This is a genomic window from Wolbachia endosymbiont (group A) of Anomoia purmunda (assembly GCF_947251545.1).
In the GTDB taxonomy this organism is placed as follows: domain Bacteria; phylum Pseudomonadota; class Alphaproteobacteria; order Rickettsiales; family Anaplasmataceae; genus Wolbachia.
On record NZ_OX366362.1, the window covers coordinates 864,616 to 922,286 of the forward strand.

The window sequence follows — 57,671 nt, forward strand, 5'->3', positions numbered from 1 at the left end:
CAAGCACTGGGATGACATCATAGGGGCACTGGGATGACAGGAGAAGGAGGCACTGCCGTCATAAAGGAACCAGTGTCAGCTACTCGGATGACAGAGAAGTCCAATCACAAAATAAATTAGTGAATTTTTAAAAAAGTATATAAAATTCAAGTTTAAGTAAATAGCATGGCACTTAGACTCATTCCAGATAACCTCGATATCAAGTTTAGTAAATATAGGGATTTGACTGCATTAATTAGCATTATTCTTATCATCTTTTCAATGTTCACTGTTGTGCTGCGTGGAGTGAACTTAGGCATAGACTTTGCAGGCGGAATTTTGATAGAGATAAAATCTTCAGATGAGAATCACTCTATTCTCGATGCATTAAAAGAAAATGGTTTTACAGCGCAGAGTTCAAAAGCGGGTGATAATTTAGTCATGCGTTTTAAAGATGGGGGAGACGAAAATAAAATCAAAAAGATAAAAAGCATACTAGAAGAAAAGCTGGGGAGCTCAATAAGCTATCGTAAAATAGACTATGTTGGCCCACAAATAAGCTCAACACAAATATTTGAAGGAATGTTATCCATATTGATCGCGATTGTTGGAATATTTTTTTACGTTTGGTTTAGATTTAATTGGCAATGTGGATTCAGTGGAATAACAGCATTGATTCATGACGTGATTTTAACTGTTGGTTTTATTAGCCTAACTGGCATTGAGTTTAATATTTCATCAGTTGCAGCTCTCCTCACTGTCATTGGTTATTCAATCAATAACTCAGTAATTATATACGATCGGATTCGAGAGTATTGCAAGAGTGGTAAAAGTGGGCGGATGAGTGAGATAGTAGATGCAAGTATCAACGCTACATTATTTCGCACTATATTAACCTCGGGTACAACCCTTCTTGCTGCTCTTCCTTTGGCATTAATCTGCACAGATGCAGTGAAAGACTTCAGCTTGATCATTTTTTTTGGTATTTTGATTGGCACTTGTTCTGCAATATTTATTTCTGCTCCTATATTAACCTACAGAGCTTTAGATTGTAGAAGTGTTTAGTCGCTGTATAATATCAACTTATTATCTCTTATAGTGAAATGAAAATACCTTAAAAAGCTCATTCCAAGTAGTGAATGAGACATAGAATGAGTGTTAACGCTTGCCTGTACATCATTAACTAAAAAATTCCCTATTTTAACCTGAGGGATGTGAACAACACCAGCTTTTATTTGACCTTTCGCAGTTTCATATGTTTTAAAATCCTGAACATTTTGTAAATTAATACCAATATGTAATGCGTCTTTTTGTGATAGAACAATATCGGTTGCTCCAGTATCAAGCAAAAACGTTATATTGCGATCATTGACTTGAGCCTGAATATAAAAGTGTCCATCGTATGATTTCGTAAATTCGATACTTCCACTATTCTGACCACTATTTTGAATTCTTCCTTTATATGGTAAAAAAGTACTGAGAAATCTGTCGCTTAGTTTGTCCCTTTGTGAATCAATAAGCATTGCAGTAGTGGCTATTATTAGCAACCAAATAACTAGATTTTTCACCGCGTTCATATCAGACCTCTTGCATAATCATTATTTGAGCAAAAAGTTAACAACGCACTTCCTGATGTCATTCCAGCGCGTGACGCACAACTGTACGAACATTGCAATTTGCAGGTGGCAGGTGGTGTCATTCCAGTGCTTGACACTGGAATCCAGTTTTCTGATAATTTCATCGAAAATGTTGTATAGTGCACAATCAATTTTGCTGGATCCCAGTGTCAAGCACTGGGATGACACCTTTGTACTTGAGGTAAAACCGGCTATAACATTTAACACACTGTCTTCGAAAACAAACGTTTGTACAATTGTGCACGTGACACTGGAATCTAGAAAAAAAGAACCAGTGTCAGCTACTTGGGTTAAAAAGAGCAGTTTATCGTTAAAATTTGAAGCCATTACAATAAATTTTTAAGATTAGCGTTAAAAGTTATTATTAAAAATAAGTAAATTTCATTGTTTTAGTACAATATTTAGTATACACTTTAAGAAGATATGTTTGATTTAATTTCATGTCAGAAGCAAAAAGTTTAATTTTGGCAGCTATCCTTTCCATGTTGATCATGGTGTCTTGGCGTATTATTTATGATAATTTTTTTAGTACAAACCAAAACCAGCCATTGATTGAAAATATTGAACATATCGAATCTTTTAACGACCTTGCTCCTATAATATACCAAAATCGTTCTGAAATTATTAATTCTACTCGAGAACAGAGGGTTAGTTTAACCAATAACATGATTAAAGGATCAATTTCTCTGAAAGGTGCAAGGTTTGATGACTTAATTTTAACTAATTACCACTTAGAACCGAGTTCTTCTTCTCCACAAGTGGTGTTACTGTCACCTGCAGAATCAAAAGATGTATATTTCGCAGAATTTGGGTGGCTCGATCCGAATAAAAAGATTAAAGTTCCAGATTCTAAGACAGTCTGGCAAGCTGATAGGGCTGAACTGACTAATCAAAAAGTAGTTAATTTATTTTGGGACAATGAGAATGGCATTGTGTTTAAAATGAAAATTAGCCTTGACGATAACTACATGTTTAAAGTTGAGCAAATTATTGAAAACAATACAAAAGATAATGTAATTTTGGTTCCTTATGGTAAAATTAACCGTAAACGTGACAATATCAACGAATCTTATTGGATATCCCATGAAGGAGTACTGGGTGCATTTGATAATAAACTAGAGGAGTGGACATATAACGATATTTCCAAAAAACATTTAATAAAAGCAAGCACGAGTGAAAAAAATTGGTTTGGTTTTGCTGATAAATACTGGCTTACAGCCATCATACCTGAGAAATCCGATAAAATAAATGTAAGCATTAAACACACAAACGTTAATAATACTGATAAATTCCAAGTAGATTTTGTCAAACCTTACAAGAGCATACTTCCTGGTGCAAGCGTTTCTAATGTGAATTATTTTTTTGCTGGAGCAAAAAAGTTGAATTTACTGGATTCTTATAAGGATACTCTCAATATACCTTTATTTGATAAAGCTGTAGATTTTGGTGTTCTTTACTTTATAACTAAACCAGTGTTTTTACTGCTTGAATACTTTAACTTCGTTTTAAAGAATTTTGGCTTAGCAATATTATTGCTGACTTTAGTAATCAAACTTTTGATGCTTCCCTTATCTACTAGATCATATATTTCGATGTTTAAGGTAAAAAGCCTGCAGCCTGAAGTAACTCGTATAAAAGAACTATATAAAAATGATAGTTTAAAGCAGCATAAAGAAATCATTGCATTATACAAGAAAAATAATGTAAATCCAATGTCAAGCATTCTTCCTATGCTAATACAAATACCGGTATTTTTTGCTTTATATAAAGTATTATTTGTTACTATAGAGATGAGACACGCTTCTTTTTGTTTATGGATTAAAGATCTTTCAGCTCCTGATCCAACGAACATTTTTACATTATTTGGGTTGTTTAATTACAATTTCCCTATTTCTATAGGCATTTTGCCTATAGTTTTTGGTATTACTATGATAATCCAGCAGAAGCTAAGTGAAACCAGTAAAGATGATATTCAAGTAAATGTTATGAAGTTTTTACCTTACATTTCTGTCTTTATTTTTTCTTCTTTTCCTGCTGGCCTGGTAATATATTGGATATTTAGTAATATTATAACTTTAATTCAACAATCATTAATAAAGTTGTTTTTAACGAAAAAAGTGGTAGTGAATGTCGAAAATACTAATAGTTAATTCAATTTATTATGCTGAAATAGCAAACCTTTTGCTTGAAGGTGCAGTCGATAGATTAAAAGAAAGTTATGCAAGCTATGACATAATTGAAGTTCCTGGTGCATTTGAGATACCAGCTACAATTCTTTTTGCAGTCAAAAGCAAGAATGCTAATTATGACGGTTATTTAGCTCTTGGGTGCGTGATTCGCGGTGAAACTGATCATTATCAATATGTTTGTAAAGGAGTAATTGAAGGCTTAAATGCAGTTGTTATGCATTATGCAATGCCCCTTGGTATGGGCGTAATTACCGCTGACAGCAAAGATAAAGCACTAGTTAGAGCTGACAAAAACAAAAAGAACGTTGGTGGTCATGCAGCCTCAACTGTTTTGCATATGATAGATTTACACAATAAATTAAAATAATGGAGGAAAAACCAGTAGATAAAAAGTGGCGCATAAAAAGAAGCACGGCAAGATTTCTTGCTGTACAAATTGCTTATTCAAATATTTTCGTAGGTTACAACAAAAGCACTTTTAAACTGGAAAATTGTGAGCTTAAGGACTACATAAGTAAGTTGAGAGATATATTTGAATGTGAAGAATTTGAACATCAATTCTTAGAAAACTTGTTATATAAGGTTATAAAAAGCAGTGAAGAATATGATAAAATAATAGAGTCTTACTTACACCCAAGCTGGTCCCTTTCACGGTTAAATCTTATAAGCTTATCTATTTTGCGTGTTGCAATATGTGAGTTGATTAATTGCGATACGCCAGTTCCAGTTGTCATTAATGAATATACTAACATTGCATCTGATTTACTTGATAAACCAAGCGAAATTGGCTTTATTAATGGGTTATTGGATAAGGCAAAAGATGCGGTTAAATTAAATAAAAATCCTTAGCAATTATAGCCAGCAAACACAGGGTGTCATCCGAGTAGCTGACACATAGCTGTATGAACATTGTCTACCAGGAGCATACGCGTCAAGTTAAGAAGCAAGGGTAAGAAAATTCAATGAACTTAAGGTGGATACTCTAGTTTTTCTATATCTATCTTTCACAGAAAATTGTGACCAGTCTGTGGTAAGTTTTTTCAGGAAAATTCTCAAATTATTAATTTTACTGCTTAACGCTAAAAACAACTCCCTAATCCTTCTTTTTAATTCAATGAATGCCTTTGTTAAACTCAGCTCTGTATTCTCTTTCAGTTTTATACAACCAACTATTCCATGAAATATAAGAATTGCGCACAATTTAGCGTATAGTTCACATAATACTCTGTATGGTTTTCCTTTAAGTTCGTCAAGCCTGATGTGACTCTTATACAATTTAAATAATAATTCAATCTGCCATCTTACCCTGTAAACTGTTAATACTTGTTCAGCGCTGATTTTACTCTCTGGAACGTTAGTTATGAATATCGACCAATCCAGCAATTTTTGATTCTTTTGAGAAGATGTATATCCATGTGATTTTGCTAACTTATTAGCCCTTCTTCTTCTAATTATAGACTGTTCTTCAGTTAATTTTTGACATATAATTCTCACTTTAATTTTTACTTCTTTTCCTAATAGCACTTCCATCTCTAGAAGGGATTGACCTTCTAAACATTCCAACAACTCTATTTTTTGATTTGTTTCTATATCATATATATTGGTATCAGACTTATAACGACTAACAAAATATGCACCTGCTTCATCAATCTGTTTAAAAGAACTAGGCACAAAGTAGCACAAATCAAATATTAGCAAATCATTGGCTGATAAACCGTTCAGATAATCCCTATAACCTTGATCCGACCTTATTCCTTCTATTAAATTTAACTTATCTAGCGCTTGGTTCAGGTAATCAAAGACTAACTGCAGCTTTATTCCTGATTTGGTATTACTCTCACAATCTCTATAGCTACTCCCATATCCTTTGTACATATCTTCCATGCTACTGGGCAGGCTAATATAGCTACTATCCAATAGCTTAATGCTTCTAAATTGCTTCAAAATTCTGCAATCAACCTGTAAGCTGTTTTTAAATAAAACTAAAGATTCATTATACATTCTTTTCATAAATTCCACTGCTTCTTCAGTAAATCTAAAATCCAAACCCTGTTTTGTAATTTCTATCGAGTCTCCATTTAGCAATTGGCACATTGTTTCTATGCTACAATCACCAACTCCTATGTTACCAAAAACCATAGCTTTTATGAATGATGAGCCATTAAGTTTTCTCTTTCTTTTTATAAAACCTACTGCAATTGATATTTCGTCTGCTTTTTCATTAAAGAATTCATTGAGGTCTTTTGATAAGCAAGCTATTCTGTCCATTGTAAGTTCTCTCATTCACATATCCAAGAGAACTTATACCTTATTCTTTTCCTTCACTCTATCAATTTTACTTACACTTTTCCTTAACTTGACGCGTATGGTGGATAAACTACTTTAGGATTGGAAACTCAAGTCGAAGCTTCAACTACGTAAAAGACTGGGTAAACAAGAAAATAAGACGCAACTTAATGAGATCTAGAAAAATGCGGAAAGGATTTGGCTGGAAGAGGTGGAGTAAGGAATGGATAGGAAAACTTGGTCTGTATTCAGACTATAGAATACGATACTATGAACCGAAAGCACAACCAGTACAATATGTTATAAACTTTGGTAAGAATCTGCTAGGAAAGCGTAGTGCGGGAAAACTGCATGCTGCGTTTGACGAGGCGGGAGCTGGAAACGTAAATATGGGAATTTTGGATTGAGGTCCACAACGAAAGCGATGGAATAACCACCAAACCCTAAAGGAGGCGCGCCAGTTCTCGACCCTACAGGTATTGAATATATTCTATAAGTCTGCTAAATTTAAGGAAGCAAAAATCTCTAGTTTTCAAATAAAGAAAAGTCTACAATTATACGAAGTTTCAAAAATATAATGTTTAACCTCAAAATATTTTGTAATGTCCATTGCGTTTGAAATTACTATGGCTGCTTGCTATTTGCGAGCGAAAAATGCCAGATTTTGCTCTATAATGACTTTGTTCTCTATTATCGGCATTGCCCTTGGAGTTGCAACACTAATAGTGGTGATGTCTGTGATGAACGGATTCAGAGCAAAGTTGCTTGACTCAATACTTGGCATTGATGGCCATATTAATGTTTATTTTGATAGGAACATAAATTCAGATTACTACGCAGTTTCAAAATCTATTGAGAGAATTCCTGGTATATTAAAAGCTACTCCTATGACCAATGATCAAGTTATTATTGTAGCAAATGGTAAAATTGCAGGTAGCGTAGTGCGAGGTGTGTCAACTAAAGACTTGCTTGATAGTACTGCCGTTACAAATAATGTAATTATAGGTGATGTAAAAAAATTTGATGGAGGGATAATAATAGGAGCACGCTTAGCAGAAGCTTTGAACGTTGACTATGGCGACGAAATTACGTTTATATCATCTGAAGAATTTGATGCATTACTTGGTGAAATGCTGCGAATGAAAAAATATAAAGTTATAGCAATATTTGATATGGGTATGTTTGAGTATGATAATACCTTGATATATATGCCTCTAAAATCAGCACAAGCCTTTTTTAATTATGAAAATAGCATAAAAAATATAGAAGTACTTGTAGACAACGTTACTAAAGCTGATAAGCTGGCAGATGCTATAGAAAAAGAAATAGGAATGGAAGCTGAAAGTTGGCAATCACAGCAAAGCCATTATTTTAGTGCTTTAAAAACTGAAAGAAATGTGATGTTTTTAATTCTTACTTTGATTATAGTTGTAGCAGCGTTTAATATTATCTCAAATTTAATGATGATAGTGCAAGAAAAGAAATCCGCGATTGCAATTATGCGTACATTTGGTGCAACAAGTGGAAGCATTATGCGCATATTTTGTGCTTGTGGTCTATTAATCGGTTTTACAGGAACTTGTCTTGGCTGTATTATAGGTGTCGTCTTTTCTCTCAATATCGAAAATATTAGAGTGTTTTTAGAAAACATTACTAACGTCAAGCTGTTTGATCCTATGATATACTTTTTTTCAAGTTTGCCAATGATATTAGTTCCTCAAGATGTAGTGAACATTTCTGTACTTGCATTATTCTTATCATTTTTAGCGACAATTGCTCCTGCATTGCAGGCAGCTGCACAAGATCCTGCGGAGATACTACGTTATGAATGATACTCAGCAAAAGTACATAGGTTGGTTTTTAATTATATTATTGTTTGCCAGTTATATTACAATAAATAACATAGTATTTTTGAAAATAAATCAGCAGGAAAGCGATGATAATATAAAAGTTTTGACGGAAAACATAGATGAATTGAAAATGTTGCTTGAAGTTAATCAATCCAGGGTAGAAAAAAAGATATTTGACTTAAAGAGAAGTCAGCATACTCAATGTGAGCAAGGTGATAATAACTCAAGATGTAAGAACCTTGCAAAATTGCTATTACTTGTGGTTAAAATGAAGAATTCGTTATTGCGAGAAGCAAAATTTGATAACCATATAAATTCAATAAAGCCTTTGATATCAGAGCTTGACGATCCAAAGATAGAAAATGCAGTAGATGAATTAGAAAATTTGAAAGAGATAAATACCTTACACGAATTGAAGTTATCTTTTGAAAAAACTATTGATATTATCGATTACAACAAAAGTACATTGTATAAAAAAATCATTTCAAACTGGATAAAGGTAGACGACCGGAATGATCCATTAAGAGTAAAGTTTGCAGAAATTGAGGAGTCAATAAACGATAATGATTGGCAAAGTATAGCTACTACAGTAAAAGATTTAACGCATTCAGAGTTCAAACCATGGCTGAATAAATTGAATGATCTTATTGTAGCTTCTAAGAATATTTCAACAATATATCATCACTTATTACAATATATCTCATGATTTATTTTATAATTTTCGCTCTTTCGTTTTTATTTGGCATATGGGTCAAGGTAAGTGGTGAAGTAATAAAATTAGAATTAGGCAATTACATTATAAGTATTGATCTATATTTCATTATTTTTACTTGTGTAGTTTTATTATTTTTGTTAATTGCACTTGCACGCTTTTTTTCTTCCATTTCATCAACATTTGCCAACATAAGAAATAGAAGAAGGGATAGGGAAGAATTGCTTCTCTTTGAAGCTTTCTTTAGCATAGACTTAGACAATATAGAGAACGCCCAAAAGGTAGTTAAAAGTCTAAATGAGAAGAGCGATAGGTTGTCTTTAATAAAGCTCTTTAACTCAGGTAAGACGGGAAATTACAGCTTTTTCAGTAACGGTTTAACAAACGTTGCAAATAAAAATCGTAACTTAGCTCTACTTCTGGCCAATAAGCTGATCGTTCATCTCAAACAAGAAAAAGTAGTCTTTCAAAAATTTATAGAATATTGCTCTAGTTCAATTAACGATAAAATGCTATCTATTCCCTTTCAAATAGAGCATTGCATATTGAAAGAAGATTGGATTAATGCAATTTTGAGGTTGAAGGAAGCAGTTAAGTTCAATATTTTTCTTCCCTTTGATCATAAAGAAATGTTTGCAGTGTTTTATTGCGCTTTAGCAAAGCAATATGAAAGTAAAGGAAATTTTAAGGAGGCTATAAAGTCTTTATTTAGAGCACAACGTTATAGTGCAATTTTTCAGCCCATCAATTATTTAAAGGCAGAATTATATATTAAACTTGGAAAAATCAGAAAAGCTTCTGCAGTGCTAGAGGCAGAGTATACAGTAAATCCTACTCCTCAGTCAGCTAAAATGTACATCAATTTAAATAGTAAAGGTGCTGAAAGACTATACAACTTACGCCCTGATTATTATTTTAGTTACTGTTTACTTGCTTTGTCCTCAATGAGTTCAGGTAAATATGATCTTGCAAGTCAATATTTAGACACTGCTATGAAAAAAGCTAATTACATGTCAATCTACTTTATTGTAATACAACTCAAGGTTACATTGCAAGAACACGACAAGGTAATTTATTGGCTAAACAAGATGGGCTCAGAAGCTTTGCCTGATCCAGGCTGGAAGTGTAAAAATTGTAACAGAGAACTAAAGCAATGGGATCATAAATGTTCAAATTGCAATAGTTTTAATTGTGTTTATTATATATTATAAGGCTCCACAAAGTGTGATGATAATAATATATGGAAAATCACCATCAAAGACCTCTATTGAACAATTTTTGGAGTAGATCTCTTAACATAACCCTTATTTCAAAATAATAAACCTGCAAGTTTTTTAGTTAGACTTGGTTCTAATATCAAAAAAACTTGCTTTTAGACACTAACAATTATATATTTTAATAAATCAGGGTTGTATACAAAATGAAGAGCTTAAAGGAATTATCCTTAAGAATTAAGAATATTAAGTCTGTACAGAAAACCACGAAAATAATGCAAATGGTTTCTGCAGCAAAGTTGTTACAAAGCCAAAAGAAGTTATTAAATTCAAAATTATATGTATCTAAGCTGCATAACATTATTTCTTCATTAATGCTATCAGTTGATCAAGAATTACTGGCAAAAATTCTAAATGTCAGTAACGACGGTTCTTACCTAGTATTCATTGTTGCATCTGATCGTGGCTTGTGCGGCAACTTTAACTCTTCTATTGTCAAATTTAGTCAAGAGCGTGTAAATAAGTCAATCGCAAATGGCAAAAAAGTAGACATTGTATTTCTTGGTAAAAAAGCTTTTGATGTAGGTAAAAATAGATTTGACTCTAAAAGTATCTTAAAAATTGAAAATAGTAAGGGAATCACGTTAAAGCACGTAGAAGCTTTGGTTGATGGTATAGATTTAAGTAAATACGATAAAGTTAAAGTTTTTTATAGTAAATTCTATAATACCTTCACGCAAAAACCAATGTTGGAAACAATAAAACCATGGAGTAAAGACTCATCCTTGATTGATAGCTCTCTGGCTGGTCCAACAACAGATTACGGCTATGAGTATGAACCACAAAATATTGAATTTATTTTAAAATCTTTGGTTCAAGATTACGTTGTAATTGCTCTTTACTCTGCTTTGCTTGAAAGTGCAACAAGTGAGAATAGTGCTAGAATGGTTGCTATGGAATCAGCAAACAGAAACACTAAAGAGATGCTGAACAAACTAGCATTGCTTTATAATCGTTCTCGTCAAGCAGCAATTACAACTGATTTAATTGAAGTTATCAGTGGTGCAGAGTCTTTATAAAAATCTAAGGAATAGAAAATGAATATATTAAATATTGCAGCAGATATCACTAAATTAATAAAAAAGCAGAATCAAGACGCGGAAGTGACAATATATGAAACTAATAAGACTTCAGTTTCTCAGCGTCTATCAAAAATTGAGCAAATATCACAATCTAAAAATTGCACTGTAGGAATCAGAGCTATAGCAGGTAAAAATAAAGCTGCGTATATTTCTACAAACGATTTGAATAATCTTAGTGATACGGTGAGCCAAGTGGTAGAAATGGCAAAGAATGCGCCAGAAGATCCTTGCATTAATTTTGCTGTAAATGGTAGTAATTATATCTCTTCTGCAGATTTAAGTATCTCAGATAATAATGTTGTAACCGTTGATAACCTAAAAGAAATTGCTGAAGCTGCAGAAAATTCAGCCCTTGCACATAAGAGTATCACTAATTCTGAAGGAGCCTCTTCTTCATACGCTTTAGTGAATACAGTATTATCGACTATTTCTGGTTTTATTGGCTCGTTTAGTAAATCAACCTTTGCTAATCAGGTCTCTGTTGTTGCTGGAAGAGAAAGTGAAATGAAGGTTGGTTACGATTATGATATAGCATGTAATTTTAGTGATTTAAAGTTGCCAGAGTTAATAGGAAAAGAAGCAGCAAAAAGAGCAGTTGATCAATTGAATTCACGTACAATTAAAACTGGTAAATTTCCAGTTATTTTTGAAAAAAGAGCAGCAAAAGGGCTAGTAAAAAGCTTTGCTTCTGCTATAAATGGGAGCAGTATTATAAGCAACAGTTCTTTCTTAAGGGGTAGTTTAAACGCTCAGATTTTCAATGATAGAATTAACATTATCGATGATCCATTGTTGCTAAGAGGCATAGCATCAAGACCATTTGATGGAGAGGGGATAACTAGCAAGAAAAATATATTTGTAAAAAACGGAATATTACAAAATTGGATTTTAGACTTATACTCGGCTAGAAAATTAGACTCAGAAACAACCGGAAGTGCAACTCGTGCAAGTAATGCTGCAGTTATTCCTGCAGCTAGTAACCTCTACATTGAGAATGGTAATGTATCGTTTGAAGAATTAATTCAGGAAGTGAAAGAGGGAATATATATAACTGATTTATTTGGTTTTGGTGTTAATTTAATCAATGGCGATTACAGCCAACGCGCTTCCGGATTTTTTATAGAAAATGGAAAAATAATATATCCAATACATAAGATTACCATTGCTAGCAATTTAAAGGATATGTTTAGCAATTTAGTCGTTGCAGATGATCTAACTTTTTGTGGGCAGTTTAATTCATCAACGATTAAAGTTAGCGAAATGACGGTTGCAGGTTCGCTTAACGATTAAAAAATTTATTTGCATTAAGTACAACAATTGCGTATTATTGTCATGTAATGTTAAGAATAGACTATGGAGTATAAAGGTTTAGTTTCAATAGCTAAGCTTAAAGCATTCTCAATCGTAATTTCAAAGTTTTTCATCACATTAGTAATGTTAGTTAATAATTTAGGAGTTGTTTAAATGGAATTTGGTAATGTAAAATGGTTTAATGCCGAAAAAGGCTATGGTTTCATCAAGCCAGAAGGTAAAGGGGGTGACGTTTTTGTACATATTAGCACATTGGAACGTTCGGGAATAAGACCTGAGGCACTTAAAGGAGAGAATAAAGAGAAGGGAATGAAAGGAGAAAGGGTGAGTTATGAGGTTAAAGAGGAGCGCGGTAGAAACGGAGAAGATAAAAAATCTGCAATAAATTTAAGATTGGAAGATTAATCTATTATGAAGTCTTTTAATAGGATTAACGTATTGTGAATAATTTTCATGAGATGGGTCTCCCAGCTTCGCTTACACAAGCTATAGATAAAAATAATCTTTTCGTCCCAACTCCGATTCAAATACAAGCGATTCCCTTAGCGCTACAAGGTAAAGATATTCTCGGATCTGCTCAAACGGGGACTGGAAAAACTTTGGCATTTGCTATTCCGTTGGTTGCTAAGTTGCTGAATGAGCCTAACACTGGTTCAGCTTTAGTCATCGTGCCAACCAGAGAGCTTGCGCATCAGGTAACAAATGAGATAAGAAAACTCTTATCTCAAAATTCTGCACTAAGGGTCGCTTTGTTGATTGGTGGTGAGCCTATTTTTAGGCAGCTAAATCAGCTTCAGAAAAAACCACAAATTGTAATAGGTACTCCTGGTCGTATTATAGACCATATTGAGCGTAAAACTTTGATTACTCGCAATGTTAGCGTTCTTGTGCTTGATGAAACGGATCGTATGTTTGATATGGGCTTTGGAGTTCAGATTGAAGAAATTATGAAGCATTTGCCTAAAATAAGGCAAACTCTTATGTTTTCTGCAACTCTTCCTGGAGATATAGTAAAACTTGCTGAGAAGTATCTTAATCGACCAGAACGTATTTCTGTTGATTGTGAGGCTACAACTTCTGTAAAAATTAAGCAAGAAATTGTTTATGCATCAGAATCAGAAAAATATGAAAAGCTTGTTACACAACTATGTCAGCGCGAAGGATCAATCATTATCTTTGTCAAAACAAAGCGAGGAGCGGATCAGCTAGCTAACAGATTGCACAAAGATGACTATAGCGCTTTAGCAATTCATGGTGATTTAAGGCAGCACAAGCGCGAAAGGGTCATTAATTCTTTTCGTCGTGGCCGTAATCAAATCATGGTTGCAACAGATGTTGCTTCTCGCGGCCTTGATATTCCCCACATTCAACATGTTATCAATTATGATGCACCACAATCGCAAGCTGACTATATTCATCGTATAGGTAGAACTGCACGCGCTGGAGCTGAAGGGTATGCGCTATCTTTTGTTACACCTCAAGATAAGAGAAGACTGCCTGCACTGGCAGACAAAGAAGGAGAGCTAAATTTTGATTGTAGTGCGCAATTTAAAAAACGTAACAGCAAAAAAGTCTTTAAAAGGCCAAGTACGTTAAAGACTAAATACGGTAGAAAAAAGATCAATGCATTTAAGAAGAAAAGCAGAGTACTAGAAAAAGCGTATTAATATACTTAACTATTCTTCTATTCTTTAAAAACTCCAATAGACTTGCTGCAAAGCAAAGTGACTGAAAGATGCCAGAAAGAATATATAGCTACCCAGATGTATCTGTTCAGCAGTTGTGTTAAAAGTCAATAGAAAAATTGATGTAGCTGTGAATAAGTACTTAAAATTTGTGTGGGCGTACTTATTCACAGCTACGCTATTACTATATAGAAGCAGTCTTAGGACTATATTCCTCAGTAAACAGTCACCGTCTCTTACTAAAGAGTTAGCAAGGATAAGTAATTTTCTCATGGCAGCAGTGGAAGCAATTTTATATGGCTTTTTATATTGACTATATAATCTAGTAAAGAAAGGTTTGATATAGGAATTAACTTTTTGTGCACTGAGAATACACATGTGTAAAACCGTCCTAACTGGGAGTGTTAAATAAACCATACGCGTCAAGTTAAGGAAAAGTGTAAGTAAAATTGATAGAGTGAAGGAAAAGAATAAGGTATAAGTTCTCTTGGATATGTGAATGAGAGAACTTACAATGGACAGAATAGCTTGCTTATCAAAAGACCTCAATGAATTCTTTAATGAAAAAGCAGACGAAATATCAATTGCAGTAGGTTTTATAAAAAGAAAGAGAAAACTTAATGGCTCATCATTCATAAAAGCTATGGTTTTTGGTAACATAGGAGTTGGTGATTGTAGCATAGAAACAATGTGCCAATTGCTAAATGGAGACTCGATAGAAATTACAAAACAGGGTTTGGATTTTAGATTTACTGAAGAAGCAGTGGAATTTATGAAAAGAATGTATAATGAATCTTTAGTTTTATTTAAAAACAGCTTACAGGTTGATTGCAGAATTTTGAAGCAATTTAGAAGCATTAAGCTATTGGATAGTAGCTATATTAGCCTGCCCAGTAGCATGGAAGATATGTACAAAGGATATGGGAGTAGCTATAGAGATTGTGAGAGTAATACCAAATCAGGAATAAAGCTGCAGTTAGTCTTTGATTACCTGAACCAAGCGCTAGATAAGTTAAATTTAATAGAAGGAATAAGGTCGGATCAAGGTTATAGGGATTATCTGAACGGTTTATCAGCCAATGATTTGCTAATATTTGATTTGTGCTACTTTGTGCCTAGTTCTTTTAAACAGATTGATGAAGCAGGTGCATATTTTGTTAGTCGTTATAAGTCTGATACCAATATATATGATATAGAAACAAATCAAAAAATAGAGTTGTTGGAATGTTTAGAAGGTCAATCCCTTCTAGAGATGGAAGTGCTATTAGGAAAAGAAGTAAAAATTAAAGTGAGAATTATATGTCAAAAATTAACTGAAGAACAGTCTATAATTAGAAGAAGAAGGGCTAATAAGTTAGCAAAATCACATGGATATACATCTTCTCAAAAGAATCAAAAATTGCTGGATTGGTCGATATTCATAACTAACGTTCCAGAGAGTAAAATCAGCGCTGAACAAGTATTAACAGTTTACAGGGTAAGATGGCAGATTGAATTATTATTTAAATTGTATAAGAGTCACATCAGGCTTGACGAACTTAAAGGAAAACCATACAGAGTATTATGTGAACTATACGCTAAATTGTGCGCAATTCTTATATTTCATGGAATAGTTGGTTGTATAAAACTGAAAGAGAATACAGAGCTGAGTTTAACAAAGGCATTCATTGAATTAAAAAGAAGGATTAGGGAGTTGTTTTTAGCGTTAAGCAGTAAAATTAATAATTTGAGAATTTTCCTGAAAAAACTTACCACAGACTGGTCACAATTTTCTGTGAAAGATAGATATAGAAAAACTAGAGTATCCACCTTAAGTTCATTGAATTTTCTTACCCTTGCTTCTTAACTTGACGCGTATGGTTTATTTAACACTCCCTCCTAACTTGTGATCTACCGCCCTGAATACGTCTCTTTCCTTTACTGAAACCACTGTCTCGATTAAAAGGTGCAAGTCCTGCAAGGCTAGATATTTGCTTTTCTTGAAGGGTTCCAAGTTCGGGCAAATAGCAAATTAAAGTGATGGCCGTAACTTTACTTACACCTGGTATACTAGTTATTGATATATATTTTCTTTTAAGCTCTTGATTTTGATCGATAAATGTAATCATTTCATCTTCTAAAGTTTTAATTTGATTACGTAAAATCGCGAGAAGCTCCTCTATTTGTTTGATTATAGATGTATCAGTTACCTGTTGGATTTGGGTTTTTTGTATTTTTGCTATTTCTACAAGTTGGTTTCTACGAGATAATTTTTGTTTCAAGCAATCAATTTCAAGCAATCAATATTACCATTATCAACTGTTAAAGGAGTAACACGCATATCTGTATTAGTTGATATAACGTGAAATGATACTGCAGTCTATTTTATCAGTTTTTGTAGTAATACCAAGGCTTTTAGCATAGTCTCTAACCCATCTAGGTTGAATGACGTACACCTCAAAACCATTGCTTAGTAAAGTATAGGCACATAATTTTTCGTATCCACCAGTTGCCTCAAGACCAACTTTGGTTACATTATGCAAACGTAAAAAGTCCAGGTTAGGTAAGGAAGTGGTATTACTACTACTCCCTCCCTTAGAAACGCAGCATGCGGGTTTCCCCACACTACGCTTGAGCCCCTTATCTAAGTTCTTCTTTTCTTGAACCGGCTTGTCTTTCATGATTCCTCGGAAAACAACACTTTTAGTGGTGACACCAACAGTAGAGAACCTTCTCTTGAGAAGGAGCTTGTTAACATTTTTGTTTTTGCCACTCTCTCATCAAAATACTTTTTCCATTTTAAGTCAAGTGGATTTGCGTCCGCCATGATTTTAACATGACGTCTAATAGGAATGTCGCTTAGTTTGAGTAAGCTCATAAACCTTATTCCCTTTGGTTTGTTCTTGCATACAGAAGTGGCAAAGACCCATTGACGATGATTCATTACTTTAAAGTAACGATTTTTTATCCAACGTAATCCTTTACGGGGATGTCTTTTCTTTGCCGATTTCCATAAGCTATGCCAAATTTCATTGTCGATCTTGCTGAATGCTTTTTTGGCACACACATGATGGTAATAGTTTCCCCATCCTCTTAATAAAGAATTGATTGATTTAATTACTACAGCTTGTGTACTGCCTATATTTGCTTTTATTAATGCACGCGCTTTTTTAAGAAATCTCTTAATACTTTCCTTCGAAGGTGTAATAAATAATTTCTTACTATATCTACGCACATTACAGCCAAGAAAGTCGAACCCTTTTGTAATAAATGTAATCTTTGTCTTTTCTTCTGACAGAGCTAGACCTCTTTCACGAAGAAAGGATGATACCATAGGCTTAACTTCATTTTCCAGTACTTCATGTGTGAAACCTGAAATAATAAAGTCGTCTGCGTATCTGATTACGTTCACTCCACTTCTGATTTTGTTTCTTCTTCTACTGCCGAGTTTACCAAAGCGACTTTCTAATAACTTTTCAAGACCATCTAAGGTAAAGTTAGCTAGAATTGGAGAAATTACTCCGCCAACAATGTCGCAAATTTTTCTTTTCTTCTCCATTATGTCCAGAAGAGTTTGGTAGCTCTTTTACGCGAAATACCACATTTACATCCTCAAGATTAATTTCAATTCTCTTGACTAACGTTCTGATAGTATCACGTTTGGTTAGCCAGTCTGCGTTATCAAGGTTCAATGCAATATTAGAAGAAAAGTCTTCTAAATTGGTTACAACCAGGGTTAATTCCTGTTTTAATTTCTTTTGATCAAATATCCTTTTTTTCTCCTCTTCAATTGTTTTTAAGTTTTGTTTCATTGCTTTAATTCGTGGTTCAAATTCTTCTTGATTAATATATTCTTGAGCATAACTATCAATAAGTCTAGCAATACCTCGTTTTAATTTACTTTCTTGTTTCTCTAGTAAATCGCTTTTTTGATCCCATGATGATTTTTTAAGCTCTGAAAGTCTACGCTTGTATTCTTCTAAAACCCTATTTGGATTTTTTAATAAATGCTTAACCTCTTCCCACACAGCTATTTCTAATGCATCTGTACGAATGTGTTTATTATCACAAATCTTATTACCACCAAAACGGTAAGAATCTCTACCAATACAACGATAATATGCATAATGATCAACTTTTTTTCCTCGCTTATTTCTTACAGAACTTCCGTAATATGCATAACGACAACACTTACATACGATTAAACCTTGTAGTAAATACTTTGCTCCTCTTTCTCTTGTCCTTGCTATTTTTCTATTCTCAGCTAATTGTTCTTGAACTATATCAAACACATCTTCGTCCACTATATTTGGCACTTCAACATAAATCCAATTTGCTTTTTCAACAGAATAAGTAGAGTAATTATCTTTCGGTTGTTCACAAGAATGTTTTTGTGGTCTTATATGTTGTACCTACTTTTGTTTTACCAAAAGCTGCCTGTCCTTTGTAAGCAGGGTTTTTTAACATACCCCAAATTACACTCCTATCCCAGCACTTTTTTCCTGTTCGTGTTATAATAGACATAGTATTTAGCCGACGGCATACTTCCCCAATACTTGCTCTTTCCCTGCTTACCCACAAAAATACTTTGCGAACAATATCAGCTTCTTCTTCGTTAATCTCAAATAAAGCTTGTCCTCCTCCCATATGTTTATCTATATAACGATAGCCATAAGGAGCTCCTCCCATTACGCTTACACAACCTTTATTAGCTGCATAAATCTTTCCACGACGACTTCGTTCCATAATTTTTGCTCGTTCATATTCTGCTATCATACCTTGCATTTGTAACAGCAATTGAGATTCTGGATTATCGTTAATCTCATAATTTAAAAAAACCGCTTCTGCTCCTGCTTTCTCAAATTCTTCAAGTAATACCATTTGATATGCATATTTTCTAGATAAACGATCAGGAGAGTGAATCTACCAATTTTACCTTCTGTTACTTTATTACGTAATTTTTCTAGATCAGGACGAACCAACACTGTAGCCGTTATCAATAAATTTATACTCACTCAATAATTTGCATACCAATTTGCTTCTCTAAAGCTGCAACTTGACTTGCTATTGTATTTTCTTGTGCTTGTTTTCCTGAAGAAACCCTTGCATATAAACTCACTGTTACCATTTGATCCTCCTTGAATCCCATTTTTATCCTTTAAGTTTTTTTGACTTTCTCCCTTTGATGCTGACTTTTCATAAGCATCTGATAAATACTTTTCTGCCGACCGGTTAGGCTCATAGCTACAACTAATCCGTATAGCTAATCTCTTATTTCCCATTATCTTTCCTTGAAATAATATGTTCATATCATTCATTGAAGCTGATGGTTAATTGATTATTAGCGCTATAAATAAATGGAACTCTTGTTTTTGGACACAGAAGTTTTCGAGAAATAGTTTTCTCTAGTTTTATGTTTTTTGCGACATTGTTGGCGGAGTAATAACTCTTACTTTCTGTCCTTTCATTTTATTTTTTAGCTTTTCATTTTCTAATATAAAATCAAAATCTAATTCGCCAGCGTTCCCATAGCTTGCTATAATTTCTTTTTTGCAAGCGAAAAATAAAATCTACTTCCAAATCATAATGCTGCTGAATGAATTTTACTGAAGACGATCATAGATAAATAATAATTTCCCTTGATTTAATGAACGCATTTGAGTGATAACTTCGGGTAATTGCTCTTCCGCCAACGTTTGTTCCCAAGCTGCAAGACAAGCACTGCAAATCAATGAAGTACACAAATCAATAAACAAATTGCCAATGGTGGCATTTTGCCTGTTGTTCCATTTGGTTTAAAACGGCCAAACTCGGATACAATTTCCTCAGAGCTCGGTAATCGAATACCAGAGCCATCTGCTGCAATAAGTCTATAGCCTCTCCAGCTCAGACTCATCTTGATAGGCCGTTTGGATGCTTAAATTCTTTAAAACCTGTATTTATATCTTGCTTTAGAAAAAGCTTGCTTTGAGAGTGGAACTTAATGAGTTCACATTAGACTTCTTTCAAAATTGTTAGAGGGAGTGTAAGATGAAGTATTTGAAAGCATGAAATATAAGGAAATAGAAAAGTTAGAAGGAGAAAAGTTTCGACGTTTAACAGGGGTAAAAAAAGCAACATTTGAGCGAATGGTAGAAATTCTAGAAGTGGAGGATAAAAGAAAAAAAGCTAGAAGTGGAAGAAAAAGTAAACTTTGCATAGAAGACAGGCTACTTATGGCACTGGAATATATAAGAGAATATCGTACATATTTTCATATTGGGCAAAGCTATGGCATGAGTGAAAGTAACAGTTTTAAAATAATAAGATGGGTAGAAGACATATTAATAAAACATCCAGATTTTGCATTACCAGGAAAAAAAGAGCTATTAAAGAGTGATGTAGAATATGAAGTTTTAGTAATAGACGGAACTGAAACGCCAGTAGAGAGACCAAAAAAAAGCAAAAGCCCTTCTACTCTGGAAAGAAAAAAAGGCATACTATAAAAACACAAATAGTAACAGAGAAGAAGAGTAGAAAAGTCATATGCACATCTTTCTCGAATGGTAGAAAACACGGATGTTTAGAGAATCAAAGGTAGCAGTATTGCCGCAAACTAAAATCTTAGCTGATGCCGGCTACAGGGGAATGCAGAAGATACACAAAAATGTTGTATTACCGCACAGGAAAACGAAAAAGAATCCGTTAAGCAAAGAACAAAAAAAAGAGAACAGGGCACTTATGAGCCAAAGGGCAATTGTTGAAAACGTAATTGAAAAGGTTTAAAATCATCTCGGACAGGTATAGAAACCGACGAAAACGTTTTGGTTTAAGGTTTAATTTGATTGCTGCAATTCACAATTTTGAGCTCCCTACATGAATTTTGAAAGAAGTCTATTATCAAAGTCAAATATTAACAGGGCATTATTTTTTATAACCATACCTTTGCCTCCAAATTTTTACAAATAATGGATAAAGGCTAACATTAGTAGATTAATTATTTACTATAGTACTTCTAAGTTAATAGAAAGATAATAAGAAGAAAAAGCTAACAACGTGGGGAGAAGACTTAAGAAGAGACAAGGTCAAAGTATGATGGTATCTCACTAATCCAATTATTTTTCTCCTGATCTAGCCTATCATCTAATATAGCCTGCCTTATTGATTCCATTAACTTATTCATAAAGAAAATATTATGAATGGTAACGAGCGTGTAAGCCAGGAGCTCTTTAGCTTTCAGTAAATGGTGTATATAAGCTCTTGAATGCTTTCTGCAGGTAAAACATAAACAGTCACTTTCAATTGGGTTATCATCCAACTCAAATTGTTGATTTCGCAAATTGATATGCTCTTTGCACTTTGAAGAAATAGAATCTCTATTTTTTACTTTAATAAGCGCACCACCATGCCTTGCCAAACGAGTTGGATGCACACAATCAAACGTGTCAATTCCAAGACTTACTCCATGAAAGATGTCCACAATCCCACCGATACCAAGCAAATGAGTAGGCCTGTCTTTTTTCAAGTGGTCCATAGTGAAAGAAACTACATCGTACATCTGCTCTTTACTTTGACCAAGTGATCCACCTATTGCTTGACCGAAAAATGGCAAATCGTTGATAAAATCACAACTTTCTCTACGCAGATCGTGATATATTCCGCCTTGACCAATTCCATACAGTGCCTGCTTGCCATTATTGTTTTTTTCAAATTCATTTAAAGAACGTTCAGCCCATCTGTGGATCATGAGCATTGATTTTGCTGTGTATTCTTTGCTTACGTGAAATGGAGTGCATTCATCTAAAACTAGGATTAAATCTGCACCTAATTTCTGTTGAATTTGTACAGATTTTTCAGGAGTTAAGCAATAAATTTTACCATTAATGTAAGAACGGAAAATTGCCCCATCCTCATTAATTTTGATCAAAGTTTTTTGTTTTTTTCTTATTCCTTTTATCTCTTCCGAAACTGATCCGTGGCCTAAGCTAAATATCTGATATCCACCTGAGTCAGTTAGCATTGGCCCATTCCATCCCATCATCTTGTGCAAACCACCAAGTTTTGCAACAGTATTCTCTCCTGGTTGAAGCATTAGGTGATAGGTGTTGGAAAGTATGATTTGGGTACCAGCTTCACTTATTCTTTCAATATCTGCAGCTTTAATTGCAGCTTTTGTTGCGCAGAATATAAAAGCGGGGGTTTCTACGCTTCCATTTGGAGTTTTAATTGTTCCAACTCTTGCAGAACCTGATTGCTTGATTATCTTGAATGAAAATTCTTCTTTCATCTATTTGCCTGAAAGTTCTGTTATGATGTTTTCTACTTTCTCAGGAGTAAGATTTTCATAGAAGTCATTATTGATCTGCACAACGGGAGCATTAACGCATGCACCTAGGCATTCAACTTCTTTTAAAGTGAACAAATTATCTTTAGTAGTCTCACCGATATTGATTCCAAGTTTTTTTTTAAAGGTATTTAAAACTTCTTCACTATTGCACAACCAGCAAGGAGTTGTTCTACAAATTTGTATTAGATATTTGCCTACTGGTTTTAAATTATACATGGTGTAAAAATTTGCCACTTCATATACACGAATATGTGGAATATGCAGCATATCAGCAACATAACGCATAGCAGATTCAGAAACCCATCCGCATTGCTCTTGAACCAGATATAGTAAAGGCATGACAGCGCTTCCTTCTCTGCCTTTAGGATACATCTCTATAAACTTTCCTGCTTTCTTGAGGTTTTCTGATGTAAAACTAAACTGCTCTTCTTTTTCTATCATTCATGAGACTCGTGTAAACTTTAACAGATTATACCTGTAGAACCAATGATTGCAATTGTTGGTTTTTTGAGAAATAGCGTTTTGCAGTATCATGCTACCCATACTGCCCAACTTATAAATTCTTTTGGCTTGGCTATAGGGTCCAGTTAAACAAAATCTGGTCATGCGCTAGCTTCAATTGTTTCATAAGTTTGTTTTAGTAAATCTCAATTATTTTAGCTACAGCTAACTACTTTAAAAAAAATGCTTAAGAAATTATAGTATATTATTTATAAATATACCATTCTTGGCATTTATTATAAATGTTGTGTATAATAAACTATATTTATTAATATAAGGTTAAACTATGAGTAAACAATTAAACTTATGGATACAGGAAACTGGTGAAGAGAAATTTAAAAATTTTCTCACATCACTAGGTAAAGGAGATCTTCAAAAGCATGCCACAACTATTTACAGAAATTACGAACAAAGTTACAATGAAAAATATTTCATGTACAACAAAATTGGTTCTGGTGCAGTAGTAATAGGATCTTGTGCTCTCATTCTGCTATCTCGATATTTCGATCTAAGAGAAAAAGTGCAAAAACCACTTGAATACATGGCACTTGCAGCAATTGTTATCTTTGGAGCTGGATTTCTATACTCACTTTATCAAGAACATGAATATAAAGCCTCCAACAAAAAGGAAGAATATGTATCAAATCATGAAAAACATAAGGAGCTTCCTGAAATTCAAACAATTATGGATGAGCTGAAAGCAGAAGCCTTGTCTAGTGGTAAAGAAAAGTAACCACATTAGCCAAAACTTAAGATTCCGCTACCTGTTAGCGGAATCTGTACAATGCATAGCAAATTTTGCCTTTAGGATAGATTATATAGTTTGAGGTACTTTATTCTCTCCTCATCTACAAAGCTTCTTAGCCCTCTTCAAGCTTATATTTACCTTTTAGTATAAAACATTATATTAATTTTTTAATTTTAGTTAAAATTTTCATTGACATTAACACACAGGAATAATCATAATAGCATTTTATTAATATTTTAAATAAAATTATGTTTATATTAAAAAGATTGCTCGGGATCAACTCAAATACACCGGAAGTTAAAGAAGCGATAGGTTTTAACCCAGCAAATGTAGGGTTGATTGAAGGAGATGGAGTCGCTTATGGACTCAGCTATCAAGATAATGGTAATGGGAGCAGTAAAGTAAAATTACTTATTAGTCCATTATATCAATCAAAAACATACGAATGGGGTACAAATATCAGCGTAGCAAATGAATTCAAAGATCAATTGTCTCTCACATTAATAGAAGATTCAGCTAAAATAGATAAAGTTGGAATTGTCTTTCCTGAAGAGGGAATTGGCAAAGAAGGAGAAAAATACGTTAAAGGCTTATCTTTTCACACTTACGGAATTAAACAATCAGTTAATACTCCTTCAGTTGAACATTTAGATAAAAGAAAATTACAAAAGAATATTAATAATGATAGTCCTGCAAATGAAGGCAATAGTTACTTTCAACCAAAAGCAGTGAAAGTCAATAATGGTGATGTAATTGTAATCGCTCATAATTTAAATGATCAAGCTTTAGTTTCTTGGTATTTAAAGTTAGGCAAAAACGGAAAATTTAAAGCATTGGATGGAAATAAAGGTGCTACAGAAAGAAAGTTGTTCAAATTTGGTAATCCGGGGCAATTGGTATTAAATGGAAACACGATGCTTTATTCGCAAGTGAGCAAAAGGATTACTAAGGAGAATCAAGAGGTAAGAACAAATGTTTTTAAGTTCGATATGGCTAAAGTGATTCAGGGTCTGAGGGATGGAAAGGGAGTTAATGGCTTTTTACTTGGTAATGGAAAAGGTCAAATAGATAATAAAGCACTATCTCTTTCTAGAGAACATGAAATAAGCTTTTTGCAGTATGTTGAAGGTGGTGATCTAGTTGCTTTTCTTGCAGAAGGCCGTTCGCCTAATAAACAAACGTTACATTTAACAAGTCTTGTTAAGAATGGATCAAAATCGGACTTTACTGTTTGCGAATTTGAAGATTCTATAAAGCAATTGTACGTTAAAGACAATGGTCAAGACAGTTTTATTGTAACTGCAATAAGTGAAGGAAACATCACAATTTGCAATCATCAAAGATTTGAAAAACCTTCCAAGGTAACAATAATACCGGCAAATAGCATCAAAACTCTCAGTGATTTTGTTAATATCATTAACGGTCGATTAACGCCAGATATTATTTCTAGTAGTACCGTGGCTCCTGTAACTATTACAGAAACGGTTGTGACTTCTAAGAAAACGCCGACTGCTGCAATTGCTAGTACAGCAGAAACCGACACTGTGAAGACTACCAAATTAACGACAAAAGCATCAACTACCGTTGCACCTACTTCTACAATGAGTAAACCTTCAACGACTCAAACAAGTACAGTAACAGTAAAGCCAACAACAGAAGCCGTTGCACCTACTTCTACAATGAATAAACCTTCAACGGAATCAACGACTCAAACAAGTACAGTAACAGTGAAGCCAACAACAATAGCAAAAACAACTACTACTTCACAAGCGACCACGGTTGCTACAACGTCAACTAGTGTGCCAATAATAAACTCAGAGAAAACTATACAAACAGTATTTAGTATACCAAGTACTAGAACAAAAGAGTCAACAACTCCTATATTTACCACGACTTTACTTCCTCAACCTACTTCTTCACCACAGCCTACTCAACTTGCTATAGGGTCTAATAGGGCAGGAGTGATAGAGGGGTCTTTGGTTGGAGCGATAATAAGTATTGCTGGAATTGTAGGATTCATAGCATACAAATATGTTAAGGGTCGTAATGCTGCTCCTGTGTTGGAACTAACAGATTTCAATGATAGAAGGCGATCATCTTCAAGTGGCGATAGCGATGAAGAAATTTTTATCGCTAGTAACAGAATGAGCAGTAATAGCAGTATATCTATGCAAACTATAGATCAATCTGAAACAGTGCTAGACAGTATATTAATAGAAAGTAGTAGTCGATCAAGAAGTAGCTCATCGTCTTCAAGCGGTGGACCAGGCTCTTGACTAACTGAAGCGGAGTCTAAAAGTGAAAAAAGCTTATCTTGGGATAGTGATGATGTGCCGGAATATCACCTTTAGCTATTTGTCTAAATGTTTTTAATATGTAGACTGTTAGGAAATTGTCTTTTGCTTTTGTGATTTTCATGTTAAAGTATAATTCCTGGGTGAAATAAGTAGCTGCTGTTGTGTGATAAACATAGCAGAGGAAAGTCCGGGCTCCAAGGAAAAATAGTGACGGGTAATGCCCGCCGGAGGTAACTCCAGTTATAGGGCTACAGAAAATTACCGCCTAAAATATTTTTAGGTAAGGGTGAAAAGGTGTGGTAAGAGCACACCATGGCAATGGCAACATTGGTAGTCGAGTAACCAACACTAGGAGCAAGATTAAATAGAAGTAGATTTTATGTTTTCCTCATATCTACTCGGGTAAATCGCATACGGTAAATGGTAACATTTACTCCAGATAAATAGCTACATAAACAGAACTCGGCTTATATTTCACCTAGGCGTTCACATGATACGTGCGATATAAGCCATGCTATATTTAAATGTGTAGGCATTTCATGCGTTGTCCTTCACTTGTTGTGCTTGATAGCCATCACTACTTTCGCCTACATTAACATTAGAATATTCATCATCATCAATATACTCTTTCAGAACATACCCTCTGCCCCAAACGGTTTCTATGTGACTTTTTCCATCATTTGCACTTTCAAGTTTCTTACGTAATTTGCACATAAAAACATCAACTATCTTGTTATCTGAAGGTTCATCCAAGCCATTGTAAAGATGATTTAAGAACATTTCTTTTGTTAGTACTGTTCCTTTACGCAATGCTAACAATTCTATCATAGAATACTCTTTATTAGTAAGGTGAACCGTTTTACCTTTCACTTCAACAATCCTGTGATCAAAATTGATATTTATATTACCAATCTTTATCACCGATTCAGGATGGCCTTTAGTACGACGCACTATGGCCTTAATTCGAGCTAATAACTCACTTTTATGAAATGGTTTGGTTAAGTAATCATCGGCACCATACCCGAGTCCTTTAGCTTTGTGATTAACAGCAGATATACATGAAAGTATTAAGACAGGAACTTTGATTTTTGCACTTCTTAGTCTTAACAATATATCATATCCGTCAATATCACCAGGCAAGTGTATATCTAAAATAACTAGGTCATAGTAATCTCCGTTTGAGGAAACCATATTATTGTTATAATCTTGTGCAGAAGTAACAACGTCACAGAAGTGTCCATCAGAAGTTAAGGCATTAACCACAGTCTTTGCACTTACTTGATCATCTTCAATTAATAATATACGCATATTTTACACCCCATAAATAATTTATAATTTTAGTAATATATATAACTAAGGAAAGTAATAAATCAAATTTTTATTAACAAATGATCAAAATTACACTTATTAATTAATAGTAAATATATTGTTCCAAAGTTATATAAATAGATCTAAAATATAATAGACATACCATGATAGTAATAATATTTTTAGTAAATATTGAATTAAAGTTACTATTATTAAAAGAATACTTCGGTTAATAAATATTTAACTATTCTATATGTCTGTGTTATATTTTTAATTTACTTATCCTACTATTTTAAAGTATAAGTAATATTTTCAGGAATATTGTGTGGCAATATCAATTTTAGGTGCTGGTGCATGGGGTACAGCAATCGCAATTTCATTAGGTAGTAAGAAAGATGTGATTTTGTGGACTCGCAATGAAACTACATTTGAATCAATCAACGGAAAAAGAGAAAGTGACAAGCTACCCGGTTGTCGAATTTCTGATAATGTGTCAGTAAAATTGGCTATTGAAGACACAATTAATGCTTCAGTAACAATCCTCGCTGTTCCCACTCAGTCTCTGAGGGAGGTATGTCAGCAATTGCATAATTGTAATCTGAAAAAAGATGTAGCAATAATTTTAGCTTGTAAGGGAATAGAAAAGTCTACATTAAAATTACCTAGTGAAATAGTAAATGAAGTTTTACCTAACAATCCTATTGCTATTTTTTCAGGTCCTAGCTTTGCTGTAGAAGTTGCAAAAAAATTGCCCTATTCAATGGTTCTTGCATGCCGAAATAACATATTGGGTTCAAAGCTAATATCAGAACTACAGCAAGAAAATGCTAAATTGGAGTTTAGTAACGACATTATAGGAGTACAGATTTGTGCAGCGTTAAAGAACGTTTTTGCTATAGCGTGTGGGATTGTTCTAGGTAGTAAACTTGGGTTTAATGCTCATGCAGCATTGATTACGAAAAGTATGAGCGAAATTAAGGCTTTATACTCAGCAAAAGTTGGTGACGGTAGTGTGGATATAAATACACTACTTGGGCCAGCATGTCTGGGTGACCTAATTATGACATGCACATCCTTGAATTCAAGAAACCTATCTTTTGGGTTTAAAATAGGTAATAGTGACAATGGCTTTAATGTTCAGCAGATTTTGTCAGAAGGCAAGTCAGTGATTGAAGGTTTTAACACTGCTGAGTCCATATTTAATTTAGCAAGAAAGCTAAAGATAAAAATGCCTATATGTGAAGCGGTCTATAGATTATTGTATGAAAGCGCCTCTATAGAGGATACTATTTCTGTTCTTATAAGTTAATTTTGTATTTGGATATATTGTGAAATTTTTATATAAATTAATATCAACGTGGTGGCTGTCTGGAACAGTAAAAAAAATGCCAGGTACTGTGGGTAGTTTGGCTTCTTTTCTGCTTGTTCCTGTAATCCTGAGCAACAAAATTTTAGGTGCAGCAATTATTTCTTTTTTATTCTTAATTGGATTATGGTCTACAGGTAATTATATAAAACATTACAAGACTTCATGTGATCCAAAAGAGGTAGTAATTGACGAAGTGGTCGGTCAATTGCTGACGATACTTTTAGTTTCGATATTGTTAAGCCAAGAGATGAATTGCTCTTCATTGTTGTTGTGCTTTTTTTCTTTTAGGTTTTTTGATATAATAAAAACGTGGCCTATAAATTTGATCGATAAAAATACCAAAGGTCCTTTAGGTATTATGCTAGATGACGTTATAGCTGCAATTTTAGCCTGTGTTCTTATAGGAGCCTTTTATTGTTTATTGTTGGTGTATGCAGGATAAAAAAATTTATTATTCAAGCTTAGTTGTTCAAAATCTAAAGGATTATATACTGTACACAGCAAATTTATCTGAGTGGGAAGTACACGATGAATTTGATAACATCATATTTACAATAAATGGTACCAGGGAGTCATTATTTAATTTTGTGTTCTGTGGAGATCAATGTACCGAGCTTTCTATACAAAAAACTCTAGATTATCTCAGAACAAGAGATATAGAAGCAACATGGGTAATAAATTCACATATAAAAATAAGAGATATTTTAGAAAAGTGTGAAATAAAACACGTTAGCACACCAAAAAAAGCTTTACTTAATATGAAAAATTACTTTTTACCTGCTGATGTTATTCCAAACTTGAGGTTAAATGCTGTAAATGGTAGCGACCTCTTAGAACAGTTAGATTTACACACTTCTAAAATTTTTTATCATGGCGTTGGAATTGTCAGCACATTTTTTCGTGGATTATCAAATTATGATGATAAGAACTCAAGATTAAGATTTTTTCTTGTAACACTAAATAATGAAATTATTGGGACATGCGGTCTTTATGTTCAAGACAGCGTAGCTGGTTTTTATAGTGATGGAGTTTTACCAATTTACAGGAATCGTGGAATAGGTACTCAAATGGTTTTAGAAAGAATAAAGATAGCTAAACAGCTTGAATGCAAATATATAGTAGCACATTGTATGAAATCTTCTGTGAACCTTTATAAGAGATTGGGCTTTCGAATGTTAGGCAATCTTTACTTATATACCTCTTCAGCATAATTCTGAGCGGTTACAAATTTTTACATTTGTTTTAAAAGTACTATGTTTTTTTTGTATGAAGTGGTTTTAATATTGATTCTAATATTATTCTTTCTCTCTTATTCTAAATTAAAAATTAGTAATAAGATTAAGAACTTACAGCATCAAAATGTTATCATAAATAATTTAATTGATACTGTGAATGATGGGTTTTATATTTGGGATGCAAAAAAACGTATAGAAAAGTTCTCTCCCAATTTACTAATTTTGCTTAATACTGTTTTTTACTCATTTAATGAGTTTGTGAATTTTTTTGAGCAATCAGAAAGCTTAATTAAAAATTTTGTTGAGGCAAAGGAAATAAATAAATCTTTTACTCTAGATTTAAAGTCAAAAGACGGTGAGGTTTATTGCATATGTTACGGTAGAAGCATAATAGATGATTCTAACAATGTAATAGGTGTGCTGTTATGGATAAGGAATGTCTCAGACTGTAAGATAAAGGCTAACGGACTTGAGTTAGAAAATAGTAAGCTTACACAGGAAGTGGAGAGCTATAAAAACGTTTTCAACTCTTTACCATTTCCAATACTAAGATATAACAAGAGTAGAAAGGTGGAATTTTATAACTTGTTTTATGATAAATATGTAGATGGTTCTAAGAAATTTGCTATTACCGGTAGCGCTCATAGCACAAAACCAGGAAGACATGTCATAACTTATAAGAACGAACCTAAGGTTTTCGATTTTGTTAAAATTCCAATACAAGGTTCTGGTAGCATAGTAATGTATGGGAAAGATGTTAGTGATGCAGAGAAATTATATACTGAATTAAACAGTTATTTAGCTACACAGAAAAATTTGCTTGAGAGGTTACCGGTTGCTATAGTAATATATAGTAAGAATCAAAAGCTAAAATTTTATAATAATGCTTTTATAAAAACCTTTCAATTTGACCCAAAATTTTTGGCATCTTACCCAACTTATCACGAAGTTATGCTTTACCTCTTCGAATCTAAAAAGCTTTTAGAAAAAGAGGATTTTCAAACTATTAGTAACCAAAGACATGAGTTGTTCAAAAAATTATTTGAATCGTACGATGATACGATGCATTTCACAAACGGAAAAGCGTTCAGGGTATTAACAATACCCTACGCTTCGGAAGGTTTGCTGTTCTCTTACGAAGAATGCAAAAGATGATACTTAAACTCCTTCTCTCTCTACCATGAGCTGTTTTACTTTCGCTATTGCTCTTGCTGGATTAAGTCCTTTAGGACAAGTTTTTGTGCAATTCATTATTGTATGACAACGATACAACTTGAATGGGTCGTTTAAAACATCAAGTCTTTCACCTGTCTTATTATCACGGCTGTCAGCAATCCATCTGTAGGCTTGTAATAGTATTGCTGGTCCTAAAAATTTATCACTATTCCACCAGTAGCTTGGACAACCAGTTGAACAGCAAGCACATAATATACAGTCGGACAAGCCATCTAATTTTTTTCTATCTTTAGGAGATTGAGAGTATTCTTTATTTGGTAGGGCAGGCTTATCTGCTTGTAACCAAGGTTTAATTGATTTGTATTGCTCATAAAATTGGCTCAAGTCCGAGACTAGGTCCTTTATCACATACATGTGAGGTAATGGATATATTTTTACGTCACCTTTTATATCGTGTATAGATCTAGTACATGCAAGAGTATTGGTTCCGTCAATATTCATGGCACAAGATCCACATATGCCTTCTCTACAAGAACGTCTGAAAGTTAAAGTCGAATCTATTTCATCCTTTATTTTTATTAATGCATCAAGTACCATAGGGCCACAACTATCTATATCAATAAAAAATGTGTCTATTCTAGGGTTTTTCTCGTTATCAGCAGACCAACGGTAAATTTGAAATCTTCTGATGTTTTTTGCTCTAGCAGGAATAGGATAAATTTTGCCCTTTTGATTAATTTTAGAATTCTTTGGCAAAGAAAACTGAACCATATCACTTACCTTTTATTGTTTATAGCTAAAACCCTTTGTAGATAACATATTTTATTATCATCTACTATATTTTTATTAAATTCCTTTTAAATCGCACACATATTGTAGCCAAGCGAAGCTAAAATCTCTCTTTCTAGATTTTTCATTATAATTTCTTCATCTTTTTTTTGGTGATCATAACCAAGTAAATGCAGTAATCCATGCACTAACATGCGTGCAATGTGAGCAAGAATGGGTATACAATACTCATGCGATTCTCTTTTTATTGTGTCTATTGAAATTGCTATGTCTCCTAAATCGCACTCATTAGACAATTGTTCATACGGAAATGATAGTATGTTAGTTGGCTTATCCATTTCTCTAAATTTTAAATTAAGTTGATGTAGCAAGTCATCATCAGCCAGAGCTATTGATATATTTGGTTTATAGTGGTCTATTTTTAATTCTTTTAGAGAAGCATTGATGACACCTAATACAAAATTTTTAGGATTTTCTATAATGCTGCACCATTTCTTGTCAAGAATATTTACTTCTAACATGAGTGACACATCAGTAAGGGTGTCATGCAAATAGCTGACACTGGAATCCAAAAAAGAAGAGTTATAGACCCTTGTGTCATGTACACAACTGTACGAATATTGTACACTAGAAGGATGTCATCCCAGTGCCTAGACACTGGGATCCAGGAATTTTGATTAGACATCAAGTTAGTGAATATAAAAGTAGCTAATCCTATATTAAAACACAACAGTTTTAATGTGGTTGCATTAAGGCTGGATTCCAGTGTCAAGCACTGGAATGACACCTTTGTGTTTGATGTAAAACCGGCTATAATGTTTAATGCACTGCCTTCGAGACAAATATTCATACAGCTGTGCGTTGCGTGCTGAGATGACAAGGTATTACACATCACTCATCCTTATTATTTCATTCCATTCAATTTCCGAAACTGGGGCAATTGATAAACGTGGTTGTTTTAATATAGTCATATTTTTCAAAAGTGGGTTTTGTTTTATATTATTTAACGTTACTTGGTTATTTAAAGGTTTCAAAAACTTTACATTCACTAATCCGAACTTGGGATCATTAACATGATAATACTCTTTAAATACTTCAACGATTCCAAGTATTGCTTTCTCTTTACCTGTATGATAAAAAAACGCAAGATCGCTTGCTTTCATAATTTTCATGTAATTTTGAGCTTGATAATTGCGCACACCATCCCACTCAACTACCTGCTCCTTTTCCATTTTTTGCCATGAGTATTTACTTGGTTCTGACTTGAGTAGCCAAAGTTGCATTATTTTTTTCTTCTTAAGTAAGCTGGTATATCATAGATATTGCTGCCCCACTTAGCTCCTTCACTTACCTGTTCAGCTGGTTTTGTTTCCAGTGTTTTGTCTTGCGTACTTTCACTTTGACTATAGGGCCACTTAAATTTCTCTTTCTCTGAGTCTTCGCTTTGACTTATAGGTGAAGTTTCTGATTTATTATTGCGACCATCAATGCCAGTTGCAAGAACAGAAACTCTAACTCTTGCCTCCATCGCTTGATCAAAAGTAGCACCAAATATTATATTTGCATTTTCATCTACTTCTTCACGCACTCTATTGGCTGCAGCATCAACTTCAAACAGAGTCATATCTCCGCCACCAGTAATGTTAATTAATATTCCTTGCGCACCTTTCATTGATACATTATCAAGCAATGGATTGGATATTGCAGCTTCCGCAGCACTAATTGCTCTATCTTCTCCTTCTGCCTCTCCGGTGCCGATCATCGCTTTGCCCATCTCGCTCATTACTGTTTCTATATCAGCGAAGTCAAGATTAATAAGCCCTGGCATGACCATCAAGTCAGTTACTCCTCTGATGCCAATGTGCAGAACATTATCAGCAAGTTTAAATGCATCAGAAAATGTAGTTTTTTCATTTGCAATTCTAAATAAATTCTGATTTGGAATGACAATAAGTGTATCCACGTATTTTTGCAATTCTTCAAGTCCAAGTTCTGCAATGCGCATACGGCGCACACCTTCAAAACCGAACGGTTTAGTTACAACTCCAACAGTCAATATCTTTTTTTCTTTTGGCGCTCTATCCTTAACTGCAGCTCTTGCTTCTCTGGCTGCTTTTGCAATTACCGGTGCTGCACCGGTTCCAGTACCACCGCCCATTCCTGCTGTGATGAAAAGCATATGACTATCTTTTATATGCTCCATAATTTCATCGATTGATTCTTCTGCTGCACCTTTGCCAACATCAGGCAAAGCACCAGCACCAAGCCCCTTAGTTAAATTAATACCCAGTTGAATTTTTTTATCACATAACGACTTTTCTAGTGCTTGAGCATCGGTATTTGCGACAACAAAATTCACTCCTTGCAAATTAGATTGGATCATGTTATTCACAGCATTTCCACCAGCACCACCCACTCCCACAACGGTAATCCTTGGGTGCAATATAGGTAACTCCGGCAGACTAAGATTAATGGACATTTAAATTACTCAAATTTAGCGAATTCACTTGATAATAAGTTACCGCTTTTTTAATAATATGCAAATACTTTTCACTTCTATAGGCGTAAACAGTAAACGGGATTTACTTATTCTTAACATTTATACTAATAAGTGCCGTTAATTAATGGTAATTAGGTTTTTAGGTGACATAATTTACCGATACAAAAAAATAGAAAATGTTATAAAAAGGGATAGAATCCTACCCCTTTTTGTTTTGTTGAAGTTATGGTGCAGTTTGTGTTTTTCCTGTACATGCTTCAACTATAGCATCTTTTAATTTTGAGGCAATTTGATATGTTCCATAAAGAACAGCAGCTGCAGCAATTGTCATTATGATACCTGCAACTATCTGACCAGCAACACCTGTTCCGATAAATCCAGGTAATGAAGCAGCTATTGCTTGATTTGTTCCAACAAAGTAGCTGGCAGTCTTAGCAAGAAACCCAGAAGCTTCTGCTGCACTCACAAAGCCTGCTTTCATATGCATTGCTGTAAAGACAATACTTGGAACTGCAACCAGAAATGATGCTGTTCTCCCTTTATTATGCATAGCGTACTGACCAGCTCCACTAGCAGCACCTGGAATTCCCCAATAATCATCAGCTCTTTTATATCCCTCTGAAATAGCGTGAAAAACACCATGTTCTTGTTCGTAATTATATTTTGTTAATGCCATAACTCTACTCCTTAAATAGAATGTTAAAATTTCATTAAGGACAGTATATAATGAAAAAAATTATCTGTCAAGTAAACTAATTTTTTAATATACCCTTATTCTGTAATTCAGCGCTTCAGCAATGTGTGCTCTTTTTACTTCTTCACTTTTTGCAAGATCTGCAATAGTTCTTGCAACTTTTAATACGCGTGTGTAGCCTCGATTGGAAATATAATTTTCTTTCAGTACGTATTTTAGCAATTCTAACCCTGCCTGATCTGGTTCAGTAAATTTATTAAATGATTCACCGCTTACTTCTGAATTGCAACGAATATTTAATTCACTATAACGCTCAGTTTGAATTTTTCTCGCTGCTATTACTCTTTCTCTTATGATCTTAGTACTTTCTCCCTCCACAGAGATTTCAGGAGAGAGTATGCTAACGTTTGGCATTTCAATGCATATGTCTATTCTATCAAGCAATGGTCCTGATATTTTGTTTTTGTAATCTGTGCCACACTTTGGAGCTTTGTTGCACGATCTGCTTGCATCACCTAAATAACCGCACCTGCAAGGGTTCATTGCAGCTATAAGTTGAAAATTGGCTGGATAAGTAATGTGAGCGTTTGCCCTTGCAACGGTAACTTTTCTATCTTCAAGTGGTTGGCGCAGAGAATCAAGCACGAGTCTTGGAAATTCAGGTAGCTCATCAAGAAATAACACGCCATTGTGAGCCATGGTAATTTCTCCAGGTTTTGCATTCTTTCCTCCTCCTATCATTGCTGGCATAGAGCATGAATAGACTTCTTTCAAAATTCATGTAGGGAGCTCAAAATTGTGAATTGCAGCAATCAAATTAAACCTTAAACCAAAACGTTTTCGTCGGTTTCTATACCTGTCCGAGATGATTTTAAACCTTTTCAATTACGTTTTCAACAATTGCCCTTTGGCTCATAAGTGCCCTGTTCTCTTTTTTTTGTTCTTTGCTTAACGGATTCTTTTTCGTTTTCCTGTGCGGTAATACAACATTTTTGTGTATCTTCTGCATTCCCCTGTAGCCGGCATCAGCTAAGATTTTAGTTTGCGGCAATACTGCTACCTTTGATTCTCTAAACATCCGTGTTTTCTACCATTCGAGAAAGATGTGCATATGACTTTTCTACTCTTCTTCTCTGTTACTATTTGTGTTTTTATAGTATGCCTTTTTTTCTTTCCAGAGTAGAAGGGCTTTTGCTTTTTTTTGGTCTCTCTACTGGCGTTTCAGTTCCGTCTATTACTAAAACTTCATATTCTACATCACTCTTTAATAGCTCTTTTTTTCCTGGTAATGCAAAATCTGGATGTTTTATTAATATGTCTTCTACCCATCTTATTATTTTAAAACTGTTACTTTCACTCATGCCATAGCTTTGCCCAATATGAAAATATGTACGATATTCTCTTATATATTCCAGTGCCATAAGTAGCCTGTCTTCTATGCAAAGTTTACTTTTTCTTCCACTTCTAGCTTTTTTTCTTTTATCCTCCACTTCTAGAATTTCTACCATTCGCTCAAATGTTGCTTTTTTTACCCCTGTTAAACGTCGAAACTTTTCTCCTTCTAACTTTTCTATTTCCTTATATTTCATGCTTTCAAATACTTCATCTTACACTCCCTCTAACAATTTTGAAAGAAGTCTAATGTTTTTGCAAAGGGGCGAAAAAGGGGGAGATGGTATGAATAAGTATTGCTTGGTTGGAAGCAAGAGAAGATAATAACTTCTCAGAGTGGATAGGTGGCAGGTTGGATGTTTTTCTGAAGCACTTTCTGCCCAGGGAGTAGAAAAAAGACTTCGTGGGGGAGATTAACTGCTCCTGCCACCGAAAATCATCGTGAGGCTCACAAAATGTGATGACCTCGTATAGGAGTTTGGAACAACCGGCAATATTCTACTCTGATATATTGAAATATGCAATTGGAGGAAAAAATATGCGTCACATTGGAGTTGATTTACATACCAATAGTTTTACTGCTTGTTACTTACAAGAAGGGAAACCTGAGCATATTCAAACGTTTCGCTTAAAAGACTTGGATAATTTCACCAAAGATCTTCAAGAAACATATGAAGTAGCCATAGAAGCAACAGGTAACAGCTGTTTCTTTTATGATGCAGTTTCACCTTACGTTAAACGCATAGTAATAATTGCTCCTGGACAGTTTGAAGTTGTTCGTCGCTCTGTGAACAAAACAGATAAGCATGATGCGCGAGCTATTGCTTTCTTTCTAAGCAAAGATATGTTGCCTGAGGCAAGGTGCAAAAACAAACAATGCCAGCAGTTAGCTTCTCTTCTTCAAACGAGAGATCAGTTAGTAAAGTCACGGGTATCTTTAATCAATAAAGTTCATGGTCTTTTTAATTATCATGGAATAAAAATTAAAAAAGAAGTACTTACAACTAAAGTAGGATTTGAGCGTGCTACTCAAAAGCATAATTGGGAGCCTTTAGAAAAAGTTGAAATTGAAGTGATTAGCTATCATTTAGAAGCTATCCGAGAAAGCCTTAAAAAACTTGAAAAGGAAATTATAGCTTTTGCTAAACAACTTCCTGGGTTCAGCAATCTTATCAGCATAAAGGGAATTGGTCCAATTTCTGCAGCTGTCTTTATTGCAACAATTGGAGACATTAATGATTTCCGTAGACCTGAGAAACTTACTGCATATTTTGGAGTTGTACCAAGAGTTTCTCAATCTAATCAGCAATGTACAATTGGAAGAATTACCAAACGAGGGTCAAAAATAGCGCGTACTTCTTTAGTTCAATGTACTTGGATTGCTGTACGTTACAGTCCTTACTTGAAAAGTTTTTATGAACATATAAAAAAGAAGCGTGGTTCTGCTAAAGCTATAACTGCTACTGCTAGGAAATTTCTTATAACTATTTTCTATACTCTTAAAAATGACTGGGTTTTTAAAGATTTCACAAAATTTGAAATTTCTACTGGACAATAATCATAGGAGAAAAGCGTACTTTAGATCACAAATGTTGGAGACGGCTGGACTTGCATTAACGCTTGCAGCTCCAATTAAAGTTGCAATTGACTTTGAAAGTGCTATGGCTGATGTTAAGAAGGTAGTAGATTTTGACGAGAAAACAAATGAAGCTAATGAGTTTGCTGAGAAGTTAAAGAAATTATCCCGTGAAATTGTAAGTTGGAAATGTGATATAAAAAGAAGCAAGAAGGAAGATAACTCTATAAAAATGTGGTTATCGCCAGGCTTGAGCGACCGTAAGACGGTAGTATTATAACATACGTAGATATCAAGGTACTCAAGCCTATCCTTCGAGACGTTTGAATAGTTGTTTGGGACATATATATGCACCCGTTTACAATCTTAAATTTTAACTTAAACTCTCGAGGTTCTTTATGGTTACATCTTATCAAAATTTTATTGGCATTGATATCGGAAAACTTGAATTTGTTACTGCAGTTAATGAACAAAAAGGTGTCATCAAATTTGACAATAGTTGTGTTGGTTGGAAACAATTCTACCAAAAATTTTCAAATATCTTGCCCAACTCCATGGTAATTTTAGAAGCTACAGGAGGTTATGAGCTTGGCTTATTGTATTTTCTTATTGATAGAAACATTGCTGTGCATCGTGCTAATACTCGTCAAGTTAAAAACTTCATTCTATCTCATGGAACTTTGGCAAAGACCGACAGTCTTGATGCAAAAGCGCTTGCCCAATATGGTTCTGAGCGTTGTGGACATCTGCAGCTATTTACACCTATCTCAAAAGAACAAACCACCTTGTTTGCACTTTGTCAGCGTCGTGACGATATTACGAAAATGCTTGTTCAAGAGAAGAATAGGCTAAAAACTCCTGGAAATGATTACATTAAGGAAAGTTGTCAACAAGCTATTGAATTCCTCAACAACCAGGTAGAAAAGCTTGATCAAGCTATACAAAAAATAGTCAATGAAAATCCTGAATTGCAACGATGCCAAAAAATTCTTGAAACAGTCCCTGGAATAGGTAGAAAAACCTCTCAATGTTTATTGTGTCTCATACCGGAACTTGGTTCTTTAAATAAAAGGCAAATTGCAAGCCTTGCAGGTGTTGCGCCTCATCCTAAGGAAAGTGGTAAAGCTATTGGCTACCGAAGGATTATAGGTGGAAGAAGTAACGTTCGTTCAAAGCTTTTTACAGCTGCCATGGCTGCTGCAAGGTCCAAATCTGCACTTGGTGCCTTTTATTCTAAGCTTATTGAAAGTGGTAAGAAAAAGATGGTGGCTATAACAGCTCTAATGCGTAAAATAATAGTGATTGCTAATGCAAGGCTTAAAGAAGCAGTTAATTTGCATATTTAAAAATTTACATAGCAATAACTGAAATTGGTTAATGAATATGCGCGTCCACACACATTAAAAGCGCATATTCATTAACTTAAGCAGAAATTGCTGTGGTGGCTGTTTGATACAAAATTCTGTTTCTATAACAAATGGGTTTTTATTGCCCATATGAAGTTGCAAAACTACAAATAAAAAATTTTTAAAAAAACATAGTTGATATAAATTTAACAGAGGAGCAAGTTACTGCTTTAGAAAAAGCTAAGGAACAAAAAGAGGCGCATGGTGAAATTGAGACCCAACACCCTGGATACTTAGGTAGTCAAGATACCTACTATGTAGGTAATATCAAAGGTATTGGACCAACAAACTTTTATCGACACCTACTCTAGAGTGGCTTTTGCTAAGCTTTATACGGAGAAAACTGCCATCACAGCTGCAGATCTTCTCAATGATAGAGTTATACCATTTTTTGATGAACAGAAAGTTCCTTTGCTGCGCATTTTGAGGTACAGAGTATTGTGGCAAACCGGGGAATCATGCATACCAGCTATATCTGGGAGTAGAAAATATTGATCATTCTAGAACCAAAGCTTATTCTCCACAGACTAATGGTATATGTGAAAGGCTTCATAGAACTATGCAAGATAAATGTTACAATATTATCTTTAGAAAAAAGATTTATAGTACTTTGGAAGAGCTTCAGTTAGATGTAGATCATTGGTTGTATTCTTACAATAGAGCTAGACCTCATTCGGGTAAGTATTGCTACGGCTATGCAGACCTTTTTTGATAGTATGCATATTGCTTACCAAAAAAATATTGATAACATTAAAATAGATTCTGATATCGGTTTTGACTTCGTCGATTCTTCTGTCAGATAATTCACGCCTGTCAGATCAAGTCTAAACTATTACACGCCGTGGCGGCATGACGTCTTAGCTATAGAAAACTTGTATAGATTTTTTCTACTTCTGTGATATCATAAGCCTGTAATGATAAAATAAGTAAATATGGATAAGTCAGCGTATGAGATCATAGAACATGAGTATGATGTGGTAGTAGTAGGTGCAGGTGGAGCAGGGCTCAGAGCAACGCTTGGGATGGCTGCAACTAATTTTTCAGTTGCCTGCATTTCTAAAATTTTCCCTACACGAAGTCATACAGTTGCAGCACAAGGCGGAATTAGTGCAGCTTTAGGTAATATCGGTGAAGACGATTGGCGCTGGCATGCATATGACACAATAAAAGGTTCAGACTGGCTTGGTGATCAAGATGCAATAGAATATATGTGTAAAAACGCTGCTAAAGCTGTTATTGAACTTGAAAATTTTGGCGTACCTTTTTCTCGTACAGAAGATGGCAAAATATACCAGCGTTCCTTTGGTGGAATGACAACTCACTTTGGTAAAGGAAAATCAGCTCAACGCACTTGTGCGGCAGCAGACAAGACTGGGCACGCAATCCTCCACACTCTATATCAGCAGTGTCTTAAATTCAACGCTGAATTTTTTGTTGAATACTTTGTGATTGATTTAATTATGGATAGCGAAACATGCTGCGGAGTTCTTGCTTGGTCGCTATGTGACGGTACATTACATAAATTTCGCGCGCATAGGGTGGTGCTAGCAACAGGTGGATATGGACGTGTTTATTTCTCTGCAACAAGTGCGCATATCTGCACAGGTGATGGTAACGGCATGGTAGTAAGGGCTGGATTACCACTTGAAGATATGGAATTTGTACAATTTCATCCAACAGGAATATATGGCTCAGGGTGCTTGATGACAGAAGGATGCCGTGGCGAAGGGGGATATCTCGTTAATTCTCAGGGCGAAAAGTTTATGGAACGTTACGCACCAAAAGCAAAAGATTTAGCTTCCCGTGATGTGGTAAGTCGTGCAATAACAATTGAAATTAGAGAGGGAAGGGGAGTTGGACCGAAAAAAGATCACATGTATTTAACTATAGCACATCTTGATCCGGAAGTAATAAAACTCAGATTGCCGGGCATTAGCGAAACCGCAAGAACTTTTGCTGGAGTTGATGTCACTAAAGATCCAATACCGGTCATTCCGACTGTTCACTATAACATGGGTGGCATTCCAACCAATTATTATGGAGAAGTGATCACGCTGAAGCAAGGTAAGGAAGAAGTGGTAGATGGACTATTTGCAATTGGAGAAGCTGCGTGTGTCTCTGTGCACGGTGCAAATCGACTTGGCTCTAACTCGCTTCTTGATCTTGTGGTTTTTGGTAGAGCTGCAGCGCTCAGAGCAAAAGAGAAGCTAAAATCCTGTACACCACATAAAAAATTGAGCTCAGATTGCACAGACTGGATAGTAGATAGATTCAATAAAATGCGATTTGCTTCCGGGAAGCTCAAAGTAGCAAAAATACGCAGCGAAATGCAGAACACTATGCAAAAGTACGCATCAGTGTTCCGTGTTGCTGAAGTTTTAGAAGAAGGTAAAAAAGCTATAAAAAAGGTAGCAAAAATGATGCCTGATATTTCACTTGAGGATCGCAGTATGATGTGGAATAGTGATTTAGTTGAAGCACTAGAGCTTGCTAACATGATCCCACAAGCGGTTATTACCATGGAATGCGCAGCTAATCGAAAGGAGAGCAGAGGTGCCCATGCTCGTGAAGACTTTCCTGAACGTGATGACAAAAACTGGATGAAGCACACTATAGCGTGGCTTGAAGAAAAGAAAGGGCAAATTAACGTAAAAATTGACTACAAAAAAGTGGCTGAAAAAACTCTGAGCGGTGAGATTGATTTCATAGCCCCGGAAAAGAGGGTTTACTAGTTACACTATCCCTACACAATTTTTCAACGAGTTCATTATTGATATGGCACTCATTTTAGTGCATGGAGGACTTTCAGTATGCTCTGATTGATTTGGTGACTCTTGTACTGCTTGATTTTTAGTCTCATTCCTTAAATTCTGTTGATCATTATTAACAAGGTTCTTCGAAGCTTGATTCTGCTCTGTTGTTGAATTAGAGCGGTTTTTGTCGTTAAATGTGTCCTGTACTTTGTTGGTTGATTTTTCAAAAAGTTTCTTAATACCACTAAATCCTAAAGTTAAAGTAAGGCATATAACTCCAGCAACAGCTATGATAGGAATGGCTGCTCCAATTGCCATTTGACCCTGAAAGAAAGCAAATGTTACCATTGCAATAACAGTAATCGTTATCGTGATTGCTAACAGTTCGCGGGTCCTTTTTGCTGGATCTATGAATACTGCTACAGCAGATACTCCTTTTTTTATACCAGAACCTGCTTCTTTAATGCCAGACTTGCATTTTTTTGAAGCAGTTTTACAGTGGTATTTTTCCTCAAGCTTCTTTTTTAGTTCTTTAGCTTTCTCCTGTGCTTTCTGTGGAGTCCCTGAATAATCTTTTAGATCTCGTAAAGTTAAATAGTACTTTTTAGTATGGAATTTTGGATCTTTCAGCTCCAGAGAACAGGGATCAGCGCCTATTTCTAGCAGCATTGTACAAAATTTTGTTGTATTGTCATAAGCAGTTGCTGTATCAAAAATTGTTCCTTGCGGTAGGTATTCGATACTTCTTTTTTCTGCTTTTTTCTTTAATGCCAATTCTAGGGGTGTGTTCCCTTCTCCATTCTTAGCATTTATAGCTTTACCTAATTTATCTTTAGATATTGTTCCATTTTTTACTAAACCTAAAATCAATTCCAAACATGTAACTTTTTGTTCTCCTTTGAATGAAGCAATATAGTGCAGAGCATTTTTTTCATCTTTATCTTGCACAGTAATATCTGCACCATTTTGTAGAAATAACTCTAAGGCTTTATACCTGCCAGTATCCTTAAATTCTTTTTTTACTACATTTTTTATTTTATTTTTCAATGAAGGTTCTTTATTCTTTTCTTGTATGCGCTGGAGTACCTGATGGAGCGGTGTTTGTTCTTCCTTGTTAGTAGTATTTACAGCATTACTAAATCCATCTTTATCTGAAATCAACTCTAAACATGTAACTTTTTGTTCTCCTTTTAGTAAAGCAATATAGTGCAGAGCATTTTTTCCATTTTTATCTTGCACAGTAATATCTGCACCATTTTGTAGAAATAACTCTAAGGCTTTATACCTATTTGTTTTTTCAAATTTTCTATCTGTACATGATCGATCCTCATTCTTTTCTTTTATATGCTGAAGCAACTGATGAAGAGGTGTTTGTTCTTCCTGATTTTCACTATTAATGAGTTGTGCTAAATCTTCCTCGGTGACCGTTTTTATTAGGGTACCTAGAAACTTGCATTTCTGTTTCTTTTCCAACGACACGATAAGGTGTAAAATATTGTTGTCTTTTTCACCTTTCACACTATTAATATCCGTACAATCTTTTAGATATTTTTTAAATTTCCTGTTATTTCCATTTTTGATCGCTTTTAGTAATAGAGCATTGCTATTTGTTATTTCGTTGCTTATTTCTACTTTATGATCATCTTCAACATCGCTACCGTAGCCACTTTCTGCTTCACTATCTTCTCTATTCCTACGATCATTTTGGTTGTGGGTAATACTATTAGAACAATATTTGCTATTATCAGTAATTTCTGAAATTACTTGCTTTTTTGTTTCATTTGATATTTTTTTCGATCGTTCTATTGCTTTACCTAGCACTGGAAGGAAGCATTGGACATAATACCTATAATATTTTTCTTGTTCTCTAAGTGATTCTTCTAATTTAGTTAATACTTCAGGGCTAGCACCTTCCTTGAATAACCTTTTACACTTCTTGATGGTTCCATCTTGACCTCTTGGTTTTTCACGCTTGTGTTCTTCTTTTCTTACCTTTTTCTCTATAGTGTAGTGCAGTTGCTCGTCTTTTCTATCCCGCTCTTGCTTTTTATTTAGACCTATACTCATACTAAAACCTCAATATTAAAAGCTATTTAAGTTGTCAGCTAAGATTCAATTTTTTTAATTAAGTCAAACGTTGTATATAGCTAACAAAGCCCGCTTCTGTCATCCTATGGCTTGACCATAGGATCCAGTCTAAAAAGATCTGGATTCCAGCGTCACGCGCTGGAATGACACCTTAAGATATCACCTATAATTAACCATAAACATATTTCGGTAAACCTAAGTTACTTTTAGCTATATGTAGTTGAAATACAGATAGAAAGGCAGGTAAGAAGGCAGAAAATTAATTTCTGTAAGAAAGTTTGCCGTCATAGTTAAACCTCACTTGAACAGTTGTCTACTATTTTAACCATTTTGTCTTAAAAAATAATAAATATAGCTAAACTGCAAAACGTGCTACTGGCTAAAATATAGCTAAACTGACTTAGATTTACCGACAATTTGAAAAACCGTCATTCCGCTAACTATAGTAGTTTCTAAAATGAATGATAAATTTCCATTATGGTATTACCAACTAAAAGCTGCAAGTCTGTATAGTGGTGCATTAGAGGTCTGAGGCGACTTTTGATGGTGTGCCAACAATGCTCTATCGGATTTAGATCAGGTGAATATGTTGGAAGATGAAGCAAATGACAGCCAAAAGACTCTATTAATGACTTTGTTTTGGGAGTTTTATGGAATGTAACATTATCCATAACTATGGTTGTATCACGCTGTAATTGTGGTTCGCTCTAACCATACATTAAATATATCTTTATTACACCCTCCTGTGAAGGTCATTGGTGCAATAAACTTCTTTTCAATCCATCCACCTATTATACTCACTCTTTCCCGCTTTTTTCCTGGAACATCAGCATATATTTTTTCTCCTCTTGGAGCTCGTGCATATTCTCGGTATAGTCTATTGTCAACTCCTGCTTCATCTATATATAAAATGCTACAGTGGTCTATTTTTGAGACTTTATCGATAAATTGCTGCCTATCTTCTTGATTGCGCTCTTGATACAGTGTGACTTTTTTTTAAGGTTATTTTTAGCTGTTTTAACCTATACCAAATTAAGTTTATTCCAAATCCTAGATTTTGTTTCATTTCTGCTAGTGTGTGATCTGGATGTTTTTTGACATATTCTTTGAGTATTTCTGGATCTATTTTTCGAATAAAACTGCCATTCTTTCTTGCCTCTAAGCTTTCACCGCTTCCTTTCTTTTCAGCCATTTGTACAAGATTGCAATTCCTATTTCTAGAAGATCTGCTACTTCAGATTTTGACTTCCCTCTTTCTACCAAAGAGATAGCTTTCTCCTTAAGTCTACACTGTATGCCATTACTTACTTCATATTTCATTAATTCCATATTATACCTTTATTATTTGTTTTAGGAAATTGTAAGTTGGAAATGTGATATAAAAAGAAGCAAGAAGGAAGATAACTCTATAAAAATGTGGTTATCGCCAGGCTTGAGCGACCGTAAGACGGTAGTATTATAACATACGTAGATATCAAGGTACTCAAGCCTATCCTTCGAGACGTTTGAATAGTTGTTTGGGACATATATATGCACCCGTTTACAATCTTAAATTTTAACTTAAACTCTCGAGGTTCTTTATGGTTACATCTTATCAAAATTTTATTGGCATTGATATCGGAAAACTTGAATTTGTTACTGCAGTTAATGAACAAAAAGGTGTCATCAAATTTGACAATAGTTGTGTTGGTTGGAAACAATTCTACCAAAAATTTTCAAATATCTTGCCCAACTCCATGGTAATTTTAGAAGCTACAGGAGGTTATGAGCTTGGCTTATTGTATTTTCTTATTGATAGAAACATTGCTGTGCATCGTGCTAATACTCGTCAAGTTAAAAACTTCATTCTATCTCATGGAACTTTGGCAAAGACCGACAGTCTTGATGCAAAAGCGCTTGCCCAATATGGTTCTGAGCGTTGTGGACATCTGCAGCTATTTACACCTATCTCAAAAGAACAAACCACCTTGTTTGCACTTTGTCAGCGTCGTGACGATATTACGAAAATGCTTGTTCAAGAGAAGAATAGGCTAAAAACTCCTGGAAATGATTACATTAAGGAAAGTTGTCAACAAGCTATTGAATTCCTCAACAACCAGGTAGAAAAGCTTGATCAAGCTATACAAAAAATAGTCAATGAAAATCCTGAATTGCAACGATGCCAAAAAATTCTTGAAACAGTCCCTGGAATAGGTAGAAAAACCTCTCAATGTTTATTGTGTCTCATACCGGAACTTGGTTCTTTAAATAAAAGGCAAATTGCAAGCCTTGCAGGTGTTGCGCCTCATCCTAAGGAAAGTGGTAAAGCTATTGGCTACCGAAGGATTATAGGTGGAAGAAGTAACGTTCGTTCAAAGCTTTTTACAGCTGCCATGGCTGCTGCAAGGTCCAAATCTGCACTTGGTGCCTTTTATTCTAAGCTTATTGAAAGTGGTAAGAAAAAGATGGTGGCTATAACAGCTCTAATGCGTAAAATAATAGTGATTGCTAATGCAAGGCTTAAAGAAGCAGTTAATTTGCATATTTAAAAATTTACATAGCAATAACTGAAATTGGTTAATGAATATGCGCGTCCACACACATTAAAAGCGCATATTCATTAACTTAAGCAGAAATTGCTGTGGTGGCTGTTTGATACAAAATTCTGTTTCTATAACAAATGGGTTTTTATTGCCCATATGAAGTTGCAAAACTACAAATAAAAAATTTTTAAAAAAACATAGTTGATACCACAGCGGTATGATGTAGGACTGCTGTCATTCCAGTGCTTGACAATGGGGTCCAGTTTTTCGTATAATTTTGTCAAAATCTATTGTGCTAGCAAGTTCACTAGCGTCACGCGCTGGTCTGTTAGACATTTACGTGTAGGGTGAAGAAATTTTGAAAAAGACATACCAAATATGAAAGGCCTATACATTAAAACTTACGGCTGTCAGATGAACGTTTATGACTCCGTTTTAATGGAAAATATAATTAAACCTTTGGGGTTCAACGTTGTTAGTGATGCAGGAAAAGCTGATTTGGTGATACTGAACACTTGCCATATTAGAGAGAAGGCAGCAGAAAAACTTTACTCAGAGCTTGGGAAGATTCATTCGTTACGAAAAGAAATGACTATAGTGGTGGCTGGGTGTGTAGCGCAAGCAGAGGGAGAAGAAGTATTCAGAAGGGCTCCATTTGTGGATATTGTTGTTGGTCCGCAGAGTATCGCTACTTTACCGGAGCTGATAGTCAAAGCAAGCAGAAGTAAAGGTCACATAATAAACACTGATTTTCCTGAAGTTGCAAAGTTTGATAAATTGCCAGATGAATGCTATGGCAATAGCCAGGGGTCCTCCGCGTTTCTTGCCATACAAGAAGGTTGTGATAAATTTTGTACGTTTTGTGTAGTGCCCTATACTCGTGGAGCTGAGTATTCACGGCCAGTAAATGAAATATTTCGTGAAGCATTGAAATTAGTTGCAAATGGGGCAAATGAGATCAATTTGCTTGGTCAGAACGTCAATGCTTACCATGGGGAATGCGAAGGGAAAGTGTGGGATTTAGGTAAATTAATTAGTCATATTGCTAAAATTGAAAAGCTAGAGAGGATTCGTTATACAACTTCTCATCCAAGAGATATGCATGAATCTCTCTACTTGGCACATGCGGAAGAGCCAAAACTCATGCCGTTTGTTCACCTGCCTGTGCAGTCTGGTTCGAATAAAATATTGCGCGTGATGAACAGGAAACACACTGCAGAGGAGTATTTGGAAATAATAGACAGATTTCGCAAATTGAAACCTGAAATCGAATTTTCTTCTGATTTTATCGTTGGTTTTCCTGGAGAAAACGAAAAAGATTTTGAAGAAACTATGAAATTAGTAGAAAAAGTTAGATATGCTCAGGCTTATAGTTTTAAATACAGCCCAAGACCAGGCACACCGGGAGCGGAAAGAAAAGATCAAGTACCAGAAGAGGTTAAAACAGAGCGCCTTCTTCGTTTACAGAAATTAATTAGTAAGCAACAACTTGAGTTTAACCAGAGTATGGTAGGCAAAACTATACCTGTTCTATTTAGCGATAAAAAAGGTAAACACCAAAACCAAATTATTGGTAAAAGCCCATATATGCAATCAGTATGCATTGATGATCCTGAAGATAAATACAGGGACAAAATAGTAAATGTGAAAGTGTTGGAAGCTCCGCAGAATAGTTTATTAGGATGTGGGCTTTAAAAATAGACTTGTTGGGCATCTATCACAACTGTACGAACATTGTAATATGGTACAATGTTACAACGATGTCATTCCAGTGCTTGACACTGGAATCCAGAAAAGTTTGCTTGTGAGCAAGCAAACCAGCATGGAAAGTAGCTGATCTTATACTAAATGAATGTTTTTGATGAGGTTGCATAGAAGCTGGATCCCAGTGTCTGAGCACTGGAATGACACCGTCATAAGGGAACCCATACGCGTCAAGTTAAGGAAAAGTGTAAGTAAAATTGATAGAGTGAAGGAAAAGAATAAGGTATAAGTTCTCTTGGATATGTGAATGAGAGAACTTACAATGGACAGAATAGCTTGCTTATCAAAAGACCTCAATGAATTCTTTAATGAAAAAGCAGACGAAATATCAATTGCAGTAGGTTTTATAAAAAGAAAGAGAAAACTTAATGGCTCATCATTCATAAAAGCTATGGTTTTTGGTAACATAGGAGTTGGTGATTGCAGCATAGAAACAATGTGCCAATTGCTAAATGAAGACTCGATAGAAATTACAAAACAGGGTTTGGATTTTAGATTTACTGAAGAAGCAGTGGAATTTATGAAAAGAATGTATAATGAATCTTTAGTTTTATTTAAAAACAGCTTACAGGTTGATTGCAGAATTTTGAAGCAATTTAGAAGCATTAAGCTATTGGATAGTAGCTATATTAGCCTGCCTAGTAGCATGGAAGATATGTACAAAGGATATGGGAGTAGCTATAGAGATTGTGAGAGTAATACCAAATCAGGAATAAAGCTGCAGTTAGTCTTTGATTACCTGAACCAAGCGCTAGATAAGTTAAATTTAATAGAAGGAATAAGGTCGGATCAAGGTTATAGGGATTATCTGAACGGTTTATCAGCCAATGATTTGCTAATATTTGATTTGTGCTACTTTGTGCCTAGTTCTTTTAAACAGATTGATGAAGCAGGTGCATATTTTGTTAGTCGTTATAAGTCTGATACCAATATATATGATATAGAAACAAATCAAAAAATAGAGTTGTTGGAATGTTTAGAAGGTCAATCCCTTCTAGAGATGGAAGTGCTATTAGGAAAAGAAGTAAAAATTAAAGTGAGAATTATATGTCAAAAATTAACTGAAGAACAGTCTATAATTAGAAGAAGAAGGGCTAATAAGTTAGCAAAATCACATGGATATACATCTTCTCAAAAGAATCAAAAATTGCTGGATTGGTCGATATTCATAACTAACGTTCCAGAGAGTAAAATCAGCGCTGAACAAGTATTAACAGTTTACAGGGTAAGATGGCAGATTGAATTATTATTTAAATTGTATAAGAGTCACATCAGGCTTGACGAACTTAAAGGAAAACCATACAGAGTATTATGTGAACTATACGCTAAATTGTGCGCAATTCTTATATTTCATGGAATAGTTGGTTGTATAAAACTGAAAGAGAATACAGAGCTGAGTTTAACAAAGGCATTCATTGAATTAAAAAGAAGGATTAGGGAGTTGTTTTTAGCGTTAAGCAGTAAAATTAATAATTTGAGAATTTTCCTGAAAAAACTTACCACAGACTGGTCACAATTTTCTGTGAAAGATAGATATAGAAAAACTAGAGTATCCACCTTAAGTTCATTGAATTTTCTTACCCTTGCTTCTTAACTTGACGCGTATGGTTCAAGAAGCACGGAACTATCATCGGCAAAAGAAAGGTATAGACTCAAACCATGTAAGCAAAAAACCACTTGCACCACCAGTACCTCCTAAAAATTATACGGAAAAAGTTATGCAAAATAGAAATAATAATATTATTGAAAGAGGAGGTTGAAGATTCGTATAATTTCTTGCATATCCGGTTCATGGCACATTGTTTCAACTTTACGCTTCTTTAATCACTATGCTAAATTATATTGTAAAGCAGCCAAATCAATATAACAGAATGCACTAAGCTTTAAGCATAGAAACCACTTTATTGTAACTTGGCAATGATTTAATTTCTCCAATTGCAGCTAGAGTGGTTTTTTCATGCTGAGATAACAATTCTTCTGCTGCTTTTTTTACGTTAGCAGTGGTAACTGCACTAATTTTTTCTATTAATTCATTTTTACTGATGTACCTATTATAGTTACCGTAGTAGTGTCCCAATGTTTCAGCACGTGAGCTAACACTTTCGCGTGACATTAAAATTTGGGATTTTACTCGCTCTTTCACTCTATTTACTTCTTCTTCCTTCAGATCATCTGTAGACAACTTCTTCAACTCTGTCGTTATAGATTTTAAAAGCTTATCTAAGTTACTACTGTCTGTACCAGCAAAAATGGAAAACATTCCTGTATTAGTATAGCTGGAATTAAATGAATAAACAGAGTAAGCTAATCCCTGCTTTTCCCTTACTTCCTGGAATAAACGTGATGACATTCCGCTCCCTAATATAGAATCAAGCACTTGAAACGTGTGATATTTATCGTCATGGCGAGAAACACTAGGTAGACCAATTAGCAAGTGTACCTGATCTAATTTACGATGTTCTAAATACTCACCACCAGTACAGCTCGCATTTTGGCTTTTTTTCAGCTTTTTAGAATGAATCTTTGAGAGAAAATCTTTGGTTAATGCAACAACTTCTTCATGTTCAACATTTCCTGCAACGGCAAATAGCATATTCTCACCAAAGTAATGCTCATTTATGTAATTATCTAGATCTCCTCGAGTAAAAGATTTTACAGTATCTTGCGTGCCTAAGATTGACCTGCCGAAAGGTTGGTCTTTATAAGCTGCCTCAAAATATTTGTCGAAAATAATGTCACTTGGTGAATCATTAGTTTGAAAAATCTCTTGTATTACAACACCCTTCTCACGTTCCAATTCATCTTCTGGAAACGTAGAATTCATCAATATATCTATTAGTATATCAATACCAGTTTTTATGTCTTTTTTGAGGACTTTTGCATAATAGGTGGTGCTTTCTCTGCCGGTGCTAGCGTTGAAAACTCCACCTATGTCATCAAAAGCTTTTGCAATTTCAAAGGCAGTTCTTGTCTTCGTCCCTTTGAAAGCCATGTGTTCTAAAAAATGGGATATTCCATTTTGCTTTGCACTTTCTGCTCTGCTGCCAACACCAACTCGTATGCTTAAAGCTACGGAATCAATATCACGCACTTGCTCGGTTATTATGTGCAGACCATTATCTAATTTTGTTACCTGGGGTGTATTCATCTCATATATTCTTCTAAGTTCTCTTCTGCAAAATCCCAATTAATCAAATGATCAAGGAAAACTTTTATGTAGTCAATTCTACGGTTTTGACAATCTAAATAATAGGCGTGCTCCCATACATCCATAGTGAGTAGTGGCACTTGGCCATAAATTATTGGCAAATCTGCATTTGGAGTTTTGATGATTTTGAGCCTCCCTAACCTACCTTTTTCGAACACTAACCATACCCATCCACTGCCAAACTGGCTTACTCCATGACTCGAAAATTCTTCATAAAATTTATCAAAGCCACCGATATCGTCTTGAATTTTTTTTGCTAGAAGACTACCATCTTTAGGCTTAACACCACCATTTTTTTTCATTGAATTCCAATAAAAAGTGTGATTCCAAACTTGTGCTGCGTTATTAAATATAGGCAAGTTGCCGCTATTATCATAAACTCTTGTTATTATTTCCTCAATTTCCATATGTTGATAATGTGTGTTTTTAACTAGCTCGTTGAGTTTATTTAAATATCCTTTATGGTGCTTATCATAATGAAAATCTAAGGTTTTTGCAGATATATAAGGCTCCAAAGCTTTTTTATCATATGGTAATTCAGGTAAAGTAAAACTCATAAAAACCTCTTTATTTCTAACCTACTTGGATGGTAGGGCAATATATGCTTTTGTGCAACATATAATTAATAGCTAAAACACTTAGATATCTATTGCATTATTCTAAGTTTTATATTACAATAATGATTATTATATAATTTTCGAGAGGTAAAAATGTCAGGTGTATATAAAAATTTTAAAAAATATGCTCAATATCGAGCTGTAAGTGATGACAGTCAAGTTCTACAAAACTGTTTCTATAAATCTGTATACTATATTGATAGTGTTGTGGGACCAGTGAAGGATGCGCTTTTTGGCGTGGAGGAATCTTTTTCTTCTCATATTAGCTTAGGTGGTAGAGGACACAGAGATTCTGGCATGACAAGTGATGCTGTTTCTGGACTAACTAATATAGTTCTACAATCTTTGTATCTAGCATTTGCGTATTTGTCATACTGGCCGGCAAAAGGGCTAGCAAAAGTAACAGATAAGTTTGATCTTAAAGACAATACAGGATCGTTGATAGATTATTCAAAGACGTTCTCAGATAAGGCACGGGAACATAGTTGGAAAGTAGGTAAATTTGTTAACACAGTTTTGAGTTATGTTTGCACTGCCGTTATCTGGGCTGCAGCACTCGTTATTACACCACTTACTTGGGCTGTTGATAAAGTGTCAAGTAAGTTTAGTGATGCAAAGTCTGAAGCTGTTAATCCTAATGCAATCGATTCTACAAAATAACTAATCTGCACAATATGGCTTTAACATCTAGCCATGGGCATTTTGTATTTGTGAATCTCAGGGGTGCAGGCCAGACGTCATACCACGATTCATTCCATAGCTGTACGAACATTGTGATTTGAGAGCAATTTCCACAAGGGAGGATGTCATTCCAGTGCTTGGCACTGGAATCCAGCCTTTATTATGCAGCCACTTGGTTGAAATTAAGTCTTCTGGATCCCAGTGTCAGCTACTTTCATGACATCATCATAAAGTAAAATGAGATTCCAGTGTCACGCACTGGGATGACAGGAGAAGGAGGCTACTGGGATGACACCCTCTTGGATGGAAACCAGTGTCAGCTATTTTCATGACACCCTGACAATCGTCATCCCGCTACTAGTTAGCGGCTAAGAGATACCGCGGCGGTATGACGGTTACCAGTAAACCTGAATTACTTTAGCTATGCAATCAGGCTTCCTAAAAACACTTTGTAGCCAATCAATTCTTGAGTATAAAAAAAATTCCTTTAATAATAAGGTATGCTAATCAGAAATTTAATAAAACAAGCAACTCAAGTAGGAAGCAGTGAAAATGCAATACAGTATGTCGAATATCTCTATCAATTTGAGAAGTTTAGAAACACATTAAACCTCACTTTATCACTAATAAAGCAAAATAGGCTCTCATTTGAAATATACCAAGAGGGATTAGTGGATATAGAAGAGGGAGTGTGTAAGACAATCAGGTCTTCCGGTGTAAATAGATATGTTATTGTACTGAGGAAGTCAAACCCATACATTATAGTGCATGAACTTTCACACATGGTTGAAAATGAACTGAACTTAAGTTTGGAACAGGAATTCCTCCATAAAGTTTACCAGGATATTGAGCAGAACCTAAAGCAAGCAAATATTCTTGTGCAGAAAATTATCGGCCAAGTTATATTTAAGGAGATACAAGCTTATCAAACTGCAAAGTCACGCGCATCTGAATTGTTTGCACGCTATTTTGAGCTATTTGCTTGGGCGCAGGAGGTTTACCCTAAAGACAAAGAATACTTAATCCGCACTCAAGACTTAAACAAAGTGTTCCTTGCTACTGACCAATGGAAAAAGAGCTACCTTGATCCACAAATGATGGAGAGAATAGATAAGGAAATCAAGGAATACAGCAATAAAACTGCCACTAAAGACGTAACCAAAGTGCAAAGCAGTTGGACTAATAAATTTTCTCCTGGGGGCAAAAAAATTAGCTCCATATTTGAAGATGATGATTAGCTTATAGTGCAGGTTTTCCTACGTCATACCGCTGCGAAGCGTCATACCGCGATTCATTCTTTTGGTGTACGAACGTTGTAGTTTGGGAGCAATTCCCACCAGTGGGGTGTCATCCCAGTGCCCAGACACTGGGATCCAGGAATTTTATTAAGTTGGTAAGCATAAAAGTAGCCATTTTATGTAAAAATACAACATTTTGATGATTATGAAAAAGCTGGATCCCAGTGTCACGCACTCGGATGACGAGAGAGGAGACCTGGAATAACAAGAAAGTGCTCCATCTCAATAGCGCAATGTTCATACGATTGTAGATTCATTCGCGGTATAGATCCCGCTAACACGTAGCGGAATGACGATTGTCGGTAAATCTTTTAGCTATAGAAGTTAACTTTGCAGTTAACTTCTACAGCGTTTCAAGGTATAGTTTTGATAATAAAGTGCTCAAATATACATGAAAACCATTTTAGCTGTTGAAACAAGCTGCGACGAAACTGCAGTAGCGATTGTAAATAGTGACAAGCAAGTCCTTGCTCACGAAATTCTCTCCCAAGCAGAACACAAAAAACGTGGTGGGGTGATCCCTGAAATAGCTTCACGTGCTCATATGGAGCATTTAAGTGGTCTAACAAAAAGCGCCGTGGAAAAATCTAACCTTAACTTTTGCGATCTGGATGCAATTGCAGCAACATCAGGACCAGGACTCATAGGTGGATTAATAGTTGGTACAATGATGGCTAAAGCAATTGCGCATGTAGCACAAAAACCATTCATTGCAGTGAATCACTTAGAAGCGCATGCATTGGTTATTAGGTTACTGCATGAGGTAAAATTTCCATTTTTAGTCCTACTGATATCAGGTGGTCACTGTCAATTTTTAATTGCACAGGATGTAGGTAAATACATAAAACTTGGAGAAACGCTCGATGATTCACTAGGAGAAGCATTTGATAAAGTTGCTAAGATGCTGGGTTTAAGCTATCCCGGAGGGCCATTAATTGAAAAGTTAGCTAAAAAAGGCAATGGTGCAAGATTTAAATTGCCAAGGGCAATGATAAAACGTTCTGAATGTAACTTTTCGTTTTCTGGAATTAAAACAGCAGTAAAAAACTTAGTGCAAGAACTTAAAATGAGCGAGCAAGATGTGTGTGATGTGTGTGCTTCGTTTCAAGAGTGCATTAGTGACATACTGCTGGACAGGGTTAGTAATGCGATTATTATGGCCGAATCTTTAAATATCAAAATCAATGACTTTGTGATTAACGGCGGAGTTGCAGCAAATAATTTCTTGAGAGAAAAATTAAAACAACACATAAACTTAAACATATTTTTTCCTCCCAACAACCTATGTACAGATAATGCAATAATGGTTGGATGGGCAGGAATTGAAATATTACAGAAAAGCTATATAGATTCTCTCAATTTTGCACCAAGGCCAAAGTGGGAGTTGGAGAGTTATTAAAAACTCTCAATTCTGAATTATAGCTAAAGTGAATTAGGTTGACCGACAACCGTCATTCCGCTACTCGTTAGCGGAATCTATACCGCGAATGAATCGCGGTATGACGTAGGATTGCTGTCATTCCAGTGCTCCTTTTTTTGTCATCCCAGTGCCCAGACACTGGGATCCAGGAATTTTATTAAGTTGGTAAGCATAAAAGTAGCCGTTTTATGTTAAAATACAACATTTTGATGATTATGAAAAGGCTGGATTCCAGTGTCTGGGCACTGGAATGACACCATCATAAGGTGAATCTGGATCCAAGTAGTCAGCCACTTTCATTACACCATTTGCTATGCAATTTACCTTCAAAAATGAATGTTCGTACAGCTATGGAATGAATCGCGGTATGACGTAGCTTCGCTATAGGTAATGAAGGAAATATTAACTATACTTCTTTTTACCATTATTTATATTTCCTATTCACATATATTAATATTTTACTCACTTAAAGTAAGCTAACTACCGTTATTAATATTTTTGTAATAAAAATTGTATATGGTGCATGTAATCAAATTAAGAGGAAGATTGTGGAAATTACGCCATCAATAAAAAAAGAATTGAAGCAAAGTACTCTATATATTTGCCTAGAAAAATGCAAAAGTGCATTTTGGTTTATCTTTTGCTTTAGTGCGGGAATCAATTTATTAATGTTATTCCTACCACTTTATACCTCTCAAGTGCTTGATCGGGTGATATCGAGCGAAAGTGTGTCAACACTAACTATGCTGACAATTATCACTTTATCTGCATTTGCATGTTCTGCAATGCTTGAAACTTGTCGATATTTAGCCATGGCGAAAATAGGTGATTGGATTGATAAAACTGCAACACCAGATCTGATAGTAAGGTCAATTAGATTAACATCAGTGCAGAGCTCAACTTCAAGTGGTGAAGCAATACGAGATCTCGGAGTAATAAAAAATTTCATTACAGGAAATGGCATATTCTCACTGTTTGATACTCCATGGTCGTTAATTTACCTTGTTGTGATTTTCATGATACATACCTCCACGGGGTTTATAGCTATTACTGGAATCATTATATTAGTCTCTATGGCAATATGGAATGAACTTGCCACTAAACGAATATTACAAGAAACCAACGAAGAAACTATACGGAATATCAATGCTATAGATGTTGCAACAAGAAATGCAGAAGTGGTTGAAGCTATGGGCATGTCAGAATTCATAGTCTCTGATTGGTGTAAACGAAATGATCAGAATCGAGCAATGCAAATTAAAGCACAAAATCGCTCTAATGTAATTACTGGAATCACTAAATTTTTGCGCTCAACTCTGCAAATATCAGTAATTGGAACAGGTGCATTACTTGCAATCACAGCTCATAAGACTGCCGGTAGCATCATCGCTGCTTCAATTTTAATGGGTAGAGTATTAGCACCATTTGATGCTGCGGTTCATACTTGGAAGTTTTTAAATCAGGCTAGAATGTCATATGGAAGGCTACAAAGACTTATATTAACATCGCCAAAAAGAGAGCAAACGATGGCTCTACCAGAACCTGAAGGAAAATTGGAATTTGATAGAGTATTTTTTACTCCTTATGGAAGCAATAAGCCGACAGTAAAAGGAATATCATTTGTAATAGAACCAGGGGACGTAGTTGGTGTGATTGGTGCAAGTGCTTCTGGTAAATCCACTATCGCAAAATTAACTGTTGGTGTATGGAAGCCAATATCTGGTGTAGTCAGACTAGATGGCGCTGATGTATATACTTGGAATCGAGAAAATTTTGGTAATTATGTTGGCTACTTACCTCAGGATATTGAGTTATTTAACACTAGTGTCAAAGCTAATATTGCTCGCATGAGGCCAGATCCAAATCCTGAAGAAATAATCAAAGCAGCAAAAATTGCAGGGATACATGAACTAATACTAAGCTTACCAAATGGATATGATACAACAATAGGAGGTCCTGGAGGAGTAACGCTCTCTGGCGGCCAAAAACAGCTTCTTGGACTTGCCAGAGCTTTTTACG

The 57,671-nt window shown here is 34.9% G+C and carries 56 protein-coding genes, 1 other RNA gene and 8 pseudogenes (1 of these 65 running past the window's edge); 37 read left to right on the forward strand and 28 right to left on the reverse strand.

Annotated elements, in window-relative coordinates; translation table 11 throughout:
- The first annotated feature begins 165 nt into the window (after positions 1–165).
- Entirely contained in the window at positions 166–1,044 is an 879-nt protein-coding gene (gene secF / locus OPR57_RS04515; RefSeq protein ID WP_265035929.1) for a protein translocase subunit SecF, read from the forward strand.
- On the opposite strand, the gene OPR57_RS04520 is transcribed toward secF, so the two are convergent.
- Together OPR57_RS04520 and OPR57_RS08065 are read right to left on the reverse strand one after the other, a co-directional pair.
- Positions 1,041–1,556: a TIGR02281 family clan AA aspartic protease gene (locus OPR57_RS04520; RefSeq protein WP_265035931.1), complete on the reverse strand. Its 516-nt coding sequence runs from the start codon at positions 1,554–1,556 to the stop codon at positions 1,041–1,043. The two genes, secF and OPR57_RS04520, sit on opposite strands and share 4 nt — an antisense overlap.
- Before the next feature lie 21 nt (positions 1,557–1,577).
- A complete protein-coding gene (locus OPR57_RS08065; protein ID WP_410541010.1) occupies positions 1,578–1,943 on the reverse strand; it encodes a hypothetical protein in 366 nt (121 codons plus the stop codon).
- Positions 1,944–2,056: 113 nt separating this feature from the next.
- Here OPR57_RS08065 and yidC point away from each other — a divergent pair, with 113 nt between their 5' ends.
- The 3 genes from yidC to nusB are packed head-to-tail and all read left to right on the forward strand — an operon-like array spanning position 2,057 to position 4,654.
- Positions 2,057–3,766 (forward strand): membrane protein insertase YidC, encoded by a 1,710-nt coding sequence (gene yidC / locus OPR57_RS04535; RefSeq protein ID WP_265035938.1) that lies wholly within the window; start codon positions 2,057–2,059, stop codon positions 3,764–3,766.
- A complete protein-coding gene (locus OPR57_RS04540; protein ID WP_265035940.1) occupies positions 3,744–4,172 on the forward strand; it encodes a 6,7-dimethyl-8-ribityllumazine synthase in 429 nt (142 codons plus the stop codon). The genes yidC and OPR57_RS04540 overlap by 23 nt, the downstream gene beginning before the upstream one ends.
- A complete protein-coding gene (nusB, locus tag OPR57_RS04545) occupies positions 4,172–4,654 on the forward strand; it encodes a transcription antitermination factor NusB (protein WP_264703851.1) in 483 nt (160 codons plus the stop codon). Before OPR57_RS04540 ends, nusB begins: the two co-directional genes overlap by 1 nt.
- An 87-nt stretch (positions 4,655–4,741) precedes the next feature.
- Here the strand turns inward: nusB and OPR57_RS04550 are convergent, their stop codons facing one another.
- Positions 4,742–6,073, reverse strand: coding sequence for an IS4 family transposase (locus OPR57_RS04550; protein WP_406831669.1), 1,332 nt, complete (start codon positions 6,071–6,073; stop codon positions 4,742–4,744).
- A gap of 119 nt (positions 6,074–6,192) precedes the next feature.
- On the opposite strand from OPR57_RS04550, the pseudogene OPR57_RS04555 reads away from it, so the two are divergent.
- From OPR57_RS04555 to OPR57_RS04595, 9 genes and pseudogenes are all read left to right on the forward strand, one after another.
- A pseudogene (locus tag OPR57_RS04555) lies at positions 6,193–6,246 on the forward strand (hypothetical protein); the annotation flags it as partial.
- A gap of 15 nt (positions 6,247–6,261) precedes the next feature.
- Positions 6,262–6,498 (forward strand): hypothetical protein, encoded by a 237-nt coding sequence (locus tag OPR57_RS04560; RefSeq protein ID WP_265035945.1) that lies wholly within the window; start codon positions 6,262–6,264, stop codon positions 6,496–6,498.
- A 195-nt stretch (positions 6,499–6,693) separates the two neighbouring features.
- Entirely contained in the window at positions 6,694–7,923 is a 1,230-nt protein-coding gene (locus tag OPR57_RS04565) for a lipoprotein-releasing ABC transporter permease subunit (RefSeq protein ID WP_265035948.1), read from the forward strand.
- The gene (locus OPR57_RS04570) at positions 7,916–8,647 is read left to right on the forward strand and encodes a hypothetical protein (protein ID WP_320157484.1); all 732 of its coding nucleotides are present in this window, start codon (positions 7,916–7,918) and stop codon (positions 8,645–8,647) included. The genes OPR57_RS04565 and OPR57_RS04570 overlap by 8 nt, the downstream gene beginning before the upstream one ends.
- Positions 8,644–9,864, forward strand: a complete 1,221-nt coding sequence (locus tag OPR57_RS04575; protein WP_265035952.1) for a heme biosynthesis protein HemY — start codon at positions 8,644–8,646, stop codon at positions 9,862–9,864. The genes OPR57_RS04570 and OPR57_RS04575 overlap by 4 nt, the downstream gene beginning before the upstream one ends.
- Positions 9,865–10,073: 209 nt before the next feature.
- A complete protein-coding gene (gene atpG / locus OPR57_RS04580; protein ID WP_265035954.1) occupies positions 10,074–10,946 on the forward strand; it encodes an ATP synthase F1 subunit gamma in 873 nt (290 codons plus the stop codon).
- A gap of 18 nt (positions 10,947–10,964) precedes the next feature.
- Positions 10,965–12,299 (forward strand): TldD/PmbA family protein, encoded by a 1,335-nt coding sequence (locus tag OPR57_RS04585; protein WP_265035956.1) that lies wholly within the window; start codon positions 10,965–10,967, stop codon positions 12,297–12,299.
- 174 nt (positions 12,300–12,473) lie between these two features.
- Positions 12,474–12,725: a cold-shock protein gene (locus tag OPR57_RS04590; protein ID WP_265035958.1), complete on the forward strand. Its 252-nt coding sequence runs from the start codon at positions 12,474–12,476 to the stop codon at positions 12,723–12,725.
- Between the two features lie 35 nt (positions 12,726–12,760).
- On the forward strand, positions 12,761–13,987 hold the full coding sequence (locus OPR57_RS04595) for a DEAD/DEAH box helicase (protein ID WP_265035960.1): 1,227 nt from the start codon (positions 12,761–12,763) through the stop codon (positions 13,985–13,987).
- A gap of 202 nt (positions 13,988–14,189) precedes the next feature.
- Here the strand turns inward: OPR57_RS04595 and OPR57_RS08165 are convergent.
- A pseudogene (locus OPR57_RS08165) lies at positions 14,190–14,401 on the reverse strand (IS110 family transposase); the annotation flags it as partial.
- Positions 14,402–14,519: 118 nt separating this feature from the next.
- Between OPR57_RS08165 and OPR57_RS04600 the strand changes: the two are divergent.
- The gene (locus OPR57_RS04600; protein WP_406831669.1) at positions 14,520–15,851 is read left to right on the forward strand and encodes an IS4 family transposase; all 1,332 of its coding nucleotides are present in this window, start codon (positions 14,520–14,522) and stop codon (positions 15,849–15,851) included.
- Between the two features lie 19 nt (positions 15,852–15,870).
- Here the strand turns inward: OPR57_RS04600 and OPR57_RS07855 are convergent.
- The 6 genes and pseudogenes from OPR57_RS07855 to OPR57_RS04640 form a co-directional block, all read right to left on the reverse strand.
- Positions 15,871–16,665: pseudogene (locus tag OPR57_RS07855) on the reverse strand (IS110 family transposase).
- The gene (locus OPR57_RS04620) at positions 16,662–17,543 is read right to left on the reverse strand and encodes a group II intron maturase-specific domain-containing protein (RefSeq protein WP_265035964.1); all 882 of its coding nucleotides are present in this window, start codon (positions 17,541–17,543) and stop codon (positions 16,662–16,664) included. The pseudogene OPR57_RS07855 and the gene OPR57_RS04620 overlap by 4 nt, the downstream one beginning before the upstream one ends.
- Positions 17,482–18,300, reverse strand: coding sequence for a recombinase zinc ribbon domain-containing protein (locus OPR57_RS04625; protein WP_265035966.1), 819 nt, complete (start codon positions 18,298–18,300; stop codon positions 17,482–17,484). The genes OPR57_RS04620 and OPR57_RS04625 overlap by 62 nt, the downstream gene beginning before the upstream one ends.
- Before the next feature lie 61 nt (positions 18,301–18,361).
- Positions 18,362–18,865 (reverse strand): recombinase family protein, encoded by a 504-nt coding sequence (locus OPR57_RS04630; protein ID WP_265035968.1) that lies wholly within the window; start codon positions 18,863–18,865, stop codon positions 18,362–18,364.
- Positions 18,866–18,999: 134 nt separating this feature from the next.
- The gene (locus OPR57_RS04635) at positions 19,000–19,293 is read right to left on the reverse strand and encodes a hypothetical protein (protein ID WP_265035970.1); all 294 of its coding nucleotides are present in this window, start codon (positions 19,291–19,293) and stop codon (positions 19,000–19,002) included.
- Positions 19,294–19,425: 132 nt separating this feature from the next.
- Positions 19,426–19,964: pseudogene (locus tag OPR57_RS04640) on the reverse strand (transposase); the annotation flags it as partial.
- Between the two features lie 67 nt (positions 19,965–20,031).
- Here OPR57_RS04640 and OPR57_RS04645 point away from each other — a divergent pair.
- A pseudogene (locus OPR57_RS04645) lies at positions 20,032–20,843 on the forward strand (IS5 family transposase).
- 189 nt (positions 20,844–21,032) lie between these two features.
- On the opposite strand, the gene tgt reads toward OPR57_RS04645, so the two are convergent.
- Together tgt and nuoE are read right to left on the reverse strand one after the other, a co-directional pair.
- On the reverse strand, positions 21,033–22,250 hold the full coding sequence (tgt, locus tag OPR57_RS04650; RefSeq protein WP_265035972.1) for a tRNA guanosine(34) transglycosylase Tgt: 1,218 nt from the start codon (positions 22,248–22,250) through the stop codon (positions 21,033–21,035).
- Positions 22,251–22,751, reverse strand: a complete 501-nt coding sequence (gene nuoE, locus OPR57_RS04655; protein WP_010962799.1) for an NADH-quinone oxidoreductase subunit NuoE — start codon at positions 22,749–22,751, stop codon at positions 22,251–22,253.
- A 346-nt stretch (positions 22,752–23,097) separates the two neighbouring features.
- Between nuoE and OPR57_RS04660 the strand changes: the two genes are divergently transcribed.
- From OPR57_RS04660 to rnpB, 3 genes are all read left to right on the forward strand, one after another.
- Complete coding sequence (locus OPR57_RS04660; RefSeq protein ID WP_265035974.1) at positions 23,098–23,544, forward strand: hypothetical protein; 447 nt, start codon at positions 23,098–23,100, stop codon at positions 23,542–23,544.
- Between the two features lie 263 nt (positions 23,545–23,807).
- Positions 23,808–25,835, forward strand: a complete 2,028-nt coding sequence (locus tag OPR57_RS04665; protein ID WP_265035976.1) for a hypothetical protein — start codon at positions 23,808–23,810, stop codon at positions 25,833–25,835.
- 158 nt (positions 25,836–25,993) lie between these two features.
- Positions 25,994–26,341: RNase P RNA component class A (gene rnpB, locus OPR57_RS04670), an RNA gene on the forward strand.
- 52 nt (positions 26,342–26,393) lie between these two features.
- Here the strand turns inward: rnpB and OPR57_RS04675 are convergent.
- Positions 26,394–27,164, reverse strand: coding sequence for a response regulator transcription factor (locus OPR57_RS04675; RefSeq protein WP_265035978.1), 771 nt, complete (start codon positions 27,162–27,164; stop codon positions 26,394–26,396).
- A gap of 325 nt (positions 27,165–27,489) precedes the next feature.
- Here OPR57_RS04675 and OPR57_RS04680 point away from each other — a divergent pair, with 325 nt between their 5' ends.
- From OPR57_RS04680 to OPR57_RS04695, 4 genes are read left to right on the forward strand one after another with little or no spacing between them, the layout of a single operon-like run.
- A complete protein-coding gene (locus OPR57_RS04680; RefSeq protein WP_265035980.1) occupies positions 27,490–28,473 on the forward strand; it encodes an NAD(P)H-dependent glycerol-3-phosphate dehydrogenase in 984 nt (327 codons plus the stop codon).
- A gap of 19 nt (positions 28,474–28,492) precedes the next feature.
- A complete protein-coding gene (locus OPR57_RS04685; protein WP_265035982.1) occupies positions 28,493–28,975 on the forward strand; it encodes a phosphatidylglycerophosphatase A family protein in 483 nt (160 codons plus the stop codon).
- On the forward strand, positions 28,965–29,744 hold the full coding sequence (locus OPR57_RS04690; RefSeq protein WP_265035984.1) for a GNAT family N-acetyltransferase: 780 nt from the start codon (positions 28,965–28,967) through the stop codon (positions 29,742–29,744). The genes OPR57_RS04685 and OPR57_RS04690 overlap by 11 nt, the downstream gene beginning before the upstream one ends.
- A 42-nt stretch (positions 29,745–29,786) precedes the next feature.
- The gene (locus tag OPR57_RS04695) at positions 29,787–30,923 is read left to right on the forward strand and encodes a hypothetical protein (RefSeq protein WP_320157485.1); all 1,137 of its coding nucleotides are present in this window, start codon (positions 29,787–29,789) and stop codon (positions 30,921–30,923) included.
- 3 nt (positions 30,924–30,926) lie between these two features.
- Here the strand turns inward: OPR57_RS04695 and OPR57_RS04700 are convergent, their stop codons facing one another.
- On the reverse strand, positions 30,927–31,715 hold the full coding sequence (locus OPR57_RS04700; RefSeq protein ID WP_265035988.1) for a succinate dehydrogenase iron-sulfur subunit: 789 nt from the start codon (positions 31,713–31,715) through the stop codon (positions 30,927–30,929).
- Positions 31,716–31,801: 86 nt separating this feature from the next.
- Positions 31,802–32,254, reverse strand: coding sequence for an rRNA maturation RNase YbeY (ybeY, locus tag OPR57_RS04705; RefSeq protein WP_265037559.1), 453 nt, complete (start codon positions 32,252–32,254; stop codon positions 31,802–31,804).
- Positions 32,255–32,278: 24 nt separating this feature from the next.
- Here ybeY and OPR57_RS08070 point away from each other — a divergent pair, with 24 nt between their 5' ends.
- Positions 32,279–32,410: a hypothetical protein gene (locus tag OPR57_RS08070; RefSeq protein WP_259348783.1), complete on the forward strand. Its 132-nt coding sequence runs from the start codon at positions 32,279–32,281 to the stop codon at positions 32,408–32,410.
- A gap of 207 nt (positions 32,411–32,617) precedes the next feature.
- Here OPR57_RS08070 and OPR57_RS04715 read toward each other — a convergent pair whose 3' ends face one another.
- The 5 genes and pseudogenes from OPR57_RS04715 to OPR57_RS04735 form a co-directional block, all read right to left on the reverse strand.
- Positions 32,618–33,016 (reverse strand): EVE domain-containing protein, encoded by a 399-nt coding sequence (locus tag OPR57_RS04715; RefSeq protein WP_265035990.1) that lies wholly within the window; start codon positions 33,014–33,016, stop codon positions 32,618–32,620.
- Positions 33,016–34,212, reverse strand: a complete 1,197-nt coding sequence (gene ftsZ / locus OPR57_RS04720) for a cell division protein FtsZ (RefSeq protein ID WP_265035993.1) — start codon at positions 34,210–34,212, stop codon at positions 33,016–33,018. The genes OPR57_RS04715 and ftsZ overlap by 1 nt, the downstream gene beginning before the upstream one ends.
- Positions 34,213–34,456: 244 nt before the next feature.
- Positions 34,457–34,909 (reverse strand): hypothetical protein, encoded by a 453-nt coding sequence (locus OPR57_RS04725; protein ID WP_265035995.1) that lies wholly within the window; start codon positions 34,907–34,909, stop codon positions 34,457–34,459.
- Between the two features lie 84 nt (positions 34,910–34,993).
- Positions 34,994–35,677: an ATP-binding protein gene (locus OPR57_RS04730; RefSeq protein ID WP_265035996.1), complete on the reverse strand. Its 684-nt coding sequence runs from the start codon at positions 35,675–35,677 to the stop codon at positions 34,994–34,996.
- 27 nt (positions 35,678–35,704) lie between these two features.
- Positions 35,705–36,516 (reverse strand): annotated as a pseudogene (locus tag OPR57_RS04735) (IS5 family transposase).
- Between the two features lie 341 nt (positions 36,517–36,857).
- On the opposite strand from OPR57_RS04735, the gene OPR57_RS04740 reads away from it, so the two are divergent.
- The 5 genes and pseudogenes from OPR57_RS04740 to sdhA all read left to right on the forward strand — a co-directional run bounded on the left by OPR57_RS04740 (position 36,858) and on the right by sdhA (position 42,033).
- Positions 36,858–37,877, forward strand: coding sequence for an IS110 family RNA-guided transposase (locus OPR57_RS04740; RefSeq protein ID WP_265037507.1), 1,020 nt, complete (start codon positions 36,858–36,860; stop codon positions 37,875–37,877).
- Between the two features lie 7 nt (positions 37,878–37,884).
- Positions 37,885–38,073: pseudogene (locus tag OPR57_RS08170) on the forward strand (phage tail tape measure protein); the annotation flags it as partial.
- Positions 38,074–38,293: 220 nt separating this feature from the next.
- The gene (locus OPR57_RS04750; protein WP_265035888.1) at positions 38,294–39,241 is read left to right on the forward strand and encodes an IS110 family transposase; all 948 of its coding nucleotides are present in this window, start codon (positions 38,294–38,296) and stop codon (positions 39,239–39,241) included.
- 200 nt (positions 39,242–39,441) lie between these two features.
- Positions 39,442–40,104 (forward strand): annotated as a pseudogene (locus OPR57_RS04755) (integrase core domain-containing protein); the annotation flags it as partial.
- Between the two features lie 129 nt (positions 40,105–40,233).
- Positions 40,234–42,033 carry a succinate dehydrogenase flavoprotein subunit gene (gene sdhA / locus OPR57_RS04760; protein WP_265035998.1) on the forward strand — a complete coding sequence of 600 codons (1,800 nt, stop codon included), beginning with the start codon at positions 40,234–40,236 and terminating at the stop codon, positions 42,031–42,033.
- Here the strand turns inward: sdhA and OPR57_RS04765 are convergent, their stop codons facing one another.
- The 5 genes from OPR57_RS04765 to OPR57_RS04775 all read right to left on the reverse strand — a co-directional run bounded on the left by OPR57_RS04765 (position 42,034) and on the right by OPR57_RS04775 (position 45,471).
- Entirely contained in the window at positions 42,034–44,121 is a 2,088-nt protein-coding gene (locus OPR57_RS04765) for an ankyrin repeat domain-containing protein (RefSeq protein ID WP_265036000.1), read from the reverse strand. It lies immediately after the preceding gene.
- 473 nt (positions 44,122–44,594) lie between these two features.
- A complete protein-coding gene (locus OPR57_RS07865; protein WP_406831314.1) occupies positions 44,595–44,813 on the reverse strand; it encodes a transposase in 219 nt (72 codons plus the stop codon).
- Between the two features lie 13 nt (positions 44,814–44,826).
- Positions 44,827–45,126, reverse strand: a complete 300-nt coding sequence (locus tag OPR57_RS07870) for a transposase (protein WP_406831671.1) — start codon at positions 45,124–45,126, stop codon at positions 44,827–44,829.
- Positions 45,098–45,334, reverse strand: coding sequence for a transposase (locus tag OPR57_RS04770; protein WP_265036001.1), 237 nt, complete (start codon positions 45,332–45,334; stop codon positions 45,098–45,100). The genes OPR57_RS07870 and OPR57_RS04770 overlap by 29 nt, the downstream gene beginning before the upstream one ends.
- Positions 45,301–45,471 (reverse strand): IS630 transposase-related protein, encoded by a 171-nt coding sequence (locus OPR57_RS04775; protein ID WP_265036002.1) that lies wholly within the window; start codon positions 45,469–45,471, stop codon positions 45,301–45,303. Before OPR57_RS04775 ends, OPR57_RS04770 begins: the two co-directional genes overlap by 34 nt.
- 251 nt (positions 45,472–45,722) lie before the next feature.
- Here OPR57_RS04775 and OPR57_RS04780 point away from each other — a divergent pair, with 251 nt between their 5' ends.
- The 4 genes from OPR57_RS04780 (at position 45,723) to OPR57_RS04795 (ending at position 50,188) form a co-directional block, all read left to right on the forward strand.
- Positions 45,723–46,670: an IS110 family transposase gene (locus tag OPR57_RS04780; protein ID WP_265035888.1), complete on the forward strand. Its 948-nt coding sequence runs from the start codon at positions 45,723–45,725 to the stop codon at positions 46,668–46,670.
- 372 nt (positions 46,671–47,042) lie between these two features.
- On the forward strand, positions 47,043–48,359 hold the full coding sequence (miaB, locus tag OPR57_RS04785) for a tRNA (N6-isopentenyl adenosine(37)-C2)-methylthiotransferase MiaB (protein ID WP_265036005.1): 1,317 nt from the start codon (positions 47,043–47,045) through the stop codon (positions 48,357–48,359).
- Between the two features lie 331 nt (positions 48,360–48,690).
- Positions 48,691–50,022 carry an IS4 family transposase gene (locus tag OPR57_RS04790; RefSeq protein WP_406831642.1) on the forward strand — a complete coding sequence of 444 codons (1,332 nt, stop codon included), beginning with the start codon at positions 48,691–48,693 and terminating at the stop codon, positions 50,020–50,022.
- A gap of 10 nt (positions 50,023–50,032) precedes the next feature.
- Positions 50,033–50,188 (forward strand): hypothetical protein, encoded by a 156-nt coding sequence (locus OPR57_RS04795; protein WP_265036007.1) that lies wholly within the window; start codon positions 50,033–50,035, stop codon positions 50,186–50,188.
- Positions 50,189–50,304: 116 nt separating this feature from the next.
- Here the strand turns inward: OPR57_RS04795 and OPR57_RS04800 are convergent, their stop codons facing one another.
- Positions 50,305–51,576, reverse strand: a complete 1,272-nt coding sequence (locus OPR57_RS04800) for a M16 family metallopeptidase (protein ID WP_265036008.1) — start codon at positions 51,574–51,576, stop codon at positions 50,305–50,307.
- Entirely contained in the window at positions 51,573–52,193 is a 621-nt protein-coding gene (locus OPR57_RS04805; protein WP_265036009.1) for a superoxide dismutase, read from the reverse strand. Before OPR57_RS04805 ends, OPR57_RS04800 begins: the two co-directional genes overlap by 4 nt.
- A gap of 153 nt (positions 52,194–52,346) precedes the next feature.
- On the opposite strand from OPR57_RS04805, the gene OPR57_RS04810 reads away from it, so the two are divergent.
- The 3 genes from OPR57_RS04810 to OPR57_RS04820 all read left to right on the forward strand — a co-directional run bounded on the left by OPR57_RS04810 (position 52,347) and on the right by OPR57_RS04820 (position 54,172).
- The gene (locus OPR57_RS04810; protein ID WP_265036010.1) at positions 52,347–52,913 is read left to right on the forward strand and encodes a hypothetical protein; all 567 of its coding nucleotides are present in this window, start codon (positions 52,347–52,349) and stop codon (positions 52,911–52,913) included.
- Positions 52,914–53,031: 118 nt separating this feature from the next.
- Positions 53,032–53,154, forward strand: coding sequence for a hypothetical protein (locus tag OPR57_RS08075; RefSeq protein ID WP_410541011.1), 123 nt, complete (start codon positions 53,032–53,034; stop codon positions 53,152–53,154).
- A 280-nt stretch (positions 53,155–53,434) separates the two neighbouring features.
- Positions 53,435–54,172: a WD_0702 family putative metalloprotease gene (locus OPR57_RS04820; protein WP_265036011.1), complete on the forward strand. Its 738-nt coding sequence runs from the start codon at positions 53,435–53,437 to the stop codon at positions 54,170–54,172.
- Between the two features lie 109 nt (positions 54,173–54,281).
- Here OPR57_RS04820 and OPR57_RS04825 read toward each other — a convergent pair whose 3' ends face one another.
- Positions 54,282–54,440: a hypothetical protein gene (locus OPR57_RS04825; protein ID WP_265036012.1), complete on the reverse strand. Its 159-nt coding sequence runs from the start codon at positions 54,438–54,440 to the stop codon at positions 54,282–54,284.
- Between the two features lie 183 nt (positions 54,441–54,623).
- Here OPR57_RS04825 and tsaD point away from each other — a divergent pair, with 183 nt between their 5' ends.
- Entirely contained in the window at positions 54,624–55,631 is a 1,008-nt protein-coding gene (gene tsaD, locus OPR57_RS04830; protein ID WP_265036014.1) for a tRNA (adenosine(37)-N6)-threonylcarbamoyltransferase complex transferase subunit TsaD, read from the forward strand.
- Positions 55,632–56,200: 569 nt separating this feature from the next.
- On the forward strand, positions 56,201–57,671 hold the 5' portion of the coding sequence (locus OPR57_RS04835; protein ID WP_265036016.1) for a type I secretion system permease/ATPase. Its footprint extends 275 nt past the window's final position; only the first 1,471 of its 1,746 coding nucleotides appear in the window; its start codon is at positions 56,201–56,203; the stop codon falls past the right edge of the window.

What these genes read in the sequence shown, in the direction of transcription:
- secF (WP_265035929.1), top strand. Translation starts at nt 166, where the DNA reads ATGGCACTTAGACTCATTCCAGATAACCTCGATATCAAGTTTAGTAAA.
- OPR57_RS04520 (WP_265035931.1), bottom strand. Translation starts at nt 1,556, where the DNA reads ATGAACGCGGTGAAAAATCTAGTTATTTGGTTGCTAATAATAGCCACT.
- OPR57_RS08065 (WP_410541010.1), bottom strand. Translation starts at nt 1,943, where the DNA reads ATGGCTTCAAATTTTAACGATAAACTGCTCTTTTTAACCCAAGTAGCT.
- yidC (WP_265035938.1), top strand. Translation starts at nt 2,057, where the DNA reads ATGTCAGAAGCAAAAAGTTTAATTTTGGCAGCTATCCTTTCCATGTTG.
- OPR57_RS04540 (WP_265035940.1), top strand. Translation starts at nt 3,744, where the DNA reads ATGTCGAAAATACTAATAGTTAATTCAATTTATTATGCTGAAATAGCA.
- nusB (WP_264703851.1), top strand. Translation starts at nt 4,172, where the DNA reads ATGGAGGAAAAACCAGTAGATAAAAAGTGGCGCATAAAAAGAAGCACG.
- OPR57_RS04550 (WP_406831669.1), bottom strand. Translation starts at nt 6,073, where the DNA reads ATGGACAGAATAGCTTGCTTATCAAAAGACCTCAATGAATTCTTTAAT.
- OPR57_RS04560 (WP_265035945.1), top strand. Translation starts at nt 6,262, where the DNA reads ATGAGATCTAGAAAAATGCGGAAAGGATTTGGCTGGAAGAGGTGGAGT.
- OPR57_RS04565 (WP_265035948.1), top strand. Translation starts at nt 6,694, where the DNA reads ATGTCCATTGCGTTTGAAATTACTATGGCTGCTTGCTATTTGCGAGCG.
- OPR57_RS04570 (WP_320157484.1), top strand. Translation starts at nt 7,916, where the DNA reads ATGAATGATACTCAGCAAAAGTACATAGGTTGGTTTTTAATTATATTA.
- OPR57_RS04575 (WP_265035952.1), top strand. Translation starts at nt 8,644, where the DNA reads ATGATTTATTTTATAATTTTCGCTCTTTCGTTTTTATTTGGCATATGG.
- atpG (WP_265035954.1), top strand. Translation starts at nt 10,074, where the DNA reads ATGAAGAGCTTAAAGGAATTATCCTTAAGAATTAAGAATATTAAGTCT.
- OPR57_RS04585 (WP_265035956.1), top strand. Translation starts at nt 10,965, where the DNA reads ATGAATATATTAAATATTGCAGCAGATATCACTAAATTAATAAAAAAG.
- OPR57_RS04590 (WP_265035958.1), top strand. Translation starts at nt 12,474, where the DNA reads ATGGAATTTGGTAATGTAAAATGGTTTAATGCCGAAAAAGGCTATGGT.
- OPR57_RS04600 (WP_406831669.1), top strand. Translation starts at nt 14,520, where the DNA reads ATGGACAGAATAGCTTGCTTATCAAAAGACCTCAATGAATTCTTTAAT.
- OPR57_RS04620 (WP_265035964.1), bottom strand. Translation starts at nt 17,543, where the DNA reads ATGGAGAAGAAAAGAAAAATTTGCGACATTGTTGGCGGAGTAATTTCT.
- OPR57_RS04630 (WP_265035968.1), bottom strand. Translation starts at nt 18,865, where the DNA reads ATGGTATTACTTGAAGAATTTGAGAAAGCAGGAGCAGAAGCGGTTTTT.
- OPR57_RS04635 (WP_265035970.1), bottom strand. Translation starts at nt 19,293, where the DNA reads ATGAACATATTATTTCAAGGAAAGATAATGGGAAATAAGAGATTAGCT.
- tgt (WP_265035972.1), bottom strand. Translation starts at nt 22,250, where the DNA reads ATGAAAGAAGAATTTTCATTCAAGATAATCAAGCAATCAGGTTCTGCA.
- nuoE (WP_010962799.1), bottom strand. Translation starts at nt 22,751, where the DNA reads ATGATAGAAAAAGAAGAGCAGTTTAGTTTTACATCAGAAAACCTCAAG.
- OPR57_RS04660 (WP_265035974.1), top strand. Translation starts at nt 23,098, where the DNA reads ATGAGTAAACAATTAAACTTATGGATACAGGAAACTGGTGAAGAGAAA.
- OPR57_RS04665 (WP_265035976.1), top strand. Translation starts at nt 23,808, where the DNA reads ATGTTTATATTAAAAAGATTGCTCGGGATCAACTCAAATACACCGGAA.
- OPR57_RS04675 (WP_265035978.1), bottom strand. Translation starts at nt 27,164, where the DNA reads ATGCGTATATTATTAATTGAAGATGATCAAGTAAGTGCAAAGACTGTG.
- OPR57_RS04690 (WP_265035984.1), top strand. Translation starts at nt 28,965, where the DNA reads ATGCAGGATAAAAAAATTTATTATTCAAGCTTAGTTGTTCAAAATCTA.
- OPR57_RS04695 (WP_320157485.1), top strand. Translation starts at nt 29,787, where the DNA reads ATGTTTTTTTTGTATGAAGTGGTTTTAATATTGATTCTAATATTATTC.
- OPR57_RS04700 (WP_265035988.1), bottom strand. Translation starts at nt 31,715, where the DNA reads ATGGTTCAGTTTTCTTTGCCAAAGAATTCTAAAATTAATCAAAAGGGC.
- ybeY (WP_265037559.1), bottom strand. Translation starts at nt 32,254, where the DNA reads ATGTTAGAAGTAAATATTCTTGACAAGAAATGGTGCAGCATTATAGAA.
- OPR57_RS08070 (WP_259348783.1), top strand. Translation starts at nt 32,279, where the DNA reads ATGCAAATAGCTGACACTGGAATCCAAAAAAGAAGAGTTATAGACCCT.
- OPR57_RS04715 (WP_265035990.1), bottom strand. Translation starts at nt 33,016, where the DNA reads ATGCAACTTTGGCTACTCAAGTCAGAACCAAGTAAATACTCATGGCAA.
- ftsZ (WP_265035993.1), bottom strand. Translation starts at nt 34,212, where the DNA reads ATGTCCATTAATCTTAGTCTGCCGGAGTTACCTATATTGCACCCAAGG.
- OPR57_RS04725 (WP_265035995.1), bottom strand. Translation starts at nt 34,909, where the DNA reads ATGGCATTAACAAAATATAATTACGAACAAGAACATGGTGTTTTTCAC.
- OPR57_RS04730 (WP_265035996.1), bottom strand. Translation starts at nt 35,677, where the DNA reads ATGCCAGCAATGATAGGAGGAGGAAAGAATGCAAAACCTGGAGAAATT.
- OPR57_RS04740 (WP_265037507.1), top strand. Translation starts at nt 36,858, where the DNA reads ATGCGTCACATTGGAGTTGATTTACATACCAATAGTTTTACTGCTTGT.
- OPR57_RS04750 (WP_265035888.1), top strand. Translation starts at nt 38,294, where the DNA reads ATGGTTACATCTTATCAAAATTTTATTGGCATTGATATCGGAAAACTT.
- sdhA (WP_265035998.1), top strand. Translation starts at nt 40,234, where the DNA reads ATGGATAAGTCAGCGTATGAGATCATAGAACATGAGTATGATGTGGTA.
- OPR57_RS04765 (WP_265036000.1), bottom strand. Translation starts at nt 44,121, where the DNA reads ATGAGTATAGGTCTAAATAAAAAGCAAGAGCGGGATAGAAAAGACGAG.
- OPR57_RS07865 (WP_406831314.1), bottom strand. Translation starts at nt 44,813, where the DNA reads ATGGATAATGTTACATTCCATAAAACTCCCAAAACAAAGTCATTAATA.
- OPR57_RS04770 (WP_265036001.1), bottom strand. Translation starts at nt 45,334, where the DNA reads ATGGCTGAAAAGAAAGGAAGCGGTGAAAGCTTAGAGGCAAGAAAGAAT.
- OPR57_RS04775 (WP_265036002.1), bottom strand. Translation starts at nt 45,471, where the DNA reads ATGGAATTAATGAAATATGAAGTAAGTAATGGCATACAGTGTAGACTT.
- OPR57_RS04780 (WP_265035888.1), top strand. Translation starts at nt 45,723, where the DNA reads ATGGTTACATCTTATCAAAATTTTATTGGCATTGATATCGGAAAACTT.
- miaB (WP_265036005.1), top strand. Translation starts at nt 47,043, where the DNA reads ATGAAAGGCCTATACATTAAAACTTACGGCTGTCAGATGAACGTTTAT.
- OPR57_RS04790 (WP_406831642.1), top strand. Translation starts at nt 48,691, where the DNA reads ATGGACAGAATAGCTTGCTTATCAAAAGACCTCAATGAATTCTTTAAT.
- OPR57_RS04795 (WP_265036007.1), top strand. Translation starts at nt 50,033, where the DNA reads ATGGTTCAAGAAGCACGGAACTATCATCGGCAAAAGAAAGGTATAGAC.
- OPR57_RS04800 (WP_265036008.1), bottom strand. Translation starts at nt 51,576, where the DNA reads ATGAATACACCCCAGGTAACAAAATTAGATAATGGTCTGCACATAATA.
- OPR57_RS04805 (WP_265036009.1), bottom strand. Translation starts at nt 52,193, where the DNA reads ATGAGTTTTACTTTACCTGAATTACCATATGATAAAAAAGCTTTGGAG.
- OPR57_RS04810 (WP_265036010.1), top strand. Translation starts at nt 52,347, where the DNA reads ATGTCAGGTGTATATAAAAATTTTAAAAAATATGCTCAATATCGAGCT.
- OPR57_RS04820 (WP_265036011.1), top strand. Translation starts at nt 53,435, where the DNA reads ATGCTAATCAGAAATTTAATAAAACAAGCAACTCAAGTAGGAAGCAGT.
- tsaD (WP_265036014.1), top strand. Translation starts at nt 54,624, where the DNA reads ATGAAAACCATTTTAGCTGTTGAAACAAGCTGCGACGAAACTGCAGTA.